General features: G+C 72.3%; 52 protein-coding genes and 1 pseudogene (2 of these 53 only partly in view). 35 read left to right on the top strand and 18 right to left on the bottom strand.

The genetic code is table 11. From position 1 onward, the window contains the following. The 6 genes from AC0T5L_RS09785 to AC0T5L_RS09760 form a co-directional block, all read left to right on the top strand. A protein-coding gene (locus tag AC0T5L_RS09785) for an ABC transporter permease (protein ID WP_476165086.1) crosses the window boundary here: on the top strand, positions 1–725 show its 3' portion. It extends 289 nt beyond the left edge of the window; only the last 725 of its 1,014 coding nucleotides appear in the window; its start codon lies beyond the left edge, outside the window; it ends in the stop codon at positions 723–725. Positions 726–758: 33 nt separating this feature from the next. After that, on the top strand, positions 759–2,582 hold the full coding sequence (locus AC0T5L_RS09780) for an ABC transporter ATP-binding protein (RefSeq protein WP_476165085.1): 1,824 nt from the start codon (positions 759–761) through the stop codon (positions 2,580–2,582). Positions 2,583–2,931: 349 nt separating this feature from the next. Continuing rightward, the gene (gene rpmG, locus AC0T5L_RS09775; protein ID WP_476165084.1) at positions 2,932–3,096 is read left to right on the top strand and encodes a 50S ribosomal protein L33; all 165 of its coding nucleotides are present in this window, start codon (positions 2,932–2,934) and stop codon (positions 3,094–3,096) included. A gap of 99 nt (positions 3,097–3,195) precedes the next feature. After that, positions 3,196–3,444 carry a type B 50S ribosomal protein L31 gene (locus AC0T5L_RS09770; protein WP_476165083.1) on the top strand — a complete coding sequence of 83 codons (249 nt, stop codon included), beginning with the start codon at positions 3,196–3,198 and terminating at the stop codon, positions 3,442–3,444. A gap of 73 nt (positions 3,445–3,517) precedes the next feature. Continuing rightward, positions 3,518–3,688: a 50S ribosomal protein L32 gene (gene rpmF, locus AC0T5L_RS09765; RefSeq protein ID WP_476165082.1), complete on the top strand. Its 171-nt coding sequence runs from the start codon at positions 3,518–3,520 to the stop codon at positions 3,686–3,688. A gap of 160 nt (positions 3,689–3,848) precedes the next feature. After that, a complete protein-coding gene (locus tag AC0T5L_RS09760; RefSeq protein ID WP_476165081.1) occupies positions 3,849–6,212 on the top strand; it encodes a lysylphosphatidylglycerol synthase transmembrane domain-containing protein in 2,364 nt (787 codons plus the stop codon). Between the two features lie 15 nt (positions 6,213–6,227). On the opposite strand, the gene AC0T5L_RS09755 is transcribed toward AC0T5L_RS09760, so the two are convergent. Further along, on the bottom strand, positions 6,228–6,686 hold the full coding sequence (locus tag AC0T5L_RS09755) for a hypothetical protein (protein WP_476165080.1): 459 nt from the start codon (positions 6,684–6,686) through the stop codon (positions 6,228–6,230). A gap of 166 nt (positions 6,687–6,852) precedes the next feature. Between AC0T5L_RS09755 and AC0T5L_RS09750 the strand changes: the two genes are divergently transcribed. Beyond that, a complete protein-coding gene (locus tag AC0T5L_RS09750) occupies positions 6,853–7,605 on the top strand; it encodes a class I SAM-dependent methyltransferase (protein WP_476165079.1) in 753 nt (250 codons plus the stop codon). Here AC0T5L_RS09750 and AC0T5L_RS09745 read toward each other — a convergent pair. The 3 genes from AC0T5L_RS09745 to AC0T5L_RS09735 all read right to left on the bottom strand — a co-directional run bounded on the left by AC0T5L_RS09745 (position 7,583) and on the right by AC0T5L_RS09735 (position 10,284). Next, entirely contained in the window at positions 7,583–8,413 is an 831-nt protein-coding gene (locus AC0T5L_RS09745) for a SigB/SigF/SigG family RNA polymerase sigma factor (RefSeq protein WP_476165078.1), read from the bottom strand. The two genes, AC0T5L_RS09750 and AC0T5L_RS09745, sit on opposite strands and share 23 nt — an antisense overlap. A 397-nt stretch (positions 8,414–8,810) precedes the next feature. Further along, complete coding sequence (locus tag AC0T5L_RS09740; protein ID WP_476165162.1) at positions 8,811–9,794, bottom strand: glycosyltransferase family 9 protein; 984 nt, start codon at positions 9,792–9,794, stop codon at positions 8,811–8,813. A gap of 70 nt (positions 9,795–9,864) precedes the next feature. After that, the gene (locus AC0T5L_RS09735) at positions 9,865–10,284 is read right to left on the bottom strand and encodes a CBS domain-containing protein (RefSeq protein ID WP_476165077.1); all 420 of its coding nucleotides are present in this window, start codon (positions 10,282–10,284) and stop codon (positions 9,865–9,867) included. Positions 10,285–10,633: 349 nt separating this feature from the next. On the opposite strand from AC0T5L_RS09735, the gene AC0T5L_RS09730 reads away from it, so the two are divergent. From AC0T5L_RS09730 to AC0T5L_RS09670, 13 genes are all read left to right on the top strand, one after another. Next, positions 10,634–12,292, top strand: coding sequence for a carbamoyltransferase family protein (locus AC0T5L_RS09730; RefSeq protein WP_476165076.1), 1,659 nt, complete (start codon positions 10,634–10,636; stop codon positions 12,290–12,292). Beyond that, positions 12,289–13,785 carry an HAD-IIIA family hydrolase gene (locus tag AC0T5L_RS09725; protein WP_476165075.1) on the top strand — a complete coding sequence of 499 codons (1,497 nt, stop codon included), beginning with the start codon at positions 12,289–12,291 and terminating at the stop codon, positions 13,783–13,785. The genes AC0T5L_RS09730 and AC0T5L_RS09725 overlap by 4 nt, the downstream gene beginning before the upstream one ends. Then, on the top strand, positions 13,782–14,798 hold the full coding sequence (locus AC0T5L_RS09720) for a glycosyltransferase family 9 protein (RefSeq protein ID WP_476165074.1): 1,017 nt from the start codon (positions 13,782–13,784) through the stop codon (positions 14,796–14,798). Before AC0T5L_RS09725 ends, AC0T5L_RS09720 begins: the two co-directional genes overlap by 4 nt. Continuing rightward, positions 14,795–15,841 carry a glycosyltransferase gene (locus tag AC0T5L_RS09715; protein ID WP_476165073.1) on the top strand — a complete coding sequence of 349 codons (1,047 nt, stop codon included), beginning with the start codon at positions 14,795–14,797 and terminating at the stop codon, positions 15,839–15,841. The genes AC0T5L_RS09720 and AC0T5L_RS09715 overlap by 4 nt, the downstream gene beginning before the upstream one ends. Then, positions 15,838–17,097: a glycosyltransferase gene (locus AC0T5L_RS09710; protein ID WP_476165072.1), complete on the top strand. Its 1,260-nt coding sequence runs from the start codon at positions 15,838–15,840 to the stop codon at positions 17,095–17,097. The genes AC0T5L_RS09715 and AC0T5L_RS09710 overlap by 4 nt, the downstream gene beginning before the upstream one ends. Continuing rightward, the gene (locus AC0T5L_RS09705) at positions 17,097–17,687 is read left to right on the top strand and encodes a D-sedoheptulose-7-phosphate isomerase (protein ID WP_476165071.1); all 591 of its coding nucleotides are present in this window, start codon (positions 17,097–17,099) and stop codon (positions 17,685–17,687) included. The genes AC0T5L_RS09710 and AC0T5L_RS09705 overlap by 1 nt, the downstream gene beginning before the upstream one ends. Further along, entirely contained in the window at positions 17,684–19,066 is a 1,383-nt protein-coding gene (rfaE2, locus tag AC0T5L_RS09700) for a D-glycero-beta-D-manno-heptose 1-phosphate adenylyltransferase (protein WP_476165070.1), read from the top strand. The genes AC0T5L_RS09705 and rfaE2 overlap by 4 nt, the downstream gene beginning before the upstream one ends. Positions 19,067–19,156: 90 nt before the next feature. Continuing rightward, the gene (locus AC0T5L_RS09695; protein ID WP_476165069.1) at positions 19,157–19,843 is read left to right on the top strand and encodes an SDR family oxidoreductase; all 687 of its coding nucleotides are present in this window, start codon (positions 19,157–19,159) and stop codon (positions 19,841–19,843) included. A gap of 88 nt (positions 19,844–19,931) precedes the next feature. Next, positions 19,932–20,924 (top strand): NAD-dependent epimerase/dehydratase family protein, encoded by a 993-nt coding sequence (locus AC0T5L_RS09690; protein WP_476165068.1) that lies wholly within the window; start codon positions 19,932–19,934, stop codon positions 20,922–20,924. 37 nt (positions 20,925–20,961) lie between these two features. Then, positions 20,962–21,834, top strand: a complete 873-nt coding sequence (locus AC0T5L_RS09685) for a glycosyltransferase family 2 protein (protein ID WP_476165067.1) — start codon at positions 20,962–20,964, stop codon at positions 21,832–21,834. Further along, entirely contained in the window at positions 21,831–22,730 is a 900-nt protein-coding gene (locus AC0T5L_RS09680; RefSeq protein WP_476165066.1) for a glycosyltransferase family 2 protein, read from the top strand. The genes AC0T5L_RS09685 and AC0T5L_RS09680 overlap by 4 nt, the downstream gene beginning before the upstream one ends. A gap of 83 nt (positions 22,731–22,813) precedes the next feature. Further along, positions 22,814–23,578: a MerR family transcriptional regulator gene (locus tag AC0T5L_RS09675; RefSeq protein WP_476165065.1), complete on the top strand. Its 765-nt coding sequence runs from the start codon at positions 22,814–22,816 to the stop codon at positions 23,576–23,578. After that, a complete protein-coding gene (locus AC0T5L_RS09670) occupies positions 23,575–23,937 on the top strand; it encodes a hypothetical protein (RefSeq protein WP_476165064.1) in 363 nt (120 codons plus the stop codon). Before AC0T5L_RS09675 ends, AC0T5L_RS09670 begins: the two co-directional genes overlap by 4 nt. A 125-nt stretch (positions 23,938–24,062) precedes the next feature. On the opposite strand, the gene AC0T5L_RS09665 is transcribed toward AC0T5L_RS09670, so the two are convergent. Then, positions 24,063–25,859, bottom strand: coding sequence for an acyl-CoA dehydrogenase (locus AC0T5L_RS09665; RefSeq protein ID WP_476165063.1), 1,797 nt, complete (start codon positions 25,857–25,859; stop codon positions 24,063–24,065). A 219-nt stretch (positions 25,860–26,078) separates the two neighbouring features. Between AC0T5L_RS09665 and aroQ the strand changes: the two genes are divergently transcribed. Beyond that, positions 26,079–26,567, top strand: a complete 489-nt coding sequence (gene aroQ / locus AC0T5L_RS09660; RefSeq protein WP_476165062.1) for a type II 3-dehydroquinate dehydratase — start codon at positions 26,079–26,081, stop codon at positions 26,565–26,567. A 63-nt stretch (positions 26,568–26,630) separates the two neighbouring features. Here aroQ and AC0T5L_RS09655 read toward each other — a convergent pair whose 3' ends face one another. Continuing rightward, the gene (locus tag AC0T5L_RS09655) at positions 26,631–27,266 is read right to left on the bottom strand and encodes a histidine phosphatase family protein (protein WP_476165061.1); all 636 of its coding nucleotides are present in this window, start codon (positions 27,264–27,266) and stop codon (positions 26,631–26,633) included. Between the two features lie 201 nt (positions 27,267–27,467). Here AC0T5L_RS09655 and AC0T5L_RS09650 point away from each other — a divergent pair, with 201 nt between their 5' ends. Then, positions 27,468–28,256, top strand: a complete 789-nt coding sequence (locus AC0T5L_RS09650; RefSeq protein WP_476165060.1) for an SAM-dependent methyltransferase — start codon at positions 27,468–27,470, stop codon at positions 28,254–28,256. 31 nt (positions 28,257–28,287) lie between these two features. On the opposite strand, the gene AC0T5L_RS09645 is transcribed toward AC0T5L_RS09650, so the two are convergent. Beyond that, positions 28,288–30,603: an FdhF/YdeP family oxidoreductase gene (locus tag AC0T5L_RS09645; protein WP_476165059.1), complete on the bottom strand. Its 2,316-nt coding sequence runs from the start codon at positions 30,601–30,603 to the stop codon at positions 28,288–28,290. A gap of 76 nt (positions 30,604–30,679) precedes the next feature. Between AC0T5L_RS09645 and AC0T5L_RS09640 the strand changes: the two are divergent. Continuing rightward, positions 30,680–30,985, top strand: a pseudogene (locus AC0T5L_RS09640) (multicopper oxidase domain-containing protein). 147 nt (positions 30,986–31,132) lie between these two features. Here the strand turns inward: AC0T5L_RS09640 and AC0T5L_RS09635 are convergent. From AC0T5L_RS09635 to AC0T5L_RS09610, 6 genes are all read right to left on the bottom strand, one after another. Further along, positions 31,133–31,612 carry a YbaK/EbsC family protein gene (locus tag AC0T5L_RS09635; RefSeq protein ID WP_476165058.1) on the bottom strand — a complete coding sequence of 160 codons (480 nt, stop codon included), beginning with the start codon at positions 31,610–31,612 and terminating at the stop codon, positions 31,133–31,135. Between the two features lie 90 nt (positions 31,613–31,702). After that, entirely contained in the window at positions 31,703–32,449 is a 747-nt protein-coding gene (locus AC0T5L_RS09630) for an SDR family NAD(P)-dependent oxidoreductase (RefSeq protein ID WP_476165057.1), read from the bottom strand. Between the two features lie 40 nt (positions 32,450–32,489). After that, positions 32,490–33,566, bottom strand: a complete 1,077-nt coding sequence (locus AC0T5L_RS09625) for an isocitrate/isopropylmalate dehydrogenase family protein (RefSeq protein ID WP_476165056.1) — start codon at positions 33,564–33,566, stop codon at positions 32,490–32,492. Continuing rightward, positions 33,563–34,672: an AbrB family transcriptional regulator gene (locus AC0T5L_RS09620; protein ID WP_476165055.1), complete on the bottom strand. Its 1,110-nt coding sequence runs from the start codon at positions 34,670–34,672 to the stop codon at positions 33,563–33,565. Before AC0T5L_RS09620 ends, AC0T5L_RS09625 begins: the two co-directional genes overlap by 4 nt. Beyond that, on the bottom strand, positions 34,669–36,024 hold the full coding sequence (locus AC0T5L_RS09615) for an MmgE/PrpD family protein (RefSeq protein ID WP_476165054.1): 1,356 nt from the start codon (positions 36,022–36,024) through the stop codon (positions 34,669–34,671). Before AC0T5L_RS09615 ends, AC0T5L_RS09620 begins: the two co-directional genes overlap by 4 nt. After that, complete coding sequence (locus AC0T5L_RS09610; RefSeq protein ID WP_476165053.1) at positions 36,021–37,394, bottom strand: MmgE/PrpD family protein; 1,374 nt, start codon at positions 37,392–37,394, stop codon at positions 36,021–36,023. The genes AC0T5L_RS09615 and AC0T5L_RS09610 overlap by 4 nt, the downstream gene beginning before the upstream one ends. A gap of 141 nt (positions 37,395–37,535) precedes the next feature. Here AC0T5L_RS09610 and AC0T5L_RS09605 point away from each other — a divergent pair, with 141 nt between their 5' ends. The 5 genes from AC0T5L_RS09605 (at position 37,536) to AC0T5L_RS09585 (ending at position 43,073) form a co-directional block, all read left to right on the top strand. Then, positions 37,536–38,564, top strand: coding sequence for a Bug family tripartite tricarboxylate transporter substrate binding protein (locus tag AC0T5L_RS09605; protein ID WP_476165052.1), 1,029 nt, complete (start codon positions 37,536–37,538; stop codon positions 38,562–38,564). A 26-nt stretch (positions 38,565–38,590) separates the two neighbouring features. Next, complete coding sequence (locus AC0T5L_RS09600) at positions 38,591–39,157, top strand: tripartite tricarboxylate transporter TctB family protein (protein ID WP_476165051.1); 567 nt, start codon at positions 38,591–38,593, stop codon at positions 39,155–39,157. Between the two features lie 2 nt (positions 39,158–39,159). Then, entirely contained in the window at positions 39,160–40,845 is a 1,686-nt protein-coding gene (locus AC0T5L_RS09595) for a tripartite tricarboxylate transporter permease (protein ID WP_476165050.1), read from the top strand. Continuing rightward, positions 40,814–42,193 carry an MmgE/PrpD family protein gene (locus AC0T5L_RS09590; protein ID WP_476165049.1) on the top strand — a complete coding sequence of 460 codons (1,380 nt, stop codon included), beginning with the start codon at positions 40,814–40,816 and terminating at the stop codon, positions 42,191–42,193. Before AC0T5L_RS09595 ends, AC0T5L_RS09590 begins: the two co-directional genes overlap by 32 nt. Before the next feature lie 91 nt (positions 42,194–42,284). Continuing rightward, entirely contained in the window at positions 42,285–43,073 is a 789-nt protein-coding gene (locus tag AC0T5L_RS09585) for an IclR family transcriptional regulator (protein ID WP_476165048.1), read from the top strand. A gap of 136 nt (positions 43,074–43,209) precedes the next feature. Here AC0T5L_RS09585 and AC0T5L_RS09580 read toward each other — a convergent pair whose 3' ends face one another. Together AC0T5L_RS09580 and AC0T5L_RS09575 are read right to left on the bottom strand one after the other, a co-directional pair. Beyond that, positions 43,210–44,214 (bottom strand): MaoC family dehydratase, encoded by a 1,005-nt coding sequence (locus AC0T5L_RS09580; protein ID WP_476165047.1) that lies wholly within the window; start codon positions 44,212–44,214, stop codon positions 43,210–43,212. A 100-nt stretch (positions 44,215–44,314) separates the two neighbouring features. Continuing rightward, positions 44,315–45,196 carry an HpcH/HpaI aldolase/citrate lyase family protein gene (locus AC0T5L_RS09575; protein ID WP_476165046.1) on the bottom strand — a complete coding sequence of 294 codons (882 nt, stop codon included), beginning with the start codon at positions 45,194–45,196 and terminating at the stop codon, positions 44,315–44,317. Between the two features lie 161 nt (positions 45,197–45,357). Between AC0T5L_RS09575 and AC0T5L_RS09570 the strand changes: the two genes are divergently transcribed. The 4 genes from AC0T5L_RS09570 to AC0T5L_RS09555 all read left to right on the top strand — a co-directional run bounded on the left by AC0T5L_RS09570 (position 45,358) and on the right by AC0T5L_RS09555 (position 49,744). Next, the gene (locus AC0T5L_RS09570) at positions 45,358–46,575 is read left to right on the top strand and encodes an MmgE/PrpD family protein (RefSeq protein WP_476165045.1); all 1,218 of its coding nucleotides are present in this window, start codon (positions 45,358–45,360) and stop codon (positions 46,573–46,575) included. Beyond that, entirely contained in the window at positions 46,572–47,756 is a 1,185-nt protein-coding gene (locus AC0T5L_RS09565) for a CaiB/BaiF CoA transferase family protein (RefSeq protein ID WP_476165044.1), read from the top strand. Before AC0T5L_RS09570 ends, AC0T5L_RS09565 begins: the two co-directional genes overlap by 4 nt. A 10-nt stretch (positions 47,757–47,766) precedes the next feature. Next, positions 47,767–48,921, top strand: coding sequence for an acyl-CoA dehydrogenase family protein (locus AC0T5L_RS09560; RefSeq protein ID WP_476165043.1), 1,155 nt, complete (start codon positions 47,767–47,769; stop codon positions 48,919–48,921). Between the two features lie 79 nt (positions 48,922–49,000). After that, a complete protein-coding gene (locus AC0T5L_RS09555) occupies positions 49,001–49,744 on the top strand; it encodes a GntR family transcriptional regulator (RefSeq protein ID WP_476165042.1) in 744 nt (247 codons plus the stop codon). A gap of 78 nt (positions 49,745–49,822) precedes the next feature. On the opposite strand, the gene AC0T5L_RS09550 is transcribed toward AC0T5L_RS09555, so the two are convergent. After that, positions 49,823–50,566, bottom strand: a complete 744-nt coding sequence (locus AC0T5L_RS09550; RefSeq protein ID WP_476165041.1) for a DUF4097 family beta strand repeat-containing protein — start codon at positions 50,564–50,566, stop codon at positions 49,823–49,825. Positions 50,567–50,851: 285 nt separating this feature from the next. Between AC0T5L_RS09550 and AC0T5L_RS09545 the strand changes: the two genes are divergently transcribed. Continuing rightward, complete coding sequence (locus AC0T5L_RS09545) at positions 50,852–52,036, top strand: alcohol dehydrogenase catalytic domain-containing protein (protein WP_476165040.1); 1,185 nt, start codon at positions 50,852–50,854, stop codon at positions 52,034–52,036. 141 nt (positions 52,037–52,177) lie between these two features. On the opposite strand, the gene AC0T5L_RS09540 is transcribed toward AC0T5L_RS09545, so the two are convergent. After that, positions 52,178–53,182 (bottom strand): iron-siderophore ABC transporter substrate-binding protein, encoded by a 1,005-nt coding sequence (locus tag AC0T5L_RS09540; protein WP_476165039.1) that lies wholly within the window; start codon positions 53,180–53,182, stop codon positions 52,178–52,180. A 246-nt stretch (positions 53,183–53,428) separates the two neighbouring features. Beyond that, complete coding sequence (locus AC0T5L_RS09535; RefSeq protein WP_476165161.1) at positions 53,429–54,199, bottom strand: siderophore-interacting protein; 771 nt, start codon at positions 54,197–54,199, stop codon at positions 53,429–53,431. A 269-nt stretch (positions 54,200–54,468) separates the two neighbouring features. Between AC0T5L_RS09535 and AC0T5L_RS09530 the strand changes: the two genes are divergently transcribed. Together AC0T5L_RS09530 and AC0T5L_RS09525 are read left to right on the top strand one after the other, a co-directional pair. After that, positions 54,469–56,229 carry an ABC transporter ATP-binding protein gene (locus tag AC0T5L_RS09530; RefSeq protein ID WP_476165038.1) on the top strand — a complete coding sequence of 587 codons (1,761 nt, stop codon included), beginning with the start codon at positions 54,469–54,471 and terminating at the stop codon, positions 56,227–56,229. Next, on the top strand, positions 56,226–56,239 hold the 5' end (the start) of the coding sequence (locus AC0T5L_RS09525) for an ABC transporter ATP-binding protein (protein ID WP_476165037.1). Its footprint extends 1,789 nt past the window's final position; 14 of the gene's 1,803 nt are visible here — the first part of the coding sequence; it begins with the start codon at positions 56,226–56,228; its stop codon lies beyond the right edge, outside the window. Before AC0T5L_RS09530 ends, AC0T5L_RS09525 begins: the two co-directional genes overlap by 4 nt.

Raw genomic sequence — 56,239 nt, 5'->3', positions numbered from 1 at the left:
CGTGCTTTGGCTACTCCTTCCAGACCTACCAGGAGGTCTTCCCCGAGATCGTGGCCCGGCTTCCGGTGACGGCGTCGCTGGCCTTCGGTGCGGGGGTGGTCTGGTTGGCGGGAGGGATCCTGGTCGGGGTGGTCTCGGCGGTGTGGAGGGGCAGCCTGTTCGACCGGTTGGCGATGGCGGTGGCCCTGGCGGGTGTGTCACTGCCGATCTTCTTCACCGGGCTGCTGGCCCTGGCCTTCCTCGTGCACGCCTGGGGGCTGTTCGGCAGGCCGGGTTATGTTCCGCTGACCCAGGACCCGTTCGGGTGGGTGCAGGGACTGCTCCTGCCGTGGCTGACCCTGGCGTTCCTGCACGCGGCCATGTACGCGCGCCAGACGCGTGCGGGGATGCTGGAGGTCCTGGGGGAGGACTACATCCGCACCGCCCGGGCCAAGGGGCTGGGTGAGCGCAAGGTGGTGCTCAAGCACGCGCTGCGTCCGACGCTGACCCCCATCGTGACGATCTTCGGTCTGGATCTGGGTCTGGTGCTGGGCGGTGCGGTACTGACCGAGCAGGTGTTCTCACTGAACGGGATCGGTCGGTACGCGGTGAGCGCCATCACACAGAGCGATCTCCCGGTGATTTTGGGTGTGACGCTGTTCGGGGCGTTCTTCATCGTCATCTGCAGCCTGGCGGTGGACCTGCTGTATCCGCTGATCGATCCGCGTGTGCGCGTCCATGGGTAGCGGCCCGGTCGGCGCCGTCGACGAGGGAGTTGTATGAGTGAGTCCGTACCGTCGGCCGCATCACCCGTGGTCCGGGTGGAGGATCTGCGGGTGGTGTTTCCGACCATGGACGGCGATGTTCATGCGGTGAACGGGTTGTCCTTCGAGGTGCCCGCCGGCGGCGCCCTCGGCATCGTGGGAGAGTCCGGCTCGGGCAAGAGCGTGACCTCGCTGGCGTTGATGGGCCTGCACCGGGGCAGCCGGGCGCGGATCACCGGCGACATCGAGGTGGTGGGTGTGGACGTGGTGGCCGCGAGCGACCGGCGGCTGCGGCGGATGCGCGGCAACAGTATCGCGATGGTGTTCCAGGACCCCATGCAGTCGCTGCACCCGCAGTTCACCGTGGGCAACCAGCTGGTGGAGGCGTTGCGTGTGCACCGGTCGGAGGTCTCGCGCTCTGAGGCTCGTGCCAGGGCGGTGGAGTCGTTGGAGCGGGTGGGTATCCCCGAGCCGGCGAAGCGGATCAACTCCTATCCGCACGAGTTCTCCGGTGGTATGCGCCAGCGCGTGGTCATCGCGATGGGGCTGATGTGCGATCCGAAGGTGTTGTTGGCCGATGAGCCGACGACGGCGCTGGACGTGACGGTGCAGGCCCAGGTCCTGGACCTGCTGGACGAGCTGCGCACCGATCTGGGCATGGGGCTGATCCTGGTCTCGCACGACCTGGCCGTGGTGGCGGGGTCGGTGGACGAGGTCGTGGTGATGCGCCACGGCGTGGCGGTGGAGCATGGCGACGTCCGCACGGTCCTGTCCGGGCCCGCGCACCCCTACACCCAGGGCCTGCTGGACGCGGTGCCGCGCGTGGAGGTCTCCCGCGCGCAGAGGCGGGCGCGCGATCGCGCGCGGCGCGGGCAGCGTGAGGTGCAGGAGCAGCGCCGCAGGTCGGGTGAGGCCGCGTCAGGCGAGGCCGGGGAGAAGGGGGCGCGGGAGGTCTTCGAGCCTTTTGTCCCGGAGCCGCAGAAGGGACGGGGCGAGCCTCTGTTGCGGGTGGAGGATGTGGCTCAGCGGTTCCGGGTCCGTGGTGGTACGTGGGGTCGGGCGGCTGATTTCTGGGCGGTCAGGGGTGTGTCCTTTGATCTGTACCGGGGTGAGACGTTGGGCGTCGTGGGTGAGTCGGGTTCGGGTAAGAGCACGCTGTCGCGGATGGTGATGCGGTTGTTGGAGCCCACTCGGGGCCGGGTGGAGTTCGAGGGCCGCGATATTACGCATATGTCCGATCGGGAGTTGCGTCCGCTGCGCCGGGATGTGCAGATGGTGTTCCAGAGTCCGTATTCGTCGTTGAATCCGCGGGTGACGGTGGGGGATGCGATCGGGACGGCGTTGCGGGTGCAGGGTGAGCGTGACGGTAGGAAGGTGCGCCGTCAGGTGCAGGAGTTGTTGGAGCGGGTGGGGTTGGAGCCCAGCCACTACAACCGGTTCCCGCATGCGTTCTCGGGTGGGCAGCGTCAGCGGATCGCGATCGCGCGGGCGTTGATCTTGAAGCCGAAGCTGATCATCTGTGATGAGCCGGTGTCGGCGTTGGATGTGTCCACGCAGGATCAGGTGTTGCGGTTGTTGTCGGAGTTGCAGGACGACTTCGGGCTGACTTATGTCTTCGTGGCGCATGATCTGGCGGTGGTGCGTCAGGTCAGTGACCGGGTCGCGGTGATGCGTGCGGGTGAGGTCGTGGAGATGGGGGACAGTGACGCGGTGTATGAGAATCCGAGCAGTGATTACACTCGTCAGCTTCTGACGGCCGCTCCCGTTCTGGATCCGGACGAGGCCCGTCGCCTGCGCGCCGAACGGATGGTGGAAAAGCACGACCGTAAGGTCGCCTAGTCTGCGGCCGTCCACGGACGGCTCAGTACCCTGCGCCGGTGCCGCCGCGGAAACCCGCGGCGGCACCGGCGTCTTCGTGTCCGGGGCCGGAGCCGCCGGAGGCCGGACGCGGGGCTGTGTCCGCGCTGGTCACCGCTCTCCCACGGCGGGTGCGTCGCGCCGGTCCGGGCTTGAATTCTCGTGATGGGGTCATCACAATAGGTAGTCGGGGGCAGTGTGGTCTCGCGTCTTGGGCTCCTCCTTGGCCGGGCGCGTGGAACCGCTGGCGTGACCGCCGATCAGCTGGCCGATGTGGGAATGAAAACGGTTATCATTGACTTGTAACGTGTGGAAACCTGAGGAGGCATCCATGGCACGCAACGAGATCCGGCCGATCACCAAGCTCAGGTCGACCGCCGGAACCGGCTACACCTACGTCACCCGCAAGAACCGGCGTAACACGCCCGACCGGCTCACCCTGCGCAAGTACGACCCGAGCGTTCGCCGGCACGTGGACTTCCGCGAGGAGCGCTGACCGAGGCCCCGTCGCGAGGCCCGTCCCCGGGGGCGCCGGACGGCTCCGCCGTCCGGCCCGGGGCGGCCCCTTCACCGACCGACTTCTACAGGGGGACACATGAAACCCGGAATCCACCCCGACTACCACCCGGTCGTCTTCCGCGACCGCGCAGGTGACTTCGCCATCCTCACCAGGTCCACCGCCAGCAGCGACAGGACCATCGAGTGGAGCGACGGCAACACCTACCCGCTGATCGACGTCGAGATCTCCAGCGCCAGCCACCCCTTCTACACGGGCCAGACCCGTGTGGTGGACACCGCGGGCCGTGTGGAGCGCTTCCAGCGCCGCTACCGGCGCAAGGGCTGAGCGGGCCGAACCAACGGCGGGTCCGTGCGCGCCGCCGGATCCACACGAGAGCACGAGAAGAGGGGCAGGGCCCATGGCCGTACCCAAACGCAGGATGTCGCGGGCCAACACCCGCACACGCCGTTCCCAGTGGAAGGCCAGCACCCCCGGCCTGGTGCCCGTCCACATCGGCGGCCGGGAGTACCTCGTACCGCGTAACCTCGTCCGCGCCTACCAGCGCGGACTGCTCCCTCCGCCCGAGTAGGCGGCCTGGGCGGGCGTCGCCGCGGCCCCCGCACGAGGGCCGCGGCGACGCCGGTGGGGCTGGGCAGGTGTACGGAACGTATGGGGATGACCGGAACCGGTCGCACGAAACGCCCCCGCCCCTGGTACTTGGTCCCTCACGAGTCGGGCAGTCTGGGGACGTGACACCCCGAACCGATGACGCCCCCGCGCGAGCCCCACGCAGACCCGTCGACCTCCTCGTGGGCGCGGTCGGCCTGCTCGTGGTGGCGGCGATCATGATCGCCGCCCGCGTGGTCACCGACGGTGTGGAGACGACCGACCCCGACCGGCTCCGCGCGCTGCTACCCACCGGCCTGTTCCTGCTCGTGGCGGTGGGCGCCAACCTGTTACTCATCGTCCTGGTCAGCTACGTCGTCCTACGTGTCCTGTTCACCAGGGGGCCGCGGGCCCTGGTCCGGCCGATCACCGCCGGAATCGCCGCCTACACCCTCGCATCGCTGATCAACGCCGCCCTCATCGGCCTGATCGGCTCGGAGCGGCTCCCCGACGCACTCGCCCCCGACGATGTCTTCACCAGCGCCACCCTCGGTTACGTGGCCGCCGTACTGGCCTTCGTCCGCACCATGCCCGCCGGCCTGCCCAGGACCCGTTCGACCCTGTGGGCGGGCAACGCCACCGTCGCGGTCTGCGCGCTCCTGGCCGGAGTCACCAGCCTCATCGCCCTCATCCTCACCGTCCTGGTCGGTCTCACCTGCGCGGCCCTGATCCGTTACGCCCTCGGGGAACGGCCGCCGCCCCGGACTGGCGGGCACCTGTACGACGAACTGCGGCGGTTCGGGATGACCGCCACCGACGTGGTCCGCGCGGACGACGACGAGGAGGGCAACCCCCGCCACCTGGCGGAACTCGACGACGGGCGTCGGGTGGAGATCATCGTGCTCAGCTCGGAGAACACCGCCGGGTTCTGGCGGCGCCTGCGCGACCTGCTCTTCCTGCGCGGCCCCGTGGCGCCCCGGATGCTCTACGGGGTCCGCCGCCGCGCCGAGCACGCCGCGCTGATGGGCTTCTCCGCCCGCCAGGCCGGGGCCGCCGCCCCCCGTGTCCTCGCCGTCGGCGAACTCGGCCCCGGCACCGTCCTGCTGGTGCGCGAACTGCCCGCCTCCCGCTCCCTGGACGAGCTGGACGACGAGGAGCTCACCGACGAGCTGCTCGCCCTGTGCTGGGACGAACTCGGGCTGCTGCACCGGTACCGCCTGTCGCACGGCAACATCAACGGCGCCACCGTCGGTGTCCTGGGCCGTCCCCCCGAACGGGCGGCCTTCACCGGCCTGGACCGGGGCGCGGTGGCCACCCCCCAGCTCCAGATCGCCCTGGACCAGGCGGCCATGGTCACCCTGCTGGCGATGAGGGTGGGGGCGGAGCGTGCCGTTGACTCGGCGGTGCGCGCGCTGGGGGTCTCGACCACCGCCGTGGTCCTGCCGTTCCTGCAACCCCCGGGCCTGCCCTACGCGCTGCGCGCGAGCCTGCGCGGGGACCGCGGCCTCCTCGGGCGGCTGCGCGAGCGCGTGGTGAGTATCGCTCCGGAGGCGCCCTCCGAACCGGCACGGCTGGAACGGATGCGGCCGCGCACCATCGTCAGCGTGATCGTGGCGACCGCTGTTGGCCTGGTGCTCCTGTACCAGCTCACCGGGGTGGACTTCACCACCATCGGCCAGGCCGAACCCGGGTGGGCGGTGGCGGCCGCCGCCACGTCCGTGGTGTGCACGGTCTCCGCCGCGATGATCCTCATCGGCTTCGTGCCCGTGCCGCTGCCGTGGTGGCGCACCGTCATGGTCCAGTACGCGGGGTCGTTCGTGCGCATCGCCGCGCCCGCCGGACTGGGATCGATCGCGGTCAACACACGGTTCGTCACCAAGGCGGGGGCGCCGGCCTCGCTGGCCCTGTCCGCGGTGGGCCTCACCCAGTTGGTCGGTTTCCTGGTGCACGTGCCGTTGCTGCTGGTGTGCGCCTATCTCACCGGCACCTCGTACTGGACGGGGTTCACCCCGTCCCCGACCGTCGTCGTGATCAGCATCCTCGGAACGGCCGTGGTGGGTGTGGTCCTGCTGCTGCCCCGGCTGCGTCGGGCCGTCGCCAACCGGGTCCGGCCCTACCTGCGCGGGGTACTGCCCCGGCTGCTGGACATGCTGCAAAGCCCGTCCAGCCTGGTGCTGGGGTTCGGCGGGACGCTGCTTCTGACCGTGGCGTTCGTGCTGTGCCTGTACTTCTCGGTGCTGGCCTTCGCCGCCCAGGGAGCCTCGGTGAGCCTGGTGGCGGTCGCGGTGGTCTTCCTGGCGGGCAACGCGATCGGCTCGGCGGCGCCCACGCCGGGCGGCCTGGGCGCCGTGGAGGCGGCCCTGATCGGTGGTCTGACCGCCGTGGTCGGTGTGTCCGCGGCCGTCGCGCTGCCCGCGGTGCTGCTGTTTCGGCTGTTGACCTTCTGGTTCCCGGTGCTGCCCGGCTGGGGCGCCTTCTCCTACCTACAGCGTCGCGCGGCCATCTGACCGGGGACGCCGTCGTCAGGAGGCGCGGGACCGGGGACGCACGGCCTTGTCGGCCCCCCATGCGACGAGGCCGGTGACGGCGCCGACGACCACGCCGGTGACCAGGCTGCTCACCACGGAGAAGCCGCGGATGAGGACCGCGTGCGCGGCGGGCGGCAGGTCGCTGAGGTTGCCGCCCAGCGCCGGCGGGTCTCCCTCCCAGGAGTGGTTCCACAGCAACTGGTGGCCCAGCGCGAGGAGGACTCCGTAGAACAGGCCGACCACCAACAGGGTCAGGAACGGGTTCGGCACCCGCGCCAGGACGGCCACGGCCACCCATACGAGCGGCGGGACGAACACGAACAGGGCGTTGACGAGTGTTCCCTCATGGATGAGGTCGAGGTCGTGCAGTACCACGCGGGGTACCGCGAGCAGGGCCAGCCCGACCAGGGCGATCCATGGCAGGCCGAGGGCGGAGCGGTTCTGTGCGGTCATACCCCGAAGCTACGGACACCGTCCCCCTCCGGGCGTCCGCGCCTGGTCTCGACCATGTACGTCCGAACGCGCTGTCGGCCGTCGCCCCGCGTCGTTCACCCGGTTGAGCAAACCCGGAGCGGGCCCGAGAATGACGGGGACACACGGACCACCGACGGGGAGGCCCATGCGGAACTTCGACGACCTGGTGGCCGAGGCGGTGCGGCGTCCGACCTCCGGATGGGACTTCCGGTTCCTGGACGGCCGGCTGGCCGAGGACCCGCTGCCCTGGTCCTACGGGGACCGTGCCGGGGAACTCGTGCGCGCGTCCCGTGCCCCGGTCCTGGACCTGGGCACGGGGGGCGGCGAGTTCCTCTCCGCCCTGGCCCCGCTGCCGCACGGTTCCCGGGCCACCGAGGGCTGGCCGCCGAACGTCGAAGTCGCGCGCCGTAGGTTGGCCCCCCTGGGGGTGCACGTGGTCGAACCGGGCCCTGAGGGGAGCCTGCCCCTGCCCTCGGACCGGTTCGGCGTGGTGCTCGACCGCCACGAGGCCTACGACCCCGCCGAGGTTCGCCGGGTTCTGACCCCTGGCGGCGTCTTCGCCAGCCAGCAGGTTGGCGGTGATGACGGGTACGAGCTCAGCGCCCTCCTGTGCGGTCCGCCTCCTGACCGGGACGCGCACTGGAACCTCGACTCGGCCGTCGCGGGACTGGAGGAGGCGGGACTGACCGTCACCCGTATCCGGCAGGCCAGGACGCGGCGCCGCTTCCTCGACGTCGGCGCGCTCGTGTTCTACCTGCGCATGGTCCCGTGGCAGGTGCCCGGCTTCGACGCGCGCACCTACCGGGAGCAGCTCCTGCGGCTACATGAGGGAATGGGGCGGGGAAGCCCCCTGACTTGTACCGTGCACCGCTTCTTCACCGAGGCCGTACCGGACTGACCGGCGCCTCGTCGTCCCCGGCGCCAGGATCCAGGTCCGGGATGACCTCCTTGCGCAGCTGTTCCAGGACGCCGGCCAGGAGTCGGGACACGTGCATCTGGGAGTAGCCGAGGCGGTCGGCGATCTCGGACTGGGTGTGGTCGCCGAAGAACCTCAGCATGAGGATCTTGCGTTCCCGCTCGGGCAGGCGCGCCAGGGCGGGCTTGATGGACTCCCGCTCGACCACGCGCTCCAGGGCGTCGTCCTCGCTGCCCAGGTGGTCCTCCAGCGGGACGGCCCCCTCGCCGTCGGAGCCCGAGGCGTCGGGCGCGTCCAGCGACAGGGACCGGTAGGCCGCCGAGACCTGGGTCAGCTCGCGTACCTCCTCCTCGGGGATCCCCATCTCCTTGGCGAGCTCGGCGATGGTGGGGGTGCGCGCGTGGGCCTGCTGGAACTCGCCGGTGACGCGCCGGAGCTGGCTGCGGTTCTCCTGGTGTCGGCGCGGTACGCGCACGGCCCAGGTGTGGTCGCGGAAGTGGCGCTTGATCTCACCGGTGACCGTGGGCATCAGGTAGGCGATGAACGGCTTGCCGCGGTCGGGATCGTAACCGTGGATGGCCTTGACCAGGCCCAGCATGGCCGTCTGCCTCAGGTCCTCGTAGGGCTCGCCCCTGCCGTCGTAGCGGCGGGCGATCCGATGTACCAGCGGGCGGTACAGGTCCATCACGCGTTCGCACAGCAGTGCGGCGCGCGGGTCCTGGCTCGGCAGCGCCTTCAGAGCCGCCAGGAGTTCCTCCGCCGAGGCGGAGGGGGTTGAGGAGGCTTCCATGGTTTCGGTGTTGGCAGACACGTGAGACCTCGCTCGTCGATGGACTTCGCTGAGGCCCGAGACCGGTCTCGTTCACGTCATCGCACGGTGTTCGACCGCCTCCCGAGCATGGGGGTGCCAACGGGTGGTGTACTCGTGTGGACGATTACGGGAGGAGGCGGCTTCTGTGGCCTGCCTGCCAGACCCGGCTCGGGGCCGATGGGTACGCAGCGTTGTACGTGCCCGTGAGCACAGTCCCGAAAAAGCGTGGAACCGCCAACTTGGGAGAAGCTTGTCCAGGTGTTGGGAAGACCGGGACCAAGTCGCTTCGGGAACGCTTTCCGTACTCTCGGCTGCCGGAGCGCGAGAAGGGGTCGCGGCACCCCTGGAAAGGCGGCCCGCCCTCTCCGCGGTGGAGTCAGGACTCGTGAGCCCCCCCTCCCCTCGTGCGGTCAAGGTCGGCGGCCGCTGCTGCCGCGGTGTCGCAGGCGGAGAGGACCTCCTCGACTCCGATGGCGTCCAGGCCCGGGTCCAGGGCCGTGGCGTGCGGGTCGCCGGGCTGCCCTGCCCACAGGCACACGTGGAGTTCCCGGTCCACCCGGGGACCCCACAGCTGTGGGGACACGGGTCCGAAGAGGCGTACCGACGGTGTGCCGTAGGCGGTGGCCAGGTGGCCGATCCCGGTGTCCCCGCACACGACCAGCCGCGCCTCGTCGACGAGGCGCGTCAGCAGGTCGAGAGAGGTGCGCCCGGCCATGACCGCGCCGGAGCCGAGCCCGGCGGCCTCGGCCACCCGTTCGGCCAGGGCCACCTCCCTCTCCGAACCGGTCACCCGTACCCGCATCCCCGAGGCCGCCAGGTGCGCGGCCACTCGCGCGAAGCGCTCCGCGGGCCACCGGCGCGACTCCGAGGCGGCCCCGGGATGGACGATGGCGGTGTCCCCCGTGATCACCGCGTCGCCCTCTCCGGCCCCGTCCGCCCACTCCGGCGTGCGCGGCCACCTCAGGTCGTCCGGATCGGCCGCCACTCCGTGCAGGCGCAGCAGGCGGCACCAGACCTCGGTGTCGTGTACCTCCCGCGGCCACGCCGGGCCGGGCCACTCCGGTACGGACGGGTGCCCGTGGGTCCACAGCCGCTCCGGTCCCATGGCGGCCAGGACCGCCGTGCTCTGCGGCCCCCGACCATGCAGGTTGACCGCCAGGTCCGGGGCGAAGACCCCGTCCGGGACGCACAGCGGCGCGGTCGGCAGGACCTCCCAGCGCAACCCGGCCAGTGCGACCAGGTGCCGGTACCAGGCGGGACCCGCCAGGACCCGGTGCCACGAGGGCAGCGCCCTCTCCAGCGCGCGCAGCGCGGGGACGGCGGTGGCGAAGTCACCGAGCCCCAGCGCCCGCGACACCAGCAGGGACGGACCCCTTTCGCCCGGACCCCCTTGACCGGGCGAAAGGGGAAGAGCGTCCCGAGCGGGGCGTTCAGTGGTTGGGATCGGCAGCACTGACATCGGCCAGAGCCGACTCCTCGTCGACGGCACGTGCCAGGTCCCCCATGCTCACGACGCCCACGACACGGTCGTCGTCCACCACGGGAAGGCGGCGCACCGCGCTGGTGCGCATCACGTGCACCGCGTCGGAAACCCCGCTCTGGGGCGGCACCGTGGCAACCTCGGCGCTACAGACGTCCGCGGCGGTGTGCTGTTCGGGGTCGCCGCCCTCGGCCACGCAGCGCACGACGATGTCGCGGTCGGTCAGGATGCCCATGATCCTGTTGTCCTCGGTCACGACCACGTCGCCCACGTCGGAGTCGCGCATGATCTCCGCGGCCTCGCGCAGCGACGTGTCCGGTGAGACCGTGCGGACCGGGCTGCTCATCACCTCGTCGATGGTTCGCAACATGGCCTGCTCCTTTCGTACCGGATTGTGGCTCGGTCGTGTTCTTCCGGGCGGCTTCGCGCCCGAAGGACCGGCTTCGCCGGTGTAGGCGAGAGCGTCCAGAACACTCCCTGGCCCTCATCCGTCCCATAGCCCACATCCGCTGGCACAAACATGGCATCTCACCGCGTGTCACCGAGCCGCTCCGAGCGCACGCGCCCCGGGTCTGCGGACGGCTGCTCGCGCCGGTGTCTGGGCGGGCAGGGGGCCTGCGCCCGCTCCTGGCTGATGTTTAGCCGTCGCTTCGACTGGTAGTCGAGTGAGTGCGCTCAGCGCATGAGTGCACAGAGCTCGTCCAGGAGGGAGCGTTCACATGAGGATCCTCGGTGTCAACGCCGTCTTCCACGACCCGGCGGCGGCGCTCGTCGTGGACGGTCGAACCGTAGCGGCGGCCGAGGAGGAGAGGTTTTCCCGGCGCAAGCACGGCAAGGCGGCGGTCCCCTTCTCGACGTGGGAACTGCCGGAGCAGTCGATGCGCTGGTGCCTTGAGAGCGCGGGCCTGCGCCCGGCCGATCTGGACGCGGTCACCTATTCCTATGACCCGGCTCTGACCGACCCCGAGGGGCCCGGACAGGACCGCGGATGGGAGCGGCTGCGCCTGTTCTACGTCGAGCGGGTACCGCACTTCCTCGCCACCGCACTGCCGGGGCTGGACCCGGCCAAGGTCAGCTACGTGCCCCACCACGTCGCGCACGCGGCCTCCACCGGGCTCGCCGCTCCGCACGAGGCGGGAGGCGGCGAGTGCGCGGTGTTCACGGCCGACGGGCGCGGTGAGAGCACCTCGCACCTGGCGGGCGTCTACACCGGCGGGCACCTGGAGGTACTGGCCCGCCAGCCGCTGCCCGAGTCCCTGGGACTGGTCTACGAGGAGCTTACCGAGCACGTGGGTTTCCACCGCTCCAGCGACGAGTACAAGGTGATGGCACTGGCCTCCTACGGCGAGCCCGCCATGCTCGACCAGCTGCGCGAGCGTATCGGCTACGAGGGCGACGGGCTGGTCCGTGCCTCCGGCGTGGACTGGGCCTCCCTCACCGAGCCGTGCAGGTCCGGGCAGGAGCCCACCAAGGAGCACGCCAACCTCGCCGCCAGCGTGCAGATCGCGATGGAGGAGGCACTCCTGGGCGTGCTCGGCTGGCTGCATGAGCGGACCGGGCGTTCGCACCTGGCGATGGCCGGAGGGGTGGCGCTCAACTGCGTCGCCAACAGCCGCATCGCCCGTGAGAGCCCCTTCGACCACGTGTGGGTGCAGCCCGCCTCCGGCGACGCGGGCACCGCGCTGGGCGGCGCACTGCATCTGGCCTCGCTGGTGGAGGAGAACATCGCGCCCATGCCCGGAGCCGATCTGGGCCGCTCATGGGACGAGGACGAACTGTGGCACCTCCTGCGCGAGGCCGACGTGGAGTTCGAGCGGCCCGACGACCTGGTCGAGACCGTGGCCGAGGCACTGGAGGGCGACGCCCTGGTGGCCTGGTTCCAGGGCCGGTCGGAGTACGGGCCCCGCGCCCTGGGACACCGCTCCCTGCTCGCCAACCCCGCCAACTCCGGCAACCTCGAACGGCTCAACCGGGTCAAGGGCCGCGAGCAGTTCCGGCCCGTCGCGCCGATGGTGGCCGAGCGCAGGGCACCGGACATCTTCTCCGGCGGACCCCTGCCCAGCCCCTACATGCTCTTCGTCCACGACGTGCATCCCGACTGGCGCGAACGCGTGCCCGCCGTGGTCCACGTGGACGGTACCGCCCGGGTCCAGACCGTCTCACCGGCCGACGACCCGCTCACCTCGCACCTGCTGGACCGCTTCGAGGCACGCAGCGGCCTGCCCGTACTGGTCAACACCAGCCTGAACACCGCCGGGCGCCCCATGGTCGACTCGCCACGCGACGCCCTGGAGTGCTTCGGATCGGCGCCCGTGGACATTCTGGCGATCGGGCCGTTCGTCGTCCGCCGCCACCCGCGGGAGAGGGTGTACCGATGAGCGCGCCCCGTTACACGGTCGTCGTTCCCACCGTGGGACGCCAGACCCTCCCGCACGTGCTCCGGCCCCTGCTCGACGCGCCGCCCGAGACGGCGCCCGAGGAGATCGTCGTCGCCGACGACCGGCCGCTGACCGAGACCGGTTCCCTGCCCGGCACCGACCACGCCCGTGTGCGCGTCCTGCGCACCGGGGGCGGCGGGCCCGCCGCCGCGCGCCAGGCCGGGTGGCACTCCTGCCGCAGCGAGTGGATCGCCTTCCTGGACGACGACGTCGCCCCGCCCGAGGACTGGCCGGAGCGGCTGCGGACGGATCTGGCGTCCCTGCCCGCCGAGGTGGGGGCGAGCCAGGGGCGCATCATCGTGCCCGGCCCGGAGGGGCGCGATCCCACGGACGCCGAACGCGCCACCCTGGCGCTGGAGGGCGCCCCGTGGATCACCGCCGACATGGCCTACCGAAGGAGTGCGCTGGAAGCGGTCGGCGGCTTCGACACACGCTTCCCGCGCGCCTACCGGGAGGACACCGACCTGGCCCTGCGCGTCATGGACGCCGGGTACACCCTGACATCGGGCGAACGCGAGTGCGTGCACCCGCTGCGCGGCGGCGGCCGCTGGTCCAGCCTCCACGCCCAGCGCGGCAACGCCGACAACGCGCTGATGGACCGCCTGCACGGGCGCGGATGGCGCCGCAGGATCGGGGAGGGGCCCGGCGGACTGCGCGGGCACACCGTGACCACGGCCGCGCTCGCGGCCGCCGCCGGGGCCGCGCTGACCGGGCACCGGACGGCGGCCGCCGCGTTCGGCGCCCTGTGGACGGCGCGTACCGCCACGTTCGTCAAGCGGCGCGTCACCGGCGGGCCCGCCACGGCCGCCGAGGTCACCGACATGGTGGTGACCAGTGTGCTCATCCCGCCCCTGGCCTGCTGGCAGCGGCTGCGCGGCGAGATCCGCCACGCCGGGGCGCGTCCGGCCCCCGGAGTCCGGGCGGTCCTGTTCGACCGGGACGGCACCCTGATCGAGGACGTCCCCTACAACGGCGACCCCGACAAGGTACGGCCCACGCCCGCGGCCGCTCGGGCACTGGCCCTGGCCCGCCGCGCCGGATTCGCCGTCGGCGTGGTCAGCAACCAGTCGGGGATCGCACGCGGGCTGCTCACACCCGACCAGGTGGAGGCGGTCAACCGGCGTGTGGACGAGCTGCTCGGCCCCTTCGACGTCTGGCGGGTGTGCCCGCACGGCGAGGAGGACGGCTGCCAGTGCCGTAAGCCCGAACCCGGCATGGTCCACTCCGCCGCCGCCGAACTGGGCCTGTTCGCCTCCCAGTGCGCGCTGGTCGGCGACATCGGCTCCGACGTCGACGCCGCCCGCGCCGCGGGTGCGCGCGGGGTACTCGTGCCCACCGCGGCGACCCTGGACGCGGAGGGCCGGGCCGCACCCGAGACCGCACCCGACCTGGAGGCGGCCGTCCTGCGTCTCCTGGGAGGGGGCGTTCCGTGAGTGGGGGCACCGTGCTCGTGGCACGACTGGACAGCCTGGGCGACGTCCTGCTGTCCGGGCCCGCGGTACGCGCCGTCGCCCATGGCGCCGACCGGGTGGTCTACCTGGCCGGCCCCAGGGGAGCCGAGGCCGCCGCGATGCTGCCGGGCGTGGACCGGGTCCTGACCTGGTGCGCCCCCTGGATCTCCGCCGACCCGCCGCCGGTGGACCGCGAGGAGGTCACCGGCCTCGTGGAGCGACTGTCCCGCCTCGGCGCGGACGCCGCCGTGCTGCTGACCTCCTTCCACCAGTCGCCCCTGCCGCTGGCCCTGCTCCTGCGCATGGCCGGGGTGCCGCGGGTCTGCGCCATCAGCGAGGACTACCCGGGCAGCCTGCTCGACGTGCGCCACCACGTGGTTCACGGCATCCCCGAGGCCGAGCGGATGCTGTCCCTGGCCGAGGCCGCCGGGTACCCGCCGCCCACGGGAGAGACCGGACGCCTGGCCGTACGCCGCCCGCTGCCCGACACCCGTGAGCTGACCGGACCGGACGGGTACGCGGTGGTCCACGTCGGCGCGGACGCGCCCTCCCGGGAACTGCCGCACGACCTGGCCGCCAAGACCGTCGCCGCGCTCGCCGAGCGCGGGTACCGGGTCCTGGTCACCGGCTCGCCGGGGGAGGCGGCACTGGCCGGGGAGGTGGCCGCCCACGGCGGCGCGAACCTGGCCGGGCGCACCGCCGTCGCCGAGCTGGCCGACGTGCTCGACCGTGCCGCCGTCCTGGTCTCGGGCAACACCGGCCCCGCCCACCTGGCCGCCGCGGTCGGCACACCCGTGGTCTCGCTCTTCTCCCCGGTCGTGCCCGCCTCCGCCTGGGCCCCCTACGGCACACCGGTACGGGTTCTGGGCTACCAGCGGGCGCCCTGCGCCGACACACGGGCCCGGGTCTGCCCCGTGCCCGGCCACCCCTGCCTGAACTCCGTCTCCTCCGACGACGTCCTGGCCGCCGTCGACGAACTCCTGGGGAAGCTATGACCGTCCACCATCCGGCAGCGACCGTCCCGGCCCCGGCCGACATGGCCCAGGGCGAGGCCAGGACGCCCGCGCGCGTCCTGCGGGTCCTGCTCTGGCATGTCCACGGCTCGTGGACGACCGCGTTCGTCCACGGCGGGCACACCTGCCTGCTGCCGGTGGCCCCGGACCGGGGACCGGACGGGCGGGGCCGCGCGCAGACGTGGGAATGGCCGCGAAACGCCGTGGAACTGCCCTGGGAACATATACGCGGGTGCGAACCCGACCTGGTCATCCTCCAGCGCCCGCACGAGATCGCCCTGGCCGAGGAACTCCTGGGCCGGGTCCCGGGCAGGGACGTGCCCGCCGTCTACGTCGAGCACAACACCCCGCGTGACGACGTACCGGTCACCCGCCACCCCGTGGCCGACCGCGGCGACATCCCCGTCGTCCACGTCACCCACTTCAACGACCTGTTCTGGGACTGCGGGCGCGCACCCACCCGTGTGGTCGAGCACGGCGTTCCCGACCCCGGACACCGCTACACCGGCGAGGTCGCCCGCGCGGGCGTGGTGCTCAACGAACCACTGCGCCGCTGGCGCTTCACCGGCACCGATCTGCTTCCCACGCTCGCCGAGCGGGTGCCCCTGGACCTGTTCGGCATGGGCGTGGCCGGGGTCCCCGACCACTTCGGGCTGCCGCCCTCACGGCTGCGCGCACACGAGGACCTGCCTCAGGAGGCCATGCACGACCAACTCGCCCGTCGGCGCGCCTACGCGCACCCTCTGCGGTGGACCTCACTCGGTCTCTCCCTCATCGAGGCCATGATGCTCGGCCTCCCCGTGGCCGTCCTGGGGACCACCGAGGCACACGAGGCCGTACCGCCGGAGGCGGGCACCGTATCGACCGACCCCCGAGTACTCGCGGAGGCGCTACGCGCGTTCCAGGAGGACGGCGACCTCGCCTTCCGCGTTGGCACGGCCGCTCGCGCGGCGGCCCTGCGCCGCTACGGGCTCACCAGGTTCCTTGACAACTGGGACCGGGTGCTACAGGAGGTGACGTCATGAGGATCGCCATGGTCTCCGAACACGCCAGCCCGCTGGCGGCGATCAGCGGAGAGGACGCGGGTGGCCAGAACGTCCACGTGGCCGAACTGGCCGCGGCACTCGCCGCGCGCGGACACGAGGTCACCGTCTACACGCGTCGCACCGACACCGAGAAACCCGACACCGTGTCTCTGAGCCGGGGCGTGTGTGTCGAGCACGTGCGCGCCGGACCGGCGGCCCCGATCAGCAAGGACGAACTGCCCCGGTACATGCCCGAGTTCGCGCAGCGGCTGCGGGCGGCCTGGCGGATCCACAGACCCGATGTCATCCACGCCCACTTCTGGATGAGCGGCTTCGCCTCGTTGCGTGCGGCCAACGCCCTGGACCTGCCGGTCCTACAGACCTTTCACGCCCTGGGCACCGTCAAGCGCCGCCACCAGGGCTCGGACGACACCAGTCCCGTCGAGCGCATACCGGCCGAGCGCGCCGTGGCCAGCCAGTGCGACATGGTCGTGGCCACATCCACCGACGAGCGGCGTGAACTCGGCGAGTGGGGCGTCTCGCCCGGGCGTGTCGCGGTCGTGCCCTGCGGTGTGGACACCACCCGCTTCACCGCGAAGGGCCCCAGTACCGCACGCGGCGACCGGCCGCGCCTGCTCAGCCTGGGACGCCTGGTCAGGCGCAAGGGCGTGGACACGGTGATTCGTGCGCTGGCCGAGGTACCCGAGGCCGAACTGGTCATCGCCGGGGGAGCCGACCTGGACCGCCTGTGGACCCAGCCTGAGGCGGTGCGGCTGCGCATGGTCGCCGAGCGCATGGGCGTCGACGACCGGGTCCGTTTTCTGGGCTGCGTGGACCGCTACGAGGTCCCCGCCCTGCTCAGGTCGGTCGACGTGGCGGTCAACGTGCCCTGGTACGAGCCGTTCGGGATCTCCACCGTGGAGGCGATGGCCTGCGGCGCCCCTGTGGTCGCCTCACGTGTGGGCGGACACGTGGACACCGTCGTGCACGGAGAGACCGGCCTGCTCGTGCCGCCGCGGTCCCCCAAGAGGCTGGGCCGCGCCGTGCGCTGGCTGCTCTCCGACGAGGAGGCCCGGGCCTCCTTCGCCGAAGCGGCGGCCGAGCGCGCCCGGGAGCGCTACTCCTGGGCGGAGGTGGCCCGGCGCACTGAGGAGTGCTACCTGCACGTGACCAGTACGGCCGGTACGGGCGTCCCGATGCCCCGCGCGGTCAGCGGTACGCCGGTCGGCACCACGGCCATGGGAGGCGAGGAGTGATGCACACGCACCTGAGGCGGCTCAGCTCCGCCCTGGACGGTACCGACGCGGCACGCGTCGAGGAGTGGGGCAGCCGCGCCGCACGGGCCCTGAGTGGCGGACAGCGCCTGTTCGCCTGCGGAAACGGCGGAAGCGCGGCCGAGGCCCAGCACCTGACGGCCGAGCTGACCGGGCGTTTCGAGGACGAGCGCGCGCCTCTGTCGGCCATCGCGCTGCACGCGGAGACCTCCAGCGTCACCGCCATCGCCAACGACTACGGGTACCGCCAGGTCTACGCGCGTCAGCTGCGCGCCCACGCCCGCCCCGGCGACCTGCTGGTGTGCATGTCCACCAGTGGTAACAGCGAGAACGTCGTCGCCGCGGCCAAGGCCGCGCACGAACTCGGCGTCACCTGCTGGTCGATGACCGGTCCCGGACCCAGCGCCCTGGAGTCGCTCAGCGACGAGACGGTCGCGGTCCCCGCGCCGAAGGCCTCGACCGTGCAGGAGGTCCACCTGACGCTCGTCCACGTGTTCTGCGCGGCGGTGGACCGGGAGCTGGCCACGCGCGAACGCGCGGTGCTCGTCCCGGAGCGGAGGGCGGCCACGTGAGCGCCGCCGAAGGGATCGTGGTGGTGGTCGGTGACGCCCTGCTCGACGTGGACCTGCGGTGCGTGTCCCGGCGTGACTGTCCCGACGCGCCCGCGCCCGTGCTGGAGGAGGCCGAGGCCTGGTACCGGCCGGGCGGCGCGGCCCTGGCCGCGTTGTGCGCACGCGAGGACGGCCGCGAGGTGGTCCTGGTGACCGCCGTGGGCCGCGACGCGGCCGCCGACGACCTGGCTGGGCTCCTGGGCGGGGAGGTCACCCTCGTGGGGCTGCCCCTGATGGAGCGCACGCCCACCAAGACCCGTGTCCAAGCCAACGGGTGCACCGTGGCCCGCCTGGACGAGGGATGCGACGGTGTGCGGGAGACCGCGTCCGGCACGGCCGTGGCCCGGGCCCTGGCCGACGCCTCGGCCGTACTGGTGGCCGACTACGGGCACGGGCTCGTCCGTCAGAGCGCGGTGCGCGGGGCCCTGGCGGCGTGCGCGGACCGTGTCCCGCTCGTGTGGGACCCGCACCCGCGCGGCGCGGGGCCCCTGCCCGGGGCACGCCTGGTCACACCCAACGCGGCCGAGGCCCGGGTAGCCGGGGACGAGGGTGACCGGGCCCTGCGCCGGGCGGGTGAGCTGGCCGGGGCGTGGGAGGCGGACTCGGTGGCCGTCACCCTCGGAGCGCACGGGGCCGCCTGGTCCGACGGGACGGGAGAGCGGGTCCTGGTGCCGGGTGAGCCCGTGGACTCGCCGTCGGACACCTGCGGGGCGGGCGACGCCTTCGCCGCCGCGTGCGCCACGGCACTGGCCGGCGGCGTGCACGTGCGTGAGGCCGTCCGGCGCGGGGTCGGCTCAGCGTCGGCCTTCGTGGCCCGGGGCGGTGCCTCGGCCCACACCCGCCAGCGCCCCGACGTGCCCGCCCCGCGTACCGCGTCCGGTCCGGCGGACGCGGTCGGCGGAAGGGGCGAGCGGACCGTGGCCACCGGCGGCTGCTTCGACGTCCTGCACGCGGGCCACGTCGACCTGCTACGGCGGGCCCGCTCCCTGGGGGACCGCCTCGTGGTGCTGCTCAACAGCGACGCCTCCGTGCGGGCCCTCAAGGGCGAGGAAAGACCCGTCGTCGGCGAGGGCGACCGCGCCCGCGTGCTGTCCGCGCTCGACTGCGTGGACGAGGTCGTCGTGTTCGACGAGGACACGCCCGCCCGCGCACTGGCGAAGCTGCGGCCCGACGTGTGGGTCAAGGGCGGCGACTACAACGTGGAGGAGCTGCCGGAGACGCCCGTCGTACGGCGGGCCGGGGGAGAGGTGGTCACCGTGCCGCTCGTTCCCGGCCACTCCACGACCGGACTGATCACCCGTATACGCGGCCGGGGCCGCGACGGCGTGCCCGTCCGCTGAGACGGCCGCGTCCGGCACCGACCGCCGACAGACCACCGGCCCAGAGCCGGTTCACCGTTGATGAGTACCGACATGAGGAACGGGGGAGAGATGCGTCCACTCGGAAACACGCTGATCACCGGAGGCGCCTCGGGCCTGGGAGCCGCCACGGCCGAGGCCGTGGCCGCCGAGGGCGGGCACCCGATCATCCTCGACAAGCAGCACCCGGGCAACGACCTGCCCTTCGAGCAGGTGGACCTGGCCGACCGCGAGGCGGTCGAAAGCGCCGTCCAGCGGGTCGTCGTCCAGCACGGGCGCATCGACGCCCTGGTCAACGCGGCCGGGACCGACGCCTGCGGCACGCTCACGGACGTGTCCGCGGACGACTGGGAGAAGGTCATCCAGGTCAACTTGCTCGGCACCGCCGCCGTGACCCGCGCGGTCCTGCCGCACCTGCGCTCCTCCGAGGGCACGGTGGTCAACTGCGCCTCCACCCTCGGCCTGCGCGCGCTCAGCGACGCCACCGCCTACTGCGCCTCCAAGTTCGGGGTCGTGGGCTTCACCCGGGCTCTGGCCGCCGAACTCGCCGGCCAGGTCGGGGTGACGCTCCTGGTCCCGGGCGGCATGAGCACGGCCTTCTTCGACGACAGGCCCGAGCAGTACAAGCCCGGTCCGGACGCCAAGCTCAACGCGCCCGAGGATGTGGCCCGCTCGGTGGTGTTCGCACTGCGCCAGCCGCCCGGCTGCGAGGTGCGCGAGATGGTCGTCTGCTCCTCGCAGGAGACGTCCTGGCCCTAAGCCGGTACGGCTCGAACCCCCGGCTGATCTGCCCTCCAGACAACAGATCCAGGCAAAGTGGTGAGACCCTCCGAGGAGGTGGGCGACGATGCGCGAACCCGCGTCGAGAGGAAAGGCCCTGGTCACTGGTGGTGCCGGATTCATCGGCTCCCATCTGTGCGAACGGCTGCTGGAGAGGGGTACACGCGTGGTGTGCCTGGACAACTTCGCCACAGGCCGCGCGGAGAACGTGGGGCACCTGGCCGGGCACCCGTGGTTCGAGCTGAGGGAGGCCGACCTCATCGAACCGTTCACCCTGGACGAGCCGGTGGACACGGTGTTCCACCTGGCCTCGGCCGCGTCGCCGCCGGACTACCTGCGCCTTCCCGTGGAGACGCTGGAGGTGGGCAGCCTGGGCACCCGCAACGTCCTGGAACTGGCGGAGGAGTACGGCGCGCGCATGGTCCTGGCCTCCACCAGCGAGGTGTACGGCGATCCGCTGGAGTACCCGCAGCGCGAAACCTACTGGGGCAACGTCAATCCGATCGGGCTGCGCAGCGTCTACGACGAGGCCAAGCGCTACGCCGAGTCGCTGACGATGGCCCATCACCGGGCGCGCGGGGCCGACGTGGGTATCGCACGCATCTTCAACTGCTACGGGCCGCGCATGCGCGCCGACGACGGCCGGATGGTGCCCACCTTCGTCACCCAGGCGTTGGAGGGACGTCCTCTGACGGTGGCCGGTGAGGGGAACCAGACGCGGTCGCTGTGCTACGTGGAAGATACCGTCCGGGGCCTGCTCGCCCTGGCCGACAGCAAGGTGACCGGACCGGTCAACGTCGGCAGTGACGAGGAGCTGTCCGTGCTGAACCTGGCACGCGTCGTCCTGAACGCCACCGGGGCACGTGAGGGGATCACGTTCGTCGAGCGTCCGAAGGACGATCCGCACTTTCGACGCCCCGACATCCGCCTGGCCGCCGAGGTCCTGAACTGGCGTCCTCGCATACGCCTGGAGGAGGGGCTGCGGCGCACCGTCGCCTACTTCGTGGAGCAGCGCGCCCGCTACGACGGCCTGCCCGAGGGTGCCACACCCGCCAACTGAGGCGGCGACGCGGACGAGGACGTGAAAGGAGGACGGAGTGGGGAACCCGGAGCACTCGCGGGTCACCGTGGTGGTGGCCACCCGCGACCGCCGCGAGGAGCTGCTGCGCACGCTGCGGCACCTGGAGCGGCTGGAACCCCGGCCGCCCGTGGTGGTCGTGGACAACGCCTCCACCGACGGCACCGCCGAGGCCGTCCGTTCCGGGTTCCCCGGCGCTCTGCTCGTGCGCGAGCCCCGCAACGCCGGATGCGCCGCCCGAAACACCGGGGTGGCGCACGCGGACACGCCCTACGTCGCCTTCTGCGACGACGACTCCTGGTGGGCCCCGGGCGCGCTGGAGGCGGCGGCCGACACCCTGGACGCCCATCCGCGCCTGGGCCTGGTGGCCGCCTCCGTGTTCGTCGGGGAGGAGGAGAGGCCGGACCCGGTCAACAGGGCACTGGAGCACAGTCCGCTGCCCGGCGACGGCCTGCCGGGGCCGCGGGTACTCGGCTTCCTGGCCTGCGCGGCCGTGGTACGGCGCGCGGCCTTCAAGGAGGTGGACGGTTTCAACCCGCTGCTGTTCTTCGGCGGGGAGGAGGCGCTCCTGGCCCAGGACCTGGCGGCGTCCGGCTGGGACCTGTGCCACCTGAAGCACGTACACGTGCACCACCACCCCTCCTCGATGCGCCCACCCAGCAGGTGGCGGCGGACGCTGGAGGAGCGCAACGCGCTGCTGACCGCCTGGCTGCGCCGCCGACCGGGTCTGGCCCTGACGCGGACGGTGCGACTGGCCGGGCGCTCGCTGCGCGATCCGGTCTCACGCGGGGCCCTGACCGGGGCGCTGCGGTTCCTGCCCGTGGCGATCACGCGGCGCCGCCCGGTGCCCGCGCACGTGGAACGGGACCTGTCACTGCTGGAGGAATCGTGAACGGGGGCGCACGCGTCGGGATCGTGATCATCACCCGCGACCGCGAGGAGGAGCTGCTGCGCACCCTGGGCCGTCTGGAGGCCCTGCCCGGACCGCCGCCGACCGTGGTGGTGGACAACGCCTCCACCGACGGCACGGCCGACGCCGTCAGCGAGCGCCACCCGTGGGTGGGGCTCATCCGTGCGGACGCCAACCTGGGCTCGGTGGGCCGCAACATCGGAGTGGAGGCCCTGGACACGCCCTACGTCGCCTTCTGCGACGACGACACCTGGTGGGATCCCGGATCCCTCGAACGCGCGGCCGACCTGCTGGACGGTCACCCCGGCCTGGGCTCGGTGACGGCGCGCCTGATCGTCGAGCCCGCGGGACACGAGGACCCCATCACCCCCGAACTGCGCCACTCGCCGGTCCCCGGCCCGGACTGGCTGCCCGGGCCCGCCCTGCTGGGGGTCCTGGCGGGGGTCACCGTGTTCCGCGTCCGCGCCTTCCAGCAGGTGGGGGGCTTCTCCCCGCGCCTGTGGCTGGGCGGGGAGGAGGAGCTGCTCGCGCTGGACCTGGCCGCCGCCGGGTGGTGGATGTGCTGGGACGAGGAGACGGTCGCCCACCACGCCGCCTCCCCCGTGCGCGACCCGTCCCGGCGGCGCCGCCTGGGCATCCGCAACACCCTGTGGACCGCGTGGCTGCGGCGCCCGGCCGGCGGCGCGTGGCGGCACACGTGGTCGATCCTGCGGTCGGTGCCGCGCGACCGCTCCAGCGCGGTGGCCGTGGCCGAGGCGCTGGCGGGCCTGCCGTGGGTGCTCAGGGAGCGCGCGCCGGTCCCGCCCGGAGTGGAGCGCGGGCTGCGTGCCCTGGACGGTCCCCGACGGGAGTCCAAGGCCCGGCGCTACGTGGGCTGAACACGGGTTGCGGTTGACGTAACGTCAACGCCTAGCGTCGCTCATGGGCCGGACGGACCGGCCCGGCGAGGGGAAGGGCCGTGATGTCCTGGCCGACGGGTGAGGTGTGCCGGATGAGCGGGGTCACCTCCCGGACGCTTCGGCACTACCAGCGGATCGGGCTTTTGGCCCCGGAGCGGATCGGTCCCGGCGGCATCCGCCACTACGGGCACGACCAGCTCCTGCGGCTCCAGCGCATCCTGGTGATGCGCGAGCTGGGCATGGGGCTGGCCGACATCGCCCGAGTGCTCGATGAGCACCGGGACCAGGCCGCCGCGCTGCGCGACCACCTGCGGGACCTTCTGGCCGAGCGGGACCGCCTCGACACCCTCGCCGCCACAGTGCGCCGCACCGTCGACGCACTGGAGGAGGGAGACGCGATGGAGGCCGTTAACCGGCCCGAGGAGCTGTTCGCCGGGTTCGACACCTCCTTCTACACCGAGGCCCGGACCAGGTGGCCGAGCGAGTGGGGCCAGGCCATGCGGGCCACGGAGGGGTTGACAGAGGAGGACTGGGCGCGGGGCCGTGCGGAGGTCGCCGCACAGATGAGACGGATGGCCGTGCACATGGCGGCCGGGACCCCGGTCGGCGACCCGGTGGTCCAGAGTGAGGTGCACGCCCACTACCTGCTGGTGAACTGTACGTGGACGCCCGACGCGAACGCCTTCGCCAACCTGGGCCACGTCTACGCAGAGGAGGGGCCCTGGCGCGAGGTCTACGACAGGGTCGCCCCGGGGCTGGCCGACTACCAGCGCGAGGCCATGAAGGTCTACGCCCGCGAACGGCTGGGCTGGAGGGAGCAGGCGTGATCCCCGTGCACTGGCACACCCACCGCCGTGAGGAGGACGGGGAGGTGCTCGGCTACCTCGAACCCCTGGGAGAGGGGCGGTACCGACCGGTCACCCCGTTCGGCCACCCGGTCGACGGCTCCGGCGCGGAGGAGGACGCGCGCGCCGCACTGGACACCAGGGGCCTGGCCTATCTGGCCGACCCCTGGCTGTTGAACCTGCCCGGACGCGAGGAGCCGATCACGGTACGGATCGTGGAGGTCTCTCCGGAGCGGATGCGCGTGGCCAACGCCGACCTCGGCTACGAGGAGGCCGACCTCGGGCACATCTTCGTGCTGGAGGTACCCGAGGCAGGGCGGCTCCGCCCGGCCAGGAGCTGAGCCGGCGGAGACGGGGCGGGACGCCCCGCCCGCCACGGGCCCGCGCGGTCCGTCTCCTCACCGACCGCCCCGCCACCCACGACGGCGGGGCGGCCGGCGCTGTCCGGGCGCCCCGGCCGCGATGGTCAGAGCACGTCGGGCGAGACGTCCAGGACGGTGCGGTCGCGGGAGGCCACCAGGTCGAACTGCGGGCCCGTGCGCGGCAGCTCGTGTCGGAAGAAGTAGGCCGCCGCGGCGCGCTTGCCCTCGTAGAAGCCGCCCTCGTTGCCGTGCGCGGCCACCAGCTGCTCCAGCCACAGCCACGCCACCACCACGTGGCCCACCGCCTCCAGGTAGGGGGTGGCGTTGGCCAGCGCCAGGGCCGGGTCGCCCTCGGCCCAGGCCGCCGCGGTCGTCTCCGCCGTCCGGTCCAGGGCCTCCGACAGCAGTTCGGCGTACTCGGACTCCGGGCCGCCCAGCTCCCGTGCGCGGTCCACCGTCCTGCGCGCGGTCTCCAGCAGCAGCGTCAGCCGGGCACCGTCGTCGATCACGGCCTTGCGTCCCAGCAGGTCCAGGGCCTGGATGCCGTGGGTGCCCTCGTGGATCGGGTTGAGCCGGTTGTCCCGGTAGTGCTGTTCCACGTCGTACTCGCGGGTGTAGCCGTACCCGCCGTGTACCTGGACGGCCAGGCTGTTGGCCTCCACACACCACTGGGAGGGCCAGCTCTTGGCGATCGGGGTGAGCACGTCCAGCAGCAGGTGGGCGCGCCGACGGGTGTCCTCGTCCCCGGTGCTGGCGGTCTCGTCCATCAGCCGGGAGCAGTACAGCACCAGGGCGAGCGCGCCCTCGACGTAGCTCTTCTGCGCGAGCAGCATCCGGCGCACGTCGGTGTGCTCGATGATCGGCACCTGCGGCCGGGCGGGGTCCTTGGCGCCCATCGGGCGGCCCTGGAGGCGCTCGCGGGCGTAGTCGAGCGACTTGAGGTAGCCGGTGTAGCCGACGGCGGTGGCTCCCGCGCCCACCCCGATCCGGGCGCCGTTCATCATGTGGAACATGTACTTCAGCCCCTGGTGGGGCTCGCCCACCAGGTAGCCGACCGCGCCCGGCCTCCCTCCGGGGGTGTTGCGGCCCTCACCGAAGTTGAGCAGCGCGTTGACGGTGCCCCGGTAGCCCATCTTGTGGTTGAGCCCGGCGGGCACGACGTCGTTGCGCTCGCCGATCGATCCGTCCTCCTCCAGCAGGTACTTGGGCACGACGAACAGGGAGATGCCCTTGACCCCGGGCGGGCCGCCGGGGATCTTGGCGAGCACCAGGTGCACGATGTTCTCGGTCAACTCGTGGTCGCCCGCCGAGATCCACATCTTGTTGCCGAACAGCCGGTAGGCACCGTTTCCGTCGTCCTCGGCGCGGGTGGTGATGTCGGCCAGGGAACTGCCCGCCTGCGGCTCGGACAGGCACATGGTGCCGGTGAACCGCCCCTCCACCATCGGGAGCACCCAGGTGTCGATCTGTTCGGGGCTGCCGTGCGCCAGGAGCAGGCGTGCGTTGCCCGCGGTGAGGAAGGGGTAGGCGGAGGAGCCCAGGTTGGCGGCCTGGAAGAAGGCGCTGCACGCGCTGGAGACCACATGCGGAAGCTGGCCGCCGCCCACCGAGGCGGGCATTCCGGCGGCGCTCAGGCCGGTCTCGGCGTAGGCATCCAGGGCCTTCTTGACCTCGGGGATGACATGGACGCGCTCGCCGTCGAAGTGGGGCTCGTTGGCGTCGTTGGCCTTGTTGTGCGGCGCGAAGTGGTCGGTGGCCACGCGCTCGGCCAGTTCCAGCGCGGCGTCGAGGGTCTCGCGGGAGTGGTCGGCGTAGTGGGTGCGGTTGGTGAGGGCCTCGGTGTCGAGCCACTCGTAGAGCAGGAACTGTAGGTCGCGCGTGGACAGCAGGGTGGACGCCACGGGTCGCCTCCTAGGAATCGTGGACCGACTGGTCGGTATGCTACCCGGCCACGGGGTTCGGAGGTGACCGGGGCCACGGACGCCCCGCGCGAGCCCCTGGGGGCACCCGGCGGACACGTGCCCCGCAGCGCCGCTCCTGCGCCGCTCGCGACGGGCGGCATCCACCGAACAGCACATCTAAGCTGGCTGTCACCGACCAGAGAAGGAGCGCTGACCCGCATGTCCGCTGTGCCCGACCAGCCCCGCACCGTCCTACTGCTCAACGGCCCCAACCTCAACCTCCTGGGCACCCGTGATCCCACGCAGTACGGCACCACCACCCTGAACGAGGTCGAGCAGCGCGTGGCCGCACTCGGCGAGGAACTGGGAGTGGAGGTGGTGTGCGCCCAGAGCAACAGCGAAGGCGGGCTGGTGGACCAGGTCCACGGCGCACGCGGCTGGGCGGGGGTGGTACTCAACCCCGGTGCCTACGCGCACTACAGCATCGCGCTGCGCGACGCGATCGACGCGATCGAGGCGCCCGTGGTGGAGGTGCACATCTCCAACGTGTACGCCCGTGAGGAGTTCCGGTACACGTCGGTGACCGCGCCGGTGGCCGCGGGTTACGTCGCCGGGTGCGGAGTCTTCGGCTACGAGCTGGCCCTGCGTGCGGTGCTGCGGCGCGACGCCGAGCGCCGGGAGGCGGCGGACGGCGCCCAGCAGGGATGAGGGCGGCCGGCCGGTACCGCCCGCGAGGCAGTACCGACCGGTCGGTTTCCATGGTGCACGCGTTCAGCGGTAGGTCATCAGGGCGGGACCGCCCTGCTCCAGGTGGGCGTGGTCGTTGAAGGACAGCAGTTGTGTGCCGCCGCGGCCGTGCAGCAGCTTGGTCACCGACCCGTTGACCACCACGCGGTTCATCGCCAGGAACCCGGCCGGAGAGGTGCCCAGCAGGGCCGAACACACCGTCGCGATGACCCCGGCGGAGGTGAACACCAGGGCCGTCTCTCCCCGGCCCAGCCCGGCGACCAGGTCGTCCAGTGCTCCCCGTACCCCGGCCCGGAAGCCCTCCCAGGTGCCCGGGCCGCTGCCCCCGGCCTCGATCCACGCGCTCAGGGAGGCGTCGAGCCGCTCCTGGAGGGAGCCCGTCCCGGCCGGGTGCGCGTCCATCAGTCCGAGGTGGTCGTACTCGTTCCAGCGTTGGTCACCGACCGGATCCAGGCCCAGGCCCGCCTCGGCCAGGGCCGCGGCCGCCGTCTGGCGCTGGCGGCGCAGCGCGCCGGTCACCACCCGGGCGACCGGCAGTTCGCGCCGTTTGAGCTCGGTGCCCAGCAGCCGGGCCTGTTCGTAGCCGGTCGGACTCAACTCGTCGTAGTCCTCCGCCTCCGGAGAGGCCTTCCCGTGGCGGATGAGGTAGATAGCTGGCATCGAACCAGAGTACGAGCGGGCCCCCGTGCCTCCGCGCACCGGGGGACGGGATCGGGAGGCGGGGCCCCGGCCCCGGGGCTGCTTCGTCCGTGGGACGCTCTCTCCGGAAAGGCCCACGGGCAGGGCGCTCCCGCTTGCGCGTCGGTTTTCGCGAGCAGGACAATACGGGGGGCGAACGACGCTTCCCACTGAGAGGTCCACATGACGGACACACCCCCCATCGACACCACCGTGGCGCATTCCGCCCGTGTATGGAACTACTGGCTGGGAGGCAAGGACAACTATCCGGCCGACCGCGAGGTCGGCGACTACGTGCTCCAGGCCTACCCGGAAATGGTCACGGCGGCCCGCGCCGACCGGGACTTCCTCATCCGTGCGGTCACCCACCTCGCCCGTGAGGAGGGCGTCCGCCAGTTCCTGGACGTGGGCACCGGATTGCCCACGCACAACAACACCCACGAGGTCGCCCGAGCCGTCGTGCCCGAGGCCCGGGTGGTCTACGTGGACAACGACCCGCTGGTGCTCGCCCACGCGCGGACGCTACTCGTCAGTGAGGGGGCGGGGGACGTCCACTACGTCGACGCGAACCTGCACGAGCCGGGGAGTGTCCTGGAGGCCGCCGCCGCCCACCTGGACTTCGAACGGCCCATCGGCCTCACGGTCCTGGGCACGATGGGGCACACCCCCGACAACGACCGGGCCTACGCCACCGTGAGCGGCTACGTGGACGCGTTGCCCCCGGGCAGCTTCCTGGCCCTGTGCGACGGGACCAACACCAGCGAGCCGATGATCGAGGCGTCCCGGCGCTGGAACGACACCGCGCCGCTGCCGTACCACCTGCGCAGCCCCGAGGAGATCGCGGGCTTCTTCGACGGGCTCGAACTGCTGGAGCCCGGCGTGGTGTCGGCGCCGTTCTGGCGGCCCGCCGAGGCCGAGGTGGGCACGATCGCGGAGGCCGACCAGTACTGCGGGGTCGCCCGCAAGCCCTGAGCCGCGGCGGGACGGCCGTACGGCGGAGCGCTCAGTCGCGAAAACCGGTACCGGAGTCGGGCTCGAACCGCACCACCACAGACTTCGACGTGGGCGTGTTGCTGGTCTCGGCCGTGGAGTCCAGCGGCACCAGCACGTTCGTCTCCGGGAAGTAGGAGGCCGCGCACCCGCGCGCCGTCGGGTAATGCACCACCCGGAAGTGCGCCGCGCGCCGCTCCCGGCCGTCCGGCCACTCGCCCACGAGGTCGGTGTGGGAGCGGTCGGCCAGACCCAGCTCCCGGGCGTCCTCGGGGTTGACCAGTACCACCCGGCGACCACCGGTGATGCCCCGGTAGCGGTCGTCGAGGCCGTACACGGTGGTGTTGTACTGGTCGTGCGAGCGCAGCGTCTGTAGGAGCAGCCGCCCTTCGGGGACCTCCGGGGCGTAGGCACCGTTCACCGTGAAGTTGGCCAGCCCGGTCGCGGTGGGAAAGCGCCGGTCATCGCGCGGGGCGTGCGGCAGGGTGAACCCGCCGGGCCGCCGCGCGCGTTCGTTGAAGTCCTCGAACCCCGGGACGACCGCCTCCACGCGCTCGCGCACACGATCGTAGTCGGTCAGCTCCGACCAGGCCACCGGGGAATCGCCCAGCACGCGTTCGGCCAGGTCGCAGATGATGTCCACCTCCGAGCGCATGCCCTCCGACAGCGGGGGCAGCGCCCCGTGGGAGGCGTGCACCTTCCCCATGGAGTCCTCCACCGTCACCCACCGGGACTCGCCGCCGCGCACGTCGCGGTCGCTGCGCGCCAGCGCGGGCAGGATCAGCGCCCGTGTCCCCGTCACCACGTGCGAACGGTTGAGTTTGGTGGACACGTGCACCGTCAGCCCCACCCGACGCATTGCCTCCTCGGTGACCAGGGTGTCGGGGGTGGCCGCCACGAAGTTGCCGCCCATCGCGAAGAACACCCGCACATCACCACGGGCCATGGCGCGGATGGCGTTGACGGTGTCGTACCCGTGCTCGCGCGGTGGTTCGAAACCGAACTCGGTTCCCAACGCGTCCAGGAACGTGTCGGCGGGGCGCTCGAAGATGCCCATCGTGCGGTCGCCCTGCACGTTGGAGTGGCCGCGCACCGGGCACACACCCGCGCCCGGTCGGCCCACGTTGCCGCGCAGCAGCAGGAAGTTGACGACCTCGCGGATGGTGGGCACCGAGTGCTTGTGCTGGGTCAGGCCCATCGCCCAGCACACCACGATCCGCTCCGATGCGGTGACCATCGCGGCGATCCGCTCGATGAGCTCCCGGTCCAGGCCGGTGGCCCGCTCGGTGCGCGGCCAGAACTCCTCGTCCGGTTCGTCGAGCAGGGTCTTGGCGAACTCCTCGAAGCCGTGGGTGTGGGTGGTGACGAACCCCCGGTCCAGGACGTCCTCGCCACGCTCGTGGGCCTCCAACAGCAACCGGTTGAGGGCGGAGAACAGGGCGAGGTCGCCGCCCAGGCGCACCTGTGCGAACAGGTCGGTCAGCTCGGTGCCGCGCCCGAGCAGGCCGCCCGCGCGCTGCGGGTTGCGGAACTCGCGCATGCCCGCCTCAGGCAGCGGGTTGACGGTGACGATGCGCGTTCCGGTCTTCTTGGCGCCCTCCAGGGCGGTGAGCATGCGGGGATGGTTGGTCCCGGGGTTCTGCCCGGCCACGATGATGAGGTCGGCCTTGCGCAGGTCCTCCAGGGACACGCTGCCCTTACCCACGCCCAGGGTCTCGGTCAGCGCCGAACCGGAGGACTCGTGGCACATGTTGGAGCAGTCGGGGAGGTTGTTGGTGCCGAGCGCCCGGGCGAACAGTTGGTAGCTGAACGCGGCCTCGTTGCTGGTGCGGCCCGAGGTGTAGAACACCGCCTCGTCGGGAGAGTCCAGCGCTCTGAGGTCCTCGGCGACCAGGTCCAGGGCGCGGTCCCAGCCGACCGGTTCGTAGTGGGTGGCGCCCTCGGCCAGGTACAGCGGCTCGGTGAGGCGTCCCTGCCGGCCCAGCCAGTACCCGGACCGCTCCGCCAGCTCGGCGACCGGATGGGCGGCGAAGAACCCGGCGGTCAGCGCCTTGGCGGTGGCCTCCTCGGCGACGGCCTTGGCTCCGTTCTCACAGAACTCGGCCCGGTGCCGCCGGTCGCCCTCGGGCCAGGCGCAGCCGGGGCAGTCGAAGCCGCGCTTCTGGTTGACCGCGAGCATGGCGGGCAGGCCGCGTCGCACGCCCGCGTGCTCGCCGACCTGGCGGAGGCTGTTCAGAACGGCCGGGAGCCCGGCCGCACTGGTCTTGGGCGGGCCGACGGCGGGGGAGTCCTGCGCGGGGTCCGGTGCGTCCGAGTGCTGGTGTCTCACACTCCGATTCTGGCACTGCCCGCCCGGCCGTGGAACTCGCGGGGAGCGATCCTAGACCGCGGACGAACGGCGGCGGATTGAGGCTGGCACCACCGGGCGCGGATGCCGAGGCACCGTCGCCAACCGCAGCGCGGAGGTTCACTCCTGGCACCTGCACGGCCATCCGGTGCTCGTGTTGTCGCGCGACGGCCACGTCCCGGCGGGCGCCCCGCTGTGGCTCGACACCTTCGGGGGCCGGCCCGGGCGGACCTGACAGGTGGCCTTCCTCGCTGGCCACCCCGGAGTGTGGATGAACCACTGCCACAACCTCCCCCGCGCCGAGGAGGGCATGATGCTCCACCTGCGCTACAACGGCTTCGTTACCAGACACGACCACCACTGACCCGGCCAACCCTGACCCCGCCTGAGTCCGTGCATGGGGGGAGGGCCGGGCCGCGGCCGGGGAGGAGTGCGCCGCGGCCCACATCTCACAGGAGGCGGTCGGAGAGCCCCGGGACCTCGTCAGCGGCACCGGAACCGGGCGGGCGGGTCAGCTGACGGCGACGGGGGTGCCGTCCGTCATCTTCACCAGCTCGGCGTAGTCGGTCGGGAAGACGGTGTGCGGTGTCCCGGCGGCCGCCCACAGCCTCGGGTACTCCTTCAGAGCGGTGTCCACCACCGTCTCCACCGGCGCCGGATGGCCCAGGGGCGCCACGCCGCCGATGGCCTGGCCGGTGGCGGTGCGCACCTCCTCGGGTTTGGCACGCCGGACCACGCTCCTGCCCAGGCGCTCGGCCAGCAGGGCGAGGTCCACCCGGTGCCGACCGCTGGTCATCACCAGCAGCGGCCTGTCGTCCGCCATGAACACCAGGCTGTTCGCGATCGCTCCGACCTCGCACCCCAGTGCCTCGGCCGCCTCGGCGGCGGTACGGGTGGAGGAGGGCAGCTCCCGCACCCGTCCCCGCGCTCCGAAAACACCGAGGGCCTCGGCCACCCGCTGACTGCGCTCGGGCAGGTCCCCGCCGTCCATGTGCCCTCCTTCCGGTCCGCCCTCGGTGCAGGCTACGTTCCCGTCGGGCGGACGCGCACACGGTTCCGGAGGAAGGCGGACCCGGCGGGGTCAGGGCATGTACACACCGCCGTTGACGTTCAGCGTCTGCCCGGTGACGAACGCCGCGTCCTCCCCGACCAGGTAGCGCACCGCGGCCGCGACCTCCCCGACGCGGCCGGACCGGCCCACCGGCACGTGCGCCCCCCGGTGGGGACCGGGCACGTGGTCGCGCACCGTGTCCACCAGGCCCGGGGACACGGCGTTCACAGTGACCCCGTGGGGCGCGTACTCGTGCGCCAACGCCTTGGTGAGCCCGATGAGCCCCGCCTTGGCCGTCACCACGTGCGCCCGCTCGGCGGCGCCCTTCTGACCGGTGACCCCGGCGATGTTGACGATCCGCCCCCACCCCCGGCCCACCATGTCGGGCAGGGCCGTCTGCGAGCACACGAACGCCCCGTCCAGGACCACCCCCACGACCTCGGCCCAGTCCTCACGGTCCATCTCCAGGAAGTCGCGCTCCCGGCGCAGCGCCGCGTTGTTCACCAGGGCCGTGACCGGCCCCAGCTCCTCGCGGGCGCGGTCCACCCCGGCCCGCACCGCGTCCTCGTCCCGGACGTCGGCCGCCCACATCAGCGCCCTGCGCCCGGTGGCCTCGACATCCTTCGCCGCCTGCGCGGACCTCTCGTCCTCGGTGCGCGCCACCATCAGTACGTCGAAGCCGTCCTCGGCCAGGCCGACGGCGATCCGCCGACCGATGTTGCGGGTCGCGCCGGTCACCAGCGCGACCCCCCTGGACTTCCCACTCGTTCCACTCATCAGTCACTCCTCGGGGTTCGGTTCCGGTCGGCCCGCCTGGTCACCCCGCGCACCGGGCGGCCACGGCGGCGCCCATACGCGAGGTGGAGGCGTCACCGCCGAGGTCGGGGGTCAGGTCGGCGTCGCCGCCCTCCTCCACCGTCTCCAGCACGGCCCGGAGCATGAGGTCGGCGGCGGAAACCAGAGCGGTGTCCTGGTAGCGGGCGCCCAGCCAGGCCAGCAGCATCTGCACGGACGTGATCATCGCGTAGGGGTCGGCGATCCCCCGGCCGGCGATGTCGGGCGCGGACCCGTGTGTGGCCTGCGCCATCGCCCAGCGGTCCCCGGCGCTGAGCCCGGGTGCCAGTCCCAGGCCCCCGACCAGCCCCGCCGCCAGGTCGGACAGGATGTCGCCGAACATGTTCGTGCACAGCACCACGTCCCACTCCTGGGGGCGCATCGCCAGGTGCAGGGCGAAGGTGTCCACCTGGTGGTCGTCCAGACGCACGTCCGGGTACTGCCGGGCGACCTCCTCCACCGTGTCCATGAACAGTCCGTCGGTCAGGCCGAAGACGCTGCGCTTGTGGATCGCGGTGACGTGCCCCCGCCGCGAGCGCGCCGTCTCGAACGCCCGGTGCGCGATCCGCTCGCTCTGGTGGCGGCTGATCACCCGGATACTGAACGCGTTGTGCTCGTTGGGTTGGAACTCCCCCGACCCCCGCATCATGTTCCGGTCGGGCTGGAAGCCCTCGTTGTTCTCCCGGAGCACCAGCACGTCCACGTCCTGGTGCAGGGACCGCACCCGCGTGAACGACCGGGCCGGTCGGTGGTTGGCGTACAGGTCGAAGTGGCGGCGGATGATCGGATGCGGGTTGACCGCGTGCGGATCCTCCTTGGGATAGGCGGCGTGGCCGATGGGCCCCAGCACGAAGCCGTCGGTCGCGGCCAACCGCTCCAGCGTGTCCTCGGGCATCGTCCGCCCGCAGCTCTGATAGGCGGACAGCCCCAGGGGCACGGGCACGAACTCCACCTTCGGACCGCCGACGGCCGCGAGCGCCGCCTCGGCCACGCGCACCGCCTCCGGGACGATCTCCGGGCCGATCCCGTCACCTTCCATCACCGCGATCGTGTACGTCATGGTTTACCGCCTCCGCTCGGGGAACTCCTGTCGAACAGCCAGATCCAGAAGGGCATCAGCGCGTTGACCGCGACCTGGCGGACGGTCTGCGCGAGGACGACGACGTGCAGGTCGGCGTCGACCGCCGCCGCGACCACCACCATCTCCGGGGCGCCGCCCGGTGCCACCACCAGCAGGCACGTCATGAACGACCACGGGGTCAGCGGCGACATCACCGCCGCGATCGCGATGGACAGCACGAACGTGCCGACCACGCCCAGGAAGCCGCCCAGCACCTGGCGGCCCGAGTGCCGGGCCCGCTGGGCCAGGTACTCGCCCACCGTCAGGCCGAGGAACACCTGGCCGACGACCTCCTGGAGGAAGGGCACGTCCAGCAGGCGCACGTCCACGCCCGCCATGCGCAGCGCCGCGGTGAGCGCGATCGCCGCGAACATCGGCCCCAGCAGGGCGGGTACGGGCACGCGCAGCCGCCGTGCGAGCACCGCCGCGACCAGGGACAGGGCCAACAGCGCCACCCAGAACACCCAGCCGCCCGCACCCGTGGGGCCGTGGAGGAGCTCGGTCGCCGGCGCCCGCGACACCTCGCCCAGCAGGGGGGCGAGCAGGGGCACCGCACAGATGACCACGGTCAGCCGCGAGGCCTGGACCAGCGCGATCAGGGTGGGAGGGCGGCCGTTCTCCACGGCCACCGACGGCATCACCGCCAATCCGCCGGGCAGTGTGGCCAGACCCGCCGTGAGCCGGTCCATGCCCGTCCAGTGCGCGTACAGCCGTGCGGTGACCACCGACCCGGCCAGGATGGCGAGGATGCCCAGGAACACGGCGGGCAGGTGCGCGGCCGTGCCCGCGAAGTCCTGAACCGCCAGGGCCGGGCCGAGCGCCGCGCCCACCAGGACCTGTCCGAGTGTGCGCACCCGGCGGCTCGGCTCGGCGCGGCGTCCGGACCACCGCATCGACCGGCACACCAGCCAGCCGGAGGCGATACCCGACACCACCCAGACGATCGCCATCCCCGTCGTGACGAACGCGACGGCGCCCAGGACCGCCGCCGTAGCCAGTTCGTACCACAGCAGTGAGCGGGGACGCGGCGGACCGGCACCGTTCACCGGGGCACCGGGGTGGGCAGCCCCACCTCGGTCACCTCCGCCAGGTCGGTCGCGTCGGCCAGGTCGAACACGGTCTCCACGAAGCGTCCGTGGGCCTCGCCCAGGACGGGGCGGGTCAGCGCGGCGGCCTTGGCGCGCACCTCTCCGATCCCCATACGCCGTGCGCCGTCCACCGAGCCCTCCAGGACCAGGCCGCCGTCGGTCACCACCCGGGCCCGCGCCGCGTACCGCCCCAGCGCGGGATCGGGAACCAGCGAGCACCGCTCGCGCACCCGCGCCAGCGCGGGGTCGTCGGCGGAGTCGTCGGTGAAGTCCTCCGGACCTCCGCCGTCGCGCAGGAGTCCCACAGCGAAGCAGTGCGCCGCGCTGAACTTGGTCTCCAGCCCGCTCGCCGGCGCGGACCTGCCCATGACCGAGGGCACCAGCGGGTGGACGGTCAGACGGGCCTCGGCCACGGACTCGCCCTCGGTGAGCCTTCCGCGCAGTTCCCGGGCCAGGTCGATCACGGGATGGCTGACCACCCCGCACGCGTAGGGCTTGACCTCGTTGGCCTCCAGCTCCCACGCAGCGCCCAGCCCGCCGGTCAGCGCCGACACGTCGTCCTCGGACAATCCCTGTCGCCCCGGACGCAGCAGGGCCAGCAGCCCTCGGCGGCCCTCCAACGGCGCGGCGGGGCCGTCCAGCCCGGCCCGGGCCAGGAGTGCGGCCTCCAGACCCGCCGACGCCGCCTTGCCCGGGTGCAGCGGCTTGGCCATCGTGCCCAGTGCCTCCAGCAGTCCCGCCGACTGGGTGGCGGCGAACCCGACCGCGTTCCGCGTCTCCTCCGGCCCCAGTCCCAGTGCCCGGCTCGCGGCGACGGCGGCGCCCACCCCGCCGACCACACCGGTCATGTGCCAGCCGCGCTCCATGGCGTCGGGGGTCAGGGCCACCCCCAGCCGCAGGGCGACCTCGGTGCCCACCGCGACCGAGGCCAGCAGCTCCCGTCCGTCCCGGCCCGCGATCTGGGCGGCGGCCAGCGCGGCGGGCACCACCGGGGCGCCCGGGTGGACCACCGTGGGCGGGTGCGTGTCGTCGTAGTCCTCCACGTGTGCGGCCAGACCGTGCACCAGCGCGGTCCAGGCGGGGGCGAGCCGCTCCGAGCGGCCCAGGACGGGCAGCCGATCCCTCCCGCCCAGCGTGGACAGCACCGCCACGGTGCGCTCCACGGCGGGATGGGAGGAGCCGCCCACGGCCAGGGCCAGGATGTTACCGGTGGTGGTCGAAGCCGCCTCCCTCGTGGCCGGTGGGAGACGGTCCCATCCGGTGTCGAGGGCGAACTCGACGATCTGCTGGGTGATCGCGTGCGTCGTCATACCCGTGCTCCCTCAGCCGTGGCCGGTGCGAAGTGGTCCTCAAGCGTGGGCGAGGCGTCCAGCCGCCACGCGGAGTCGAGCATCGCCCGCGCGCGGTCTCCCAGCACGGGCGTGGTCAGTGCCAGGGCCTTGGCGGCGAGCTCGTCGTCGGTCAGAGGGCGCGCGTTGCTGCCGCGCGCGTGGGCGACGTGCTCGGTCAGCTCGGTGCCGTCCTCGAGGCGCACGGTCACGGTCGCCTCGTCCCGGCCGCAGCCCGGGTCGGGGGACAGGGTGGTCAGCGCGCGCAGGGCCCGGAGATCGGGGGAGGTGACCCGCGCGTCCTCGTACTGGGGCAGGGACACGGAGCCGTCCAGGAGTCCGGCGGCCACGCCGTGCACGGTGCTGAACTTGGCGCGCAGTCCGTTCTCCGGCTGCTGGTTGCCGGTCAGTTCCACGACCAGGGGGTGGCAGCGCACGTCCACGGACGCGACGGGACGTGCGGCCAGGGCGGGTGAGAGCGCCACGGCGGCGTCGATCGCCGGGTGGGAGACGATCCCGCAGGGGTAGGGCTTGTAGGAGTTGTCCAGCAGTTCCCACCGGCTCGCGAACGCCTCCAGCACGTCCTCGGCCCGGGCGTCGGGGGACAGGGCGGCGAACAGGCCCTGGCGTCCCTCGAGCGGTGCGTCGGGCGCGGTGAGCCCCTGCTCGGCGAACAGGGCGGACAGAACCCCGTTGGCGCTGGCCTTTCCGGGATGGAAGGGCTTGACGGCGCTGCCGAACCCCTCGCGGTGCCCGAGGGTCTGGCTCGCGGCGAGACCGACGGCGCGAGCCAGACCCGCCCTGTCCAGTCCCAGGAGCAGTCCGGCGGTGACCGCTGAGCCCACCACCCCGCACGTGCCGGTGATGTGCCAGCCCTCGTCGTAGTGAGACGGGGTCAGGGCCACCCCCAGCCGCAGCTGCGCCTCGATGCCCAGGGCGAAGGCGTGCAGCACCTCCGCTCCGTCGGCGCCGCGTTCGCGGCCCACCGCCAGGGCGGCGCCCAGGCATGCCGCGCCGGGATGGATCACGGTGGCCAGGTGGGTGTCGTCGAAGTCCTCGATGTGGGCGGCGGCCCCGGTGACCAGGGCGCAGCCGTAGGCGTCGGCGTGTTCGGGCCGGGCCAGGAGCGGGTGGCCCTCGGAGTCGGGAAGGCCGTGGACCGAGGCCATCGCGTCCACGATGGGGTGCCGGGCCGCGCCGATCGCCGTGTGGACCACGTTCACCCACGATCTCCGGGCTTCGCGCAGGACCTCCTCCGGGACGGCTCTGTCGTGGTGCAGTTCGTACAGCGCGTCCGTGAACCGGCGCGTTGTACTGCGCTGCTTGTCGCGCATCGTGGAATCTATGACCATAATCCGGGACGCTAAGTCCACTCGTCACATCCCGTCAACCCCCGATTTTTTCTCCTTCTGCCTGTTGACATGCGGGGTGGCGGTGAGCACAGTGGTGCAAATCACGCAACACGCATCCAACATGTGGAACGAGTGTTTGTTATGAGTGACCCCACAGGTATCCGATGGAGAACCCCCGCTGCCATCGGTGCGGCGGTCGTACTGACCGTCAGCGGCTGCGGAGGCGGATCCGCGGCGCAGGACGGCGGGATCGACGACTTCACGGGCCAGTCGATTCGCGTCGTCGTCCCCACCGCCGTGGGCGGTGGCTTCGACACCACCATCCGCCAGCTCCAGGGCTCGATCGAGGAGCGCCTCAACGCGCGGATGACGGTGGAGAACATGGAGGGTGCCGCCACCGCCATCGGCACCCAGGCCGCGGCCACCGCCGACGGCGACTGCATGACCCTGATGTTCCAGGGCGTCCCCCACCTCCAGTTCTCCTACCTCACCCAGGAGGTGGACTACTCGCTGGAGGACTTCGCGCCGGTCGGCGGGATCAGCGTCGAGCCCGGTGTCATCCGGGTGAGGGACGACGCGCCCTGGGAGAGCTTCGAGGAGCTCGTCGAGGACGCCCGCGAGCGCCCCGGAGAGATCAAACTGAGCGTCAGCCTGCGCACCAGCAACAACTACGTCGGCATGCTCAGGATCGAGGAGGCCACCGGCGCGGACTTCAACATCGTCTCCTACGACGGGGGCGGCCCCTCGCGCACCGCCCTGATCTCCAGTGAGGTCGACGCCACCCACGCGGGCGTCTTCAACAGCCTCTCGATCGCCGACGAGACCCGCGTCCTGGCCGTCCAGGCCGCCGAGAACCAGTGGCCCGAGGAGACCGACGACGCCCCGACCGTCAACGAGGCCCTGGACACCGAGATCGACGAGAGCGCATCCCACTACTCGCTGTGGGTCCCGGCGGGATGCGCGCAGGACTTCCCCGAGCGCTACCAGGCACTCGTGGACACGCTGCCCGAGGCCCTGGAGGACTCCGACTACCTCTCCGAACTGGAGAAGGTCGAGGAGGGGAACAAGGTCGCCCACCTGGCTCCGGACGAGCTGACGGAGCTGGCCGAACTCAACGAGGAACAGATCCGGTCCATCCTCGACGCATCACCCGACGCCTTCACGGAATGACCGTGGGGACGCGGAAGGAGGGCTTCATGCCTGCCAACGCAACACCCGGGGGAGGGGTCGCCCTGGTCTGGAGGGCGTTGCCCACCCTGGTACCCCTTGTGATCGGGGCGGCTTTCCTGCTCCAGATCGGGAGCCTGCACGGACCCGAGGCCGTCTACCCCGGGGCCCTGGCCGCGGTACTCCTCGCGATCAGTGCCTACAACCTGATCCGGGAGCTGCTCGGCCACCGCCGGGAGGCCTTCGCCAGGACCGGCGTGTCCGTCGGCGTTTCCGGCGAGGCCGCCGGGGCCCGACCGACGGAAACCGCCACCACCACGGAGACCGCCACCGGCGAGGACGAGGCGGAGGAACCCGACCGGCTCACGATCGGCCGTCCCGTGTCCGTGATCGCCCTGCTCGTACTCGCCCTGCTCCTGGTCACACCGCTCGGCTTCTTCGGTGCCGTGCCGGTGCTGGTCGTGGGCGTGCTCGCCGCCACCGGCGTGCGCCGTGCGCTGCCACTGCTGATCGGCACCGCCGCGATCTGGGCCGGCGCCTACCTCGTCTTCGGGATGGCCCTCGACGTGCCCCTGCCCCGCGGGCTGTGGTGGTGACCATGGACCTCGCACCCATCGGCGAAGGCATGGCCATGCTCTTCCAGGCGGAAGCGCTCATGTGGCTGGTCGCCGGACTGTGTCTCGGCTTCGTGGTCGGCGTACTGCCCGGTCTGAGCACCTCCAACACCGCGGCCCTGCTGCTGCCCTTCGCCATCGGACTGCCCACCGAGAACTCGCTGATCCTCATCGTCAGCATCTACGCCGGATCGCAGTTCGGCGCCTCCGTCCCCGCGATCCTGATGAACGTCCCCGGTGAGGCGGGTGCGGCCGTCACCGCACTGGACGGCTACGCCATGACCCGCAAGGGCAAGGCGGGGCTGGCCGTGGGCGTCGCCCGCGCCGCCTCCTCCGTCGGCGGAACCGCCAGCGGACTGGTGGTGCTGTTCCTCCTGGGACCGCTGGCCGTGGTGGCCCTGTCGTTCAACGCCCGCGAGATGCTCGTCGTCATCCTGCTCGGATTCGTCGTGGCCTCCTCCCTCATGGGGGACAACATCCGCAAGGGTCTGATGGTCGGCGTCCTCGGACTCGTCCTGGCCACGGTCGGGGCGAGCCCCCTGACCGGGCAGAACAGGTTCACCTTCGACACGCTCGAACTCTACGACGGCATCGAGTTCATCCCGGCGCTCATCGGGTTGTTCGCGGTCAGCGAGATGCTCTACCTCGCCGCCCGATCGCTCCACGCGCGCCGCAAGGAGCGGATCTCCTACCGGGCCAAGGTCCGCGAGGAGGTCGGGGACGCCCTTCGGGGGGTCCGCGAGATCACCCGCTACCCCGCCACGCTCGGCCAGTCCAGCCTCATCGGCCTCATCCTCGGGCTCGTGCCCGGTGCCGGTACCTCCATCGCCAACTTCATCAGCTACTCCTTCGCCAAGCGCCGCTCCCGTAACGGCCGGAAGTTCGGCACGGGCCATCCCGAGGGCATCGTCGCCTCCGAGGCCTGTGACAACTCCGTGGCCAGCGCCACCCTGGTGCCGACACTGACCCTGGGCATCCCCGGCAGCGCGACGATGGCCGTGGTCCTGGCCTTCCTCTACGTCCAGGGCATCCAGCCCGGCCCCCGCATCCTGGTGACCCACGCCGGGGAGGCCTACGCGGCGGTGCTGGCGATGATCGTGGCCAGCATCCTCATCCTCCCGCTGGGAATCCTGCTGGCCAGCCCGCTCGCCCTGATCACCCGTGTGCCGCTCGGCTACATGGTCGCGACCATCCTGGTGGTCTCCCTGGCGGGCGCGTTCGCGGTGCGGTTCTCGATGTTCGACGTGGGCCTGGCCGTCGCCTTCGGCGTCCTGGGGCTGGTGCTCCGACTGAACGGCTATCCGATCATCCCACTGATCCTCGGGCTGATCCTGGGACCGCTGGCCGAGGAGAACCTCATGCGCTCCCTGGCGCTGGGCGAGAACAGCGTCGCCTACTTCTTCGGCTCGCCCACCGCGATCATCCTGTGGTGCGTGCTGGCCGCGTCCGTGGCCTACCTCCTGGTGCGTTCGCGCAAGGACGCCGCCGCGGGACGGGGCGCGGACGGCGGCGCGGAGAAGGGGGAGGCCGGGACCGGGGTCCCCGGCCCCTCCGGGCACGACGCCCCCACCGACCCCACCGATTCCGCGGGCACCGGGCACGGCACCGGTTCCGCCAACGACAACGAGGAGAGCACCGATGGCGACCACAGCCGCCCCGGCCGTGCCTGAGCACGTCAGCGCCGAGACCGGGGCCCTGGCCGCCCACGTGGCGGACGCGGCCCGCAGGGGCCTGCCGGCGGACGTGCGGGCCAAGACCGGGCTGCACGTCCTGGACACGATCGCGGCCGTCCTGTCGGGCTCCCGGCTCGAACCGGGCCGCCGGGGAGCCGCGCACGCCCGAACCCAGGGCACGGGCACGGCGACCGTCGTCGGAACGGACCTGCGGGCCGTCCCCGCGGCCGCCGCGCTGGCCAACGGCATGTCCGCCCACGCGGACGAGACCGACGACTCCCACGCGGCCTCGCTCAGCCACCCCGGCTGCGGTGTCGTCCCCGCCGCCCTGGCCGTGGCCGAGGACCTGGGCGCGTCCGGTGAGCTGCTGCTCACCGCCGTGGCCGTCGGCTACGACGTGGGCACCCGTGTGGTCATGGCGCTGGGCAGGCCTCCCGTCCTGGCCGAGGGCAGCAGTTACAGCACCCACGCCCTGGCCGGGCAGTTCGGGGCCGCCGCCGCGGCGGCGGTGCTGCACGGCCTCACCGAGGAGCAGGTGCGCTGGGCCCTGTCCTACACCGCGCAGAGCGCGGGCGGGGTGACCAGTTGGCTGCGTGACCCCAACCATGTGGAGAAGGCCTACGTGTTCGGCGGCATGCCCGCCGCCAACGGGGTGCGCGCGGTGGAACTGGTCGCCTCCGGATGCGACGGGGTCCCCGACGTCTTCAGCGGACAGCCCAACTTCCTGGACGCCCTCTCCACGAGGGTCGACCGCTCCCGCCTCGCCTCCGGGCTGGGGGAGAGGTACGAGGTCGTGCACACCAACATCAAGAAGTTCGCGGTCGGCTCGCCCGCCCAGGCGGCCGTCCAGGCCACACTGGACCTGGTCGTGGAACACGGTCTGACCGCCGACATGGTGGAGGGCGTGGAGATCACCCTGCCGCACGACCTGTGCAGGGTGGTGGACGACCGCGCCATGCCCGACATCAACGTCCAGTACCTGGTCGCGGGCACCCTCGCGGACGGGGCGTTCACCTTCGCCATGGCGCACGACACCGCGCGCATGGACGATCCCCTCATCCGCTCCCTGCGCGACCGCACCGCGTTGTCGGAGGACCGTGAGGTCAGCGGGGTCCGCTCGGCCACGGTCGCGGTCACCACCACCGACGGCCGCGAGCTGAGCCGCCACGTGGCGGCCGTGCGCGGCAGCGTGGACGACCCCATGAGCGTGGAGGAGGTCGAGAACAAGGCGGTGGACCTCGTCGAGCCCGTGCTCGGCAGAGCGCGCGCGGACGAGTTCGTCCGGCTTGTATCGTCGTTGCACAGTGTCACCGACGTGACGACGATGCGTCCGCTGCTGTGCTGACCAAGGACCACGCACATTCGTAGAAGCGTCGGCGGCGGCCTCCGTGCGGGGCCGCCGACCGGCACAGCAACAGGGAAGGTACCAAGGGAACATGTCAGGCCAGCAGGGCACGGTCCAGGCCATCGATCGCGCCGTGGCGATCCTTTCCGCCTTCTCTCCGGCCAGACCGGTGGCGAGCGTCTCGGAACTGGCGAGGGCCACGGGGCTCACACGCAGCACCACCCACCGGCTGCTGTCCACACTCGTCCAACACGGCCTCGTGGTGCAGCTACCGCGCAGCACCAGCTACTGCCTGGGCCCGCGCCTGCTCGGGCTGGCCGACACCGCCCGCACCCAGCTCTCCCTCGAACTGCACGCCGAGGAGACGATGACGGCGCTGCGCGACTTCACGGGGGAGACCGTGGGGCTGCACATCATGGACGAGACGCCGGTGCGGCGCACCATCGCCCAGGTGGAGAGCACGCTGCCGCTCCGGCGGACCTACACCGACCTCGGCGCGCCCATCCCGCCGCACCAGGGTGCGCCGGGCAAGCTGCTGCTGGCCTTCGCCTCGGAGGACCTGCGGGAGAAGGTGCTGACGCAGGACCTCCGGTCGGCCACGACCCACGCCCGGATCCCCCCGGAGGAGCTGCGGGCGGAGCTTAACCTCGTCAGGGAGCGCGGCTACGCGGCCTCCATGGAGGAGCGGGTGGCGGGTGTCGCGGGTATCGCCGCACCGGTGCGCGACCACGCGGGCGGGGTGGTCGCCGCGCTGAGTGTGAGTATTCCGGCGGTGCGCACCGACCCGCACGCCCTGGAGAAGCTGGCCCCCCGTATGGCGGAGGCCGCCATGGAGCTCTCCCACCAACTGGGGTACCGCACCGGCGAGCCCGCCGCGTAGGCGGCTTCCCCACGCGCGTCCAACGCGCCCGGCGTGGGCGTGCCCGCTCGCCCACGCCGGAGGGGTGCCCTTGGGGCGGAGCCGGAGGAAGCGCGGAACCGGTGCCGTGGAGAACACGCGCCCATCCGGCCCGAGCTCAGGCCAGCAGGGCCGCGAAGCGCCAGTCGAGCACCTCGCGCGGGGACGCCTCCGCGTCCTCGCGCGCGACCACCCGGGACCGCAGGTGCGCCAGGCGCAGGGACCCCCGCTCGGTGACCCGCTCGGTCTCGACCGTGCTGTGCAGGGTGTCGCCCTCGTACACCGGTCCCACGTGGTCGCACCCGTGCCAGCCGGTCACCGTCACGATCTCGGGGAAGGCCCGGACCGCCTGGGACAGCGCCAGCCCCACCGTGTGGCCGCCGTAGACCAGGCGGCGGTCGCCGGTGGCGGTCACGTCGTGGTGGGCGAAGGCGGTGTTGAGCGTGAGCCGGTCGAGTTCGGTCGCGCCGGAGACCACGTCGCCGCCGGGAACCGGGTGTGGACCGGCGCCCGGGTCGGGGACCGGGCCCGTGCCGCGCATCCGCGCGAGCGGGGCGGGATCCCAGCCGTGCACGGCGAGTGTGAAGTCGTCGGCGGAGGGCGCGTGCCCCAGTGCGGCCATGTCGTCGGTACGGCCCGTGGCGGCCTCGGGATCGCGCAGCGGGATCATCGCGCACCGCCAGAAGTCCAGGACCGGTCGGTTCTCCTGGTCGCGGGTGGTCACCCGCAGTCCCGCCAGGCCGGAGGGAGTACGGCCCGGCCGTGCCCGGTTCTGCTTGAGCGCCACCACCCGGGTGGACGTGGACAGGGTTTCGCCCACCGCCGGGGAGCGGCGCAGCACCAGTCCCCGGTAGAACAGGTTGGCGACCACCCGCCGGGTCACCAGCGTGGAGTGGCCGATCGCCACGTCCCACACCAGCGCCGGGTGCACCGTGCGCGTGCCCGTCACCTCACGGCTCAGCGCCGCGTCCAGAGGCAGCCGCAGCCGGTCGCCGAGGATCGACTGGTGGACGGCGGCGTGGCCGTCGGTGAGCGTCATCGGAGGTGAGGTGTCGAACACGTCGCCGACGGCCAGGTCCTCGAAGTACGGGCCGTCACCGGCGGCGGGGAACGGGATGCTCACACTGTCCTGCCTTCCTGGAGGCGCCGCGCGGGCGCGCGGCGACGGGGTCTCGGGCGAGCGGGCGCTGCGCCCCTGCCCGTAGGGTCTCGCGGCCCCGGACTCAGGCCTTCTCTCGGTCGGCGCGGGCCAGGACGCGGCGGGCGTCCAGCGCCATGGCGGCGTCGACCATCCGACCGTCCACCGACGCGGCTCCCTCACCGTCCTTCTCGGCATGTTCCAGCTGGTCGAGTACCGCGGCCGCGTGCCGGACCTCCGCGTCCAGCGGGGTGAGCATGCGCGTGGCGGTCGCGATCTGGTCGGGGTGGATCACCCACGTCCCGTCGAACCCGGCCTCCCGGGCATGCCGGACCGAGGCCCGGAAGGCCTCGTCGTCGGCGGTGCCCACGTAGGGCCCGTCGACCGCCCGCAGCCCGGCCGCGCGCGCGGCGACGATCACCGCGTCCTGCACGGCGGTCCAGCGCTGGGGGTGCAGCCCCTGGGCGCGGCCCAGCGAGGCGGCCAGGTCGGCGTATCCGATGACCAGCGCCTCCAGGCGGGACGACGCGGCGGTGGTCTCGGGGAGGGCGGCGATCCCGGCTGCCGTCTCGACCAGTGCCTGGACACCGATCCGCGGTCCCGGACCCAGCGCCGCCTCTGCGCCGGTCAGCAGGCGGTCGACGAAGGCGAGGTCGCCCGCGTCCTCCACCTTGGGCACGACCACGGTCAGCCCCGGCCGTCGGCTGGCCGCGCACATCAGAAGGTCCTGGTGACACCAGGGCGTGCCCACCGCGTTGACCCGGACGGCGGTCCGGCCGCGCGCCAGGTGGCGCAGGTAGTGCTCGGCGATGGCGCGCCCGGCGTCCTTGCGGGCCACGGGTACGGCGTCCTCCAGGTCCAGGACGACCTCGTCGACCTCCAACCCGGCGGCCTTGGCGGGCCTGCGCTCGCTGGAGCAGGGCACGCTCAGCGCGGTGCGCACCCCGGCCATGGAATCCTTGTCCACACCACTCACCTCAATATGTACGGCCATTTGGCAGACAATCTGCCAACGCATCCCTGGTGCTGTCAACAGCCTTGAGGAAATTCGCTTCCTTATGCCGTTGACACCGAAAAGCGACTGTGTAAAAAATGGCCGTACAAATCAACCCGCAGAGAGGAGCCGACATGGCCCTCGCCCGTACCCTCGCCGAGTGGGCGCACGAGCTCATGCCCACCGACACCGACCACGCCCTGGCACGTCGCTCGCTGCACGACACACTCGCCGTCACCCTCGCCGCCCGTGACCACGGCCTCCTCCGCCTCACCCGGGGCCTGCCCGAGGAGGCCCGCTGGGCGGCGGTCGGCCACGTACTCGACTTCGACGACCTGCACCTTCCCTCCACCGCGCACATCAGCGTCGTGTGCGTGCCCGCGGCCCTCGCCGTCGGTGGCGGTGAACGCGCCTACCTGGCCGCCGCCGGGGTCATGGCCCGTCTGGGCGCCGCCCTGGGCTGGCGGCACTACACCAGTGGCTGGCACGCCACATGCACCGCCGGAGCCCCCGCGGCCGCGGCGGGGGCCGCCGTCGCCCTCGGGCTCTCCCCCCGGCGGACGGCCACCGCCATGGCCCTCGCCGTCCCCGCCGCCGGAGGCGTACAGCGGGCCTTCGGCACCGACGCCAAGTCCCTGCAGGTCGGCTTCGCCACACACGCCGGCGTCCGTGCCGCCCGCCTGGCCGCCGCCGGAGCCGAGGCCGACCCCAGCGCCCTCGACCAGTGGTTCTCCCTGGTGGGAGGGGACGCCGCGGCCCTGGAACCACAGGCCCTCCCGGTTTCGGGCGAGGCTGTTCCCGGAGGCCTGGCCACCAAGATCCACCCCTGCTGCTACGCCATGCAGCGCCCCATCGAGACCGTTCGGAACCTGCCCGGGCCGCCCGAGCTGGACCCGGCAAGGGTGGAGAAGGTCGTGGTCGAGGCACCCGAGGCCACCCTGCACCCGCTCATCCACCACCGCCCCACCACCGGCCTCCAGGCCAAGTTCAGCCTGGAGTACGCCGTCGCCGCCGCCCTCCTGGACGGCCACCCCGGCTTCGCCTCCTTCACCGACGACGCGGTCCGCCGCCCCGAGGCCGAACGCCTGGCAGGCGCGGTCACCGTCCGCACCACCGACGGGGGCGGGGGCCTGCTCGACGGCTCCACGACCGTCCACGTGCACACCGTCGACGGCGCGTCCCACACCCGCACCCTCGACCTGCCCGCGGGCGCGCCGGAACGCCCCGCCACCGACGCCGAGCTCGCCGCCAAGTTCGCCGACTGCGGCCCCGACGTCCCCGGCCTGCTGAAGGAGACCGCCTGGGACACGGCGGCCGACCTGCTCCGCGCCCACCTCCCGGAGGACCCGTGAACCACCGACCGCTGGACGGCGTCACCGTCGTCAGCCTCGAACAGGCCGTCGCCGCCCCCTTCGCCACCCGCCAGCTCGCCGACCTGGGCGCGCGCGTCATCAAGGTCGAGCGCCCAGGTACCGGAGACTTCGCCCGCCGCTACGACGAGGTGGTCCACGGCCAGGCCAGCTACTTCGTCTGGCTCAACCGCTCCAAGGAGTCCCTCACACTCGACCTCAAGGCCGAGGAGGGCGCACGGATCCTGCACCGGCTGCTGGAGGACGCCGACGTCTTCGTGCAGAACCTCGCCCCCGGCGCGGCCGCACGCCTGGGCCTGGGCGCCCCCGCCCTCACCGTCCGCCATCCCGGGCTGGTGTGCTGCGACCTCTCCGGCTACGGCAACGACGGGCCTTGGGCGGACCGCAAGGCCTACGACGCCCTCGTCCAGGCCGAGGCCGGGCTCATGGCCGTCACCGGTACCCCCGACACCCCGGCCAAGGTCGGTGTCTCCGTGGCCGACGTCGCCGCGGGCATGTACGCCTACTCCGGCATCCTCGCCTCCCTCTACACCCGCGCCACCACCGGGACCGCGCCCCCCGTGGAGGTCGCCCTCTTCGAGGCCCTCGCCGAGTGGATGTCCGCGCCTTCCCTCTACACCCGCCACGGGAGAGCGGCCCCGGGCAGGGTCGGCGCCGAACACGCCACCATCGCCCCCTACGGCCCCTTCGACTGCGCCGACGGCGGCACGGTCCTCATCGCCGTCCAGAACGAACGCGAGTGGGCGTCCCTGTGCGGCCGGTTCCTCAAGCGCCCCGAACTCACCGACGATCCCCGCTTCGAGCGCAACTCCGCCCGCGTGGCCCACCGCGACGAGCTCAACGCCCTGATCCGCGAACGCTTCGCGCGCCTGACCGCCGACGAGGCCACCACCCTGTTGGACGCCGCCTCCATCGCCAACGCCCGCCTCAACTCCGTCGGCGAGTTCAACGAACACCCCTCCCTGGAGGGGCGCGAACGCTGGCGGGACGTGGACGTTCCCGGCGGCCGGACCCGCGCCCTGCTGCCCCCGGCCTCCCTGGGCGGTGTCGAACCGCGCATGGACCCGGTCCCCGCGCTGGGTGAACACACCGACGCCGTCCTGAACGGCATCGGATACGACGACGACACCATCGCGCGCCTGCGCGCCGAAGGCACCATCTGAGAGGCACACCGTGAACGAACTCGACCCCGACGAACAGCTCGTGGTGGACACCGTCGCCGACTTCGTCGACAACGAGGTGCGCCCCGTGGCCCGCGAACTCGAACACGCCGACACCTACCCGGCAGAGCTCATCGAGCGGATGAAGGAGCTGGGCGTCTACGGCCTGGCCGTCCCCGAGGAGTTCGGCGGCACACCCGTGTCCATGCCCTGCTACGTCCATGTCACCGAGGAACTCGCGCGAGGATGGATGAGCCTGGCCGGGGCCATGGGCGGGCACACCGTCGTCGCCAAGCTCCTCACCGAGTTCGGTACCGACGACCAGCGCGAGCACTACCTGCCGCGGATGGCCACCGGCGAGCTGCGCGCCACCATGGCCCTGACCGAGCCCGGGGGCGGTTCCGACCTGCAGGCCATGACCACCGTCGCCCGTCGTGACGGGGACGGCTACGTCGTCAACGGCACCAAGACGTGGATCACCAACTCCCGCCGCTCCGGACTCATCGCGCTGTTGTGCAAGACCGACCCCGAGGCCCGGCCCCGCCACAGCGGCATGTCGATCCTCCTGGTCGAGCACGGTCCCGGCCTGACCGTCTCCCGTGACCTTCCCAAGCTCGGCTACAAGGGGGTGGAGAGCTGCGAACTGTCCTTCACCGACCACCGCACCGGTCCCGACGCGCTCCTCGGAGGAAAGGAGGGACAGGGCTTCCGGCAGATGATGAAGGGACTGGAGACCGGGCGGCTCCAGGTGGCGGCCCGTGCTCTCGGCGTCGGCCGGGCCGCCCTGGAGGACTCCCTGCGCTACGCCCAGCAGCGCGAGTCCTTCGGCAGACCCATCTGGAAGCACCAGGCCGTGGGCAACTACCTCGCCGACGGCGCCGCCGGGCTGGAGGCGGCACGCCAGCTCACCCTGTACGCGGCGCGCCGCCACGAGGGCGGTCTGCGCTGTGACATGGAGGCCGGGATGGCCAAGCTCGTCGCCTCCGAGACCGCCATGGAGGTCGCCCTCAACGCGGTACGCGTCCACGGCGGGTACGGCTACTCGACCGAGTTCGACGTCGAGCGCTACTTCCGCGACGCGCCGCTGATGATCGTGGGGGAGGGCACCAACGAGATCCAGCGCGACGTCATCGTCCGCCAGCTGGTGGAACGGCACGGCGCCGACTGACCGCGTCCCGCCCGACCACGGTCCTCCGCGCAGCGGGGACAATGGGGGAAAGGCACACGGGAAGCAGGGGTCGGGGCGGATGACGGTCAGCAACGGGCAGTCGGCCTACCAGGTGGTCGCGCGGGAACTGCGCGCGACCGTCCTGCGGCGTGACGCCGAGGACGCCTCCCCCCTGCCCACCGAGGCCGAACTCGCCCGCCGGCACGGGGTCAGCCGTCAGACCGTCCGGCGGGCCTTCCAGGACCTGGTCGCCGAGGGTCTGGTGCACCGGGTCCGGGGCAGGGGGACCTTCCCCGCACGCGAGGGTGGCCGTTACCTGCGCCAGTTCGGGTCCATCGACGACCTCATGGCCCTGTCCGAGGACACCCGCATGCGGGTGCTGCGACCGCTGCGCCGACGCGTGGACATCGACAGTGCCGGGCGGCTGCGCCTGGACTCCGACGCCGTCCACACGGTGGAGTTCGTCCGCGAGCACGGCGGACAGCCGTTCTGCGTGACGACGGTGCACCTGCCCCCGGCGGTGGGAGCCCTGCTCGGCGACGTCCCCGACCTGACCGAGGAGGGGCGCACCAGCGCGGTCACCGTCATCGGCCTGCTGGACCCGCGTCTGGAGCATCCCATCGCCGAGGCCGAGCAGAGCATCACCGCCTTCGGCGCCACCGGGGACGTGGCCCGCGACCTGGGCTGTGAGCCCGGGCGCCCGCTGCTGCGGGTGGACCGCACCTACCTGGACGTGGCCGGAACCCCCGTGGAGCTGGCCACCAGCTACTTCCTGCCCGAGCACTACTCCTACCGCGTACGTCTGCGCCGCACCGCCCACTGACCGGGTCCGGCTGTGCCAGGCGTTCGGACGGCCACGACGCCTGCCGCCGCGCGAGGCAGCGCGCCCATGGGGCGCCACTCAGTCGGCGGGGAGCAAACGGACACGGCCGCCGTCGGCCCGGGCGTAGACCTTGTGCGGGCTGTCGCCGTCCGTGTCCACATCGGTGACGACCTCACCGCTGCCGGAGGCGTCCACGTCGTAGGCGGCCTCGGGCAGTTCCAGCGTCGCGGACCCCTGCTCCGTGGTCACCCAGACGTCGTCGGGAGCACTGATGAAGGACACGTCGATCCTTCCGTTCCCGGTACTGGCCCTCAGGCTGGGCGAGCGCACCCCGCCGGCGCGCAGGTCCCCCTCCTCACTGCTCATGATGAGGGGACCGGAGACCCTCTGCACGTTCACCGACCCCTCGACGGTGCTGACCGCCAGCGGTTTTCCGAACGCGGTGGCCTCGACACTGCCGTCGCCGCCATCGACGGTCAGCGAGATGCCCTCGGGGACGAGTACCTCGTAGCGGACGTGGCATTCCTCCCCCTGGCCGCACTTGAACAGCAGTGACAGGGTTTCCCCGTTGAGCCCCCAGGTGGCACCGGGTCTGCCGATGACGGACCGGTCCGACACCCAGCGCTTCACCTGGATCTCGTTCTTCTGCGTGGGGGTCACCTCCAGGTCGCCGTTGTCCACCATGATCGTGAGCTGGTCCGACCCCGGCATGAAGGAGCGCTCCTCCAGTTCGGGATCCTCAGCGGGGGAGGCGCATCCGCACATGAGCAGCAGGGCCACCACGACCGCCAGCAGGGTACGGGCGGTGATCCTCGCGGCCATGGGGCCTCCTCGGCACGGGGCGGCGGCGAGTCCGGTCACGCGGTCGGCTTGCCTGACAGCCGGGGCCGACCAGGTGCTCCGCGGACGACCGCCGTGACGCGGGACCGGGGCGGACAGTGGATGCCCGATACCCACCGTAGCCAAACCCGGCCGTTCTTGCCCGGGAGCCGCGGGCTCGTTTTTCGCGATGCGGCCGGGGTAGTGGGCGAAAGCGGCCCCGGAGGGCAGCGCGCTCCCAGGGGCTGGACACGGCCGACCATGACCAGCGTGACATCAGGGGGAATCATGAGGGCAGTGGTGTGGAACGGTACGAGGGACGTCAACACCGTGAACGTCCCCGACCCCCGAATCGAGGAACCCGGGGACGCGGTCATCCGGGTCACCAGCTCGGGCCTGTGCGGATCGGACCTGCACCTGTACGAGGTGCTCGGCCCCTTCATGAACCCGGGAGACGTACTCGGGCACGAACCCATGGGCGTGGTCGAGGAGGTCGGCAGCGGCGTGACCTCCCTCGTCCCCGGCCAGCGGGTCGTCGTCCCCTTCCAGATCTCCTGTGGCGAGTGCGTCATGTGCCGGAGCGGACTACAGAGCCAGTGCGAGAACACCCAGGTGAAGGATCAGGACATGGGTGCGGCACTCTTCGGCTACAGCAAGCTCTACGGCTCGGTGCCCGGCGGGCAGGCCGAGTACCTGCGGGTCCCGCGCGCCGACAACACCGCGATCCCCGTCCCCCCCGAGGGGCCCGACGACCGCTACGTGTACCTCTCCGACGTGCTGCCGACCGCCTGGCAGGCCGTTCGCTACGCCGACGTGCCCAAGGGCGGGTCGGTGGCGGTGCTGGGCCTGGGTCCGATCGGTGACATGTGCTGTCGGGTCGCCCGGCACCTGGGCGCGGAACAGGTGTTCGGCGTGGATCCGGTGCCCGAGCGGCGCGCGCGTGCCGCCTCCCGCGGAGCGGAGGTCTTCGACTCCTCCGAGGGCACCGACGACCTGGTCCAGGAGATCCGCGACCGTACTGAGGGACGCGGCCCGGACGCGGTCATCGACGCGGTCGGGATGGAGGCGTCGGGGCACGGTTCGGCCAAGTTCGCCCAGCGGCTGGCCTCGTTCTTGCCCAAGGGCACCGCGGCCAAGATGATGGAGACGGCGGGTGTGGACCGGTTGACCGCCCTACAGACCGCCATCGACATGGTGCGGCGCGGCGGGACCGTGTCGCTGATCGGTGTCTACGGGGGCATGGCCGACCCGATGCCGATGCTGACGCTCTTCGACAAGCAGATCCAGCTGCGGATGGGGCAGGCCAACGTGCGCCACTGGGCGCCGGAGATCCTGCCGCTGCTGGACGACGCCGACCGCTTGGGTGTGGAGGACTTCGCCACCCACCACCTGTCCCTGGACGAGGCGCCGCACGCCTACGAGAAGTTCCAGAAGAAGGAGGACGGCGTGTTCAAGGTGCTCTTTCGCCCCTGACCGTCCCGGAGGCGGGCCGCCGGGGGAAGGAAAGCGTTCACCGGGCCGGGTCCTCGTGGATACGGGCGAGGCCGCCGCCCGGGAAACGGCGCGGGCCCCGCGGAGCAGGCGCTCCACGGGGCCCGTCCTCCGTCCGAGGCCTCAGTTCTCCAGGGCCTCCTGGATCAGCGGGACGATCCCGTCCAGCGCGTAGGAGGTGCCCAGGGCCGAGCCGCTGGAGAAGGCGTTGGCCAGCTCCGTGTCGTCCAGGATGATCATGCGGCCGTCCTCGGCGGAGGGGACGCTCTGTAGGACCGGGTCCTCGTGCAGGAACTCCGCGGTGCCGCCGATGGGGAAGACGACGGTCAGGTCCGCGTCCAGGACCTCGACCATTTCCGGGCTCAGGTCCGCGTAGAACGCGCCGTCGGCCATGTCCACGACCTCGGACTTGTACTGGAACCCGAGGTCCTGGAGCAGGTCCACCCGTGAGTCGCCGGGGACGTAGGCGCCGTACTGGCCGTCGTAGTACGCGCCGACCGCGATGGTCGTGTCCGCGAACTCGGGGTTGTCCGCGCTGATCCGGGCGAAGCGGTCCTCCAGCTCCCCGATGACCTCCCCGCCCCGCTCCTCCTCGCCGAGCACCTGGGCGACCTGGCGGGTCTGCTCCTGCCAGGTGGTGCCGTAGGTGACCTCCACACCGGGCGGCGGGCCGACCACCGGGGCCACCGGAGACAGCAGGTCGTGGCGCTCCTGGCTGTTGTCGGAGCGGGTGTCGAGGATGACGTCGGGCTCCAGGGAGGCGGTCGCCTCCAGGTTCGGTTCCATGGTGCCGAGCTTGACCGGCTCCTCATCGAGCAGGTCGGCGGCCCAGGGGCCCACGCCCGTGCCGCCGTAGCCCTGCCAGTCGGCCACACCGACCGGCTGCACGCCCAGCGCGAGCGCGGTCTCGGCGTCGGACCAGCCCAGGGCGGCGACGTTGACGGGCCTGTCCTGGATCTCCACGTCGCCGTACAGGGTCTCGACGGTGACCGGGAAGCCCGCGGCGGTCTCGCCGTCCGAACCGCCCTGTCCGGAGTCGGTGGTCTGGCCGCCGCAGGCGGCGAGCAGCAGGAGGGACAGCGCACCGGCGGCGATCGAGCCGCCGCGGGTCAGCGGACCGCGGTTCATGGGGCCTCATTCGGTCGGGGTGATGAGCTTAGCCTTGCCTAAGCAAGAGCCATAGTGGGGGAGTCGGCGGAGTTGTGCAAGCCCGGGCGGAGGTGGTGCGGGTGCTTCCAGAGCGCCCGCTTGCGGATATTCATGGCACTTCTTCGCCGGTAGGCGGTGACCTGCGAGGAAATGTGGAGTGGCAAGGGTCACGCGTGCGCGAAGTGGGCGGCCGGGGCGCAGGAGTGCGGTCGCGCCGCCGCGTTCCTACGGGTAGGCCTCCACGCCGTGGCGCCAGTAGCCGATGAAGGCGATGTCGTCCTTGGGTATGCCGTGTTCGCGTACCAGGGTGCGGCGTAGTCCGGTGGGTAGGGCGTTCTCTCCGGCCACGAAGCAGTAGGGGCGTCCCTTGGGCAGTTCGGCCTGGCTCGCGGTCCTCAGGGCCAGTTGTCCGGGTACCGCGTGGGGGTCGGTGCGGGGCAGCCAGCGCACCTCCACCCCGGCAGGGGCCCGCACCGGGCGGACGTCGTCGGCGGAGGGCACTTCCAGAAGCGCCTGTCCCCTCAGGTCCTCGGGGGCCTGTTCGAGGATGGAGAGCAGGGCGGGCACGGCGCTCTCGTCGCCCACCAGCAGCTGCCAGTCGGTGCCCTCCGGCGGCGTGTAATAGGCCCCCTCCGGATACAGCCCCAGCTCGTCGCCCTCACGGGCGCCCAACGCCCACACCGAGGCGGGGCCGGCGTCCCCGTGCGCGACGAACTCGATGTCCATCTCCGGTGTCTCTGGGTCGAAGCGGCGGACGGTGTAGTTGCGCACATGCGGGCGCAGGTCGTCGGGCATGGCGCGGAACTCGGCCACCCACCCGTCGTCCTCGGTGGCGGCGGGCATGTGCAGCCTGTCCTGGCCCGGCCTGGCGAAGAAGATCCTCGTGCACTGGTCCCGGCCCAGGAACTCGAACTCGGCCAGCTCCGCACCGGTGAGCGTCACCGTGAGGAAGTGGTCGGTGGTGCGCTCGGTGCGCGCCACCCTGGCCCGGATCATGGTGCGGTGGCTCGGGTGCTTGATGCGCAAGGCGGCGGCTCCTTCGGTCGGTCCTGGTCTGCTGGTCCCGCGGTCCCCGGAGGCGGTGTTCGCCACCAGGCCTGGAAAGGTTAGCCTAACCAAGGTCAGTGTGACGTGTGCAAGCCCGGGTGGGGGAACCTCCGCCGGCCCCAGCTAGCCTGGCCCGGGGCACGACACGGTAGGAGAGAACATCGGATGAGTACACGTCTGCATGAGGCAGAGCGCTCCGCGCCGAGGGGACGCGCCGCGTGAGCGCCGCCACCGGCACCCCCTCCACAGGGAAGCCCCGACCGGCCGCGGCCGCCCCGGCCGTCCCCGACAGCGTGCGCGCTCTGCGCGGACGCACCCTGCGGCGCAACCGCGCTCACGTCTCCCTCGGCGTGGTCCTGCTCTCCCTGCACCAGGTCGCCGAGGCCCTCGTCCCCGTCGCCATCGGCCTGACCATCGACTGGGCCGTCGTCCCCGGCGACGTGCGCGCCCTGACGGTGTGCGTCGCGGGCATGGCGGTGCTCTTCACCGTCCTTGCCCTGGCCTACCGCACCGGTTCGCGCTTCTCCCTGCGCGCCATGGAGAACGAGGCCCACCTGCTGCGCGTGGAGGCGGCCCGCCGCGCCCTGGATCCGCGCGGTGAGCGCAGCGGCCTGCGCGCGGGCGAGGTGTTGTCAGTGGCCACCTCCGACGCCGAACAGGCCGCCCAGTACGTGCGCGCCTGGTCCGCGGCCATCGCCGTCGTGGTCGCCATCGCCGTCGCCACCGTCGCCCTGCTGGCCGTCGACGTCCCCCTCGGCATCGGCGTGCTCGTCGGCGTCCCCCTGCTCATGCTCCTGTTGCGCTTTCCCGCCGCCCGCATCACCCGGCGCAGCGAGGCCAAGCAGGCAACCGCCGCCGGGGCCACGGCTCTGGCCACCGACCTGGTCAGCGGGCTGCGCGTCCTGATGGGCATCGGCGCGCGGCACAACGCCGCCGCCCGCTACCGCGCGGCCAGCGACCGTGCCCTGGAGGCCTCGGTCGGCGCCGCCGCCAGCAACGGCCTCTACCGGGGCCTGGTCACCGCCGCCAGCGCCGTCTTCCTCGCCTGCGTGGCGGGCACGGCCGGGTGGATGGCGCTCAACGGCCGCATCAGCGTCGGCGAGCTCGTCATCGTCATCGGCCTGGCCCAGTTCCTGGCCGAACCCGTCCAGGGCCTGGGCATGGTCGGTCAGCTGTTCGCCACCGCCCGTGCCTCCGCCCAGCGGCTGGTGCGCCTGCTCAACGCGCCCGACGCCGTCACCCCCGGCGACCGCGTCTGCGAGGGCGAACCGGTCGTAGCCCTGTCCGGGGTCGGCTACCGCACTCTGCGCGACGTGGACCTCGAACTCGCCCCGGGCGAGCTGGTGGGCGTCCTCACCACCGATCCCCGCGACGCCGAGGCACTGCTGGAGCTGCTCTCGGGCCGGGCCGGCCCCGAGCTGGCACAGGGCGCGCTCACGGTGGGCGGCACCCCCTTGCACGAGCTCAGCCTGGACGCCCTGCGCGGCACGGTCCTGGTGGAGGAGCACGGCGCGACCCTGTTCGAGGGCACCCTGGGCTCCAACCTGGCCAGCGGGGCCGGGGCGGACGAGGACCGGCTCCTGCGCGCCCTGCGGGCGGCCGCCGCCGAGGACCTGGTCAGCGGTCACCCCGACGGCCTGGACCGGCCGGTCGCCGACCGCGCCGCCAACCTCTCCGGCGGCCAGCGCCAGCGCGTGGCCCTGGCCCGCGCCCTGGTCGCCGACCCTCCCGTGCTGGTGCTGCACGACCCCACCACCGCCGTGGACGCGGTCACCGAGGAGGCCATCGCCCGGGGCGTGCTCGCGGCACGGGCGGAGCGGGTCCCTGCCGGAGCGACCCTGGTCGTGGCCAACAGCCCGGCGCTGCTGGCCCGCGCCGACCGCGTCGTGGTGCTGGCCGAAGGACGGGTCCACCGCACGGGAACGCACACGCGCCTGGTCGAAGAGGACCGGCACTACGGAGAGGCGGTACTGCGATGAGCACGTCTGT

Source organism: Nocardiopsis sp. TRM 82005, assembly GCF_056312425.1.
This window is presented reverse-complemented; position numbering and strand designations above follow the sequence as displayed.

Coding starts and splice junctions, on each gene's coding strand:
- AC0T5L_RS09770 (WP_476165083.1), top strand. CDS start 3,196: ATGAAACCCGGAATCCACCCCGACTACCACCCGGTCGTCTTCCGCGAC.
- AC0T5L_RS09630 (WP_476165057.1), bottom strand. CDS start 32,449: ATGAGTGGAACGAGTGGGAAGTCCAGGGGGGTCGCGCTGGTGACCGGC.
- AC0T5L_RS09615 (WP_476165054.1), bottom strand. CDS start 36,024: ATGACGACGCACGCGATCACCCAGCAGATCGTCGAGTTCGCCCTCGAC.
- AC0T5L_RS09600 (WP_476165051.1), top strand. CDS start 38,591: ATGCCTGCCAACGCAACACCCGGGGGAGGGGTCGCCCTGGTCTGGAGG.
- AC0T5L_RS09570 (WP_476165045.1), top strand. CDS start 45,358: ATGGCCCTCGCCCGTACCCTCGCCGAGTGGGCGCACGAGCTCATGCCC.
- AC0T5L_RS09590 (WP_476165049.1), top strand. CDS start 40,814: ATGGCGACCACAGCCGCCCCGGCCGTGCCTGAGCACGTCAGCGCCGAG.
- AC0T5L_RS09535 (WP_476165161.1), bottom strand. CDS start 54,199: ATGATCCGGGCCAGGGTGGCGCGCACCGAGCGCACCACCGACCACTTC.
- AC0T5L_RS09555 (WP_476165042.1), top strand. CDS start 49,001: ATGACGGTCAGCAACGGGCAGTCGGCCTACCAGGTGGTCGCGCGGGAA.
- AC0T5L_RS09705 (WP_476165071.1), top strand. CDS start 17,097: ATGCACACGCACCTGAGGCGGCTCAGCTCCGCCCTGGACGGTACCGAC.
- AC0T5L_RS09545 (WP_476165040.1), top strand. CDS start 50,852: ATGAGGGCAGTGGTGTGGAACGGTACGAGGGACGTCAACACCGTGAAC.
- AC0T5L_RS09540 (WP_476165039.1), bottom strand. CDS start 53,182: ATGAACCGCGGTCCGCTGACCCGCGGCGGCTCGATCGCCGCCGGTGCG.
- AC0T5L_RS09755 (WP_476165080.1), bottom strand. CDS start 6,686: ATGACCGCACAGAACCGCTCCGCCCTCGGCCTGCCATGGATCGCCCTG.
- rpmF (WP_476165082.1), top strand. CDS start 3,518: ATGGCCGTACCCAAACGCAGGATGTCGCGGGCCAACACCCGCACACGC.
- AC0T5L_RS09725 (WP_476165075.1), top strand. CDS start 12,289: ATGAGCGCGCCCCGTTACACGGTCGTCGTTCCCACCGTGGGACGCCAG.
- AC0T5L_RS09750 (WP_476165079.1), top strand. CDS start 6,853: ATGCGGAACTTCGACGACCTGGTGGCCGAGGCGGTGCGGCGTCCGACC.
- AC0T5L_RS09715 (WP_476165073.1), top strand. CDS start 14,795: ATGACCGTCCACCATCCGGCAGCGACCGTCCCGGCCCCGGCCGACATG.
- AC0T5L_RS09595 (WP_476165050.1), top strand. CDS start 39,160: ATGGACCTCGCACCCATCGGCGAAGGCATGGCCATGCTCTTCCAGGCG.
- AC0T5L_RS09625 (WP_476165056.1), bottom strand. CDS start 33,566: ATGACGTACACGATCGCGGTGATGGAAGGTGACGGGATCGGCCCGGAG.
- AC0T5L_RS09735 (WP_476165077.1), bottom strand. CDS start 10,284: ATGTTGCGAACCATCGACGAGGTGATGAGCAGCCCGGTCCGCACGGTC.
- aroQ (WP_476165062.1), top strand. CDS start 26,079: ATGTCCGCTGTGCCCGACCAGCCCCGCACCGTCCTACTGCTCAACGGC.
- AC0T5L_RS09710 (WP_476165072.1), top strand. CDS start 15,838: ATGAGGATCGCCATGGTCTCCGAACACGCCAGCCCGCTGGCGGCGATC.
- rpmG (WP_476165084.1), top strand. CDS start 2,932: ATGGCACGCAACGAGATCCGGCCGATCACCAAGCTCAGGTCGACCGCC.
- AC0T5L_RS09650 (WP_476165060.1), top strand. CDS start 27,468: ATGACGGACACACCCCCCATCGACACCACCGTGGCGCATTCCGCCCGT.
- AC0T5L_RS09690 (WP_476165068.1), top strand. CDS start 19,932: ATGCGCGAACCCGCGTCGAGAGGAAAGGCCCTGGTCACTGGTGGTGCC.
- AC0T5L_RS09585 (WP_476165048.1), top strand. CDS start 42,285: ATGTCAGGCCAGCAGGGCACGGTCCAGGCCATCGATCGCGCCGTGGCG.
- AC0T5L_RS09550 (WP_476165041.1), bottom strand. CDS start 50,566: ATGGCCGCGAGGATCACCGCCCGTACCCTGCTGGCGGTCGTGGTGGCC.
- AC0T5L_RS09745 (WP_476165078.1), bottom strand. CDS start 8,413: ATGGAAGCCTCCTCAACCCCCTCCGCCTCGGCGGAGGAACTCCTGGCG.
- AC0T5L_RS09605 (WP_476165052.1), top strand. CDS start 37,536: ATGAGTGACCCCACAGGTATCCGATGGAGAACCCCCGCTGCCATCGGT.
- AC0T5L_RS09635 (WP_476165058.1), bottom strand. CDS start 31,612: ATGGACGGCGGGGACCTGCCCGAGCGCAGTCAGCGGGTGGCCGAGGCC.
- AC0T5L_RS09610 (WP_476165053.1), bottom strand. CDS start 37,394: ATGGTCATAGATTCCACGATGCGCGACAAGCAGCGCAGTACAACGCGC.
- AC0T5L_RS09730 (WP_476165076.1), top strand. CDS start 10,634: ATGAGGATCCTCGGTGTCAACGCCGTCTTCCACGACCCGGCGGCGGCG.
- AC0T5L_RS09695 (WP_476165069.1), top strand. CDS start 19,157: ATGCGTCCACTCGGAAACACGCTGATCACCGGAGGCGCCTCGGGCCTG.
- AC0T5L_RS09655 (WP_476165061.1), bottom strand. CDS start 27,266: ATGCCAGCTATCTACCTCATCCGCCACGGGAAGGCCTCTCCGGAGGCG.
- AC0T5L_RS09675 (WP_476165065.1), top strand. CDS start 22,814: ATGTCCTGGCCGACGGGTGAGGTGTGCCGGATGAGCGGGGTCACCTCC.
- AC0T5L_RS09780 (WP_476165085.1), top strand. CDS start 759: ATGAGTGAGTCCGTACCGTCGGCCGCATCACCCGTGGTCCGGGTGGAG.